Source organism: Bradyrhizobium sp. Arg816, from assembly GCF_029989365.1.
Lineage (GTDB): Bacteria > Pseudomonadota > Alphaproteobacteria > Rhizobiales > Xanthobacteraceae > Bradyrhizobium.
Genome location: NZ_JAPRAQ010000013.1, coordinates 172,566 through 217,292, shown reverse-complemented (window position 1 = coordinate 217,292; position 44,727 = coordinate 172,566). Strand labels below are relative to the sequence as shown.

General features: G+C 64.6%; 46 protein-coding genes (1 of these 46 cut by a window edge). 39 read left to right on the top strand and 7 right to left on the bottom strand.

What is annotated here, in order from left to right:
- The 20 genes from OWC48_RS28795 to OWC48_RS28700 form a co-directional block, all read left to right on the top strand.
- Positions 1 to 143 (top strand): flagellin (locus OWC48_RS28795; protein WP_282523026.1); only part of this gene is annotated, 143 nt, incomplete at its 5' end.
- A 308-nt stretch (positions 144 to 451) separates the two neighbouring features.
- Positions 452 to 2,080 (top strand): flagellar basal-body MS-ring/collar protein FliF, encoded by a 1,629-nt coding sequence (fliF, locus tag OWC48_RS28790; protein ID WP_282523018.1) that lies wholly within the window; start codon positions 452 to 454, stop codon positions 2,078 to 2,080.
- Positions 2,077 to 2,772 carry a hypothetical protein gene (locus tag OWC48_RS28785; RefSeq protein ID WP_282523017.1) on the top strand — a complete coding sequence of 232 codons (696 nt, stop codon included), beginning with the start codon at positions 2,077 to 2,079 and terminating at the stop codon, positions 2,770 to 2,772. Before fliF ends, OWC48_RS28785 begins: the two co-directional genes overlap by 4 nt.
- A gap of 6 nt (positions 2,773 to 2,778) precedes the next feature.
- The gene (locus OWC48_RS28780) at positions 2,779 to 4,119 is read left to right on the top strand and encodes a MotB family protein (protein WP_282523016.1); all 1,341 of its coding nucleotides are present in this window, start codon (positions 2,779 to 2,781) and stop codon (positions 4,117 to 4,119) included.
- A complete protein-coding gene (locus tag OWC48_RS28775; RefSeq protein ID WP_282523015.1) occupies positions 4,116 to 5,306 on the top strand; it encodes a chemotaxis protein in 1,191 nt (396 codons plus the stop codon). Before OWC48_RS28780 ends, OWC48_RS28775 begins: the two co-directional genes overlap by 4 nt.
- Positions 5,303 to 6,634 (top strand): flagellar hook-length control protein FliK, encoded by a 1,332-nt coding sequence (locus OWC48_RS28770; protein ID WP_282523014.1) that lies wholly within the window; start codon positions 5,303 to 5,305, stop codon positions 6,632 to 6,634. Before OWC48_RS28775 ends, OWC48_RS28770 begins: the two co-directional genes overlap by 4 nt.
- Positions 6,585 to 7,166 carry a lytic transglycosylase domain-containing protein gene (locus tag OWC48_RS28765; RefSeq protein ID WP_282523013.1) on the top strand — a complete coding sequence of 194 codons (582 nt, stop codon included), beginning with the start codon at positions 6,585 to 6,587 and terminating at the stop codon, positions 7,164 to 7,166. The genes OWC48_RS28770 and OWC48_RS28765 overlap by 50 nt, the downstream gene beginning before the upstream one ends.
- 97 nt (positions 7,167 to 7,263) lie before the next feature.
- The gene (locus OWC48_RS28760; RefSeq protein ID WP_282523012.1) at positions 7,264 to 8,496 is read left to right on the top strand and encodes a flagellar hook protein FlgE; all 1,233 of its coding nucleotides are present in this window, start codon (positions 7,264 to 7,266) and stop codon (positions 8,494 to 8,496) included.
- Between the two features lie 34 nt (positions 8,497 to 8,530).
- Positions 8,531 to 10,006 (top strand): flagellar hook-associated protein FlgK, encoded by a 1,476-nt coding sequence (gene flgK, locus OWC48_RS28755; RefSeq protein WP_282523011.1) that lies wholly within the window; start codon positions 8,531 to 8,533, stop codon positions 10,004 to 10,006.
- 3 nt (positions 10,007 to 10,009) lie between these two features.
- A complete protein-coding gene (locus OWC48_RS28750) occupies positions 10,010 to 11,056 on the top strand; it encodes a flagellar hook-associated family protein (RefSeq protein WP_282523010.1) in 1,047 nt (348 codons plus the stop codon).
- 61 nt (positions 11,057 to 11,117) lie between these two features.
- Positions 11,118 to 11,462 carry a flagellar biosynthesis regulator FlaF gene (gene flaF / locus OWC48_RS28745; protein WP_282523009.1) on the top strand — a complete coding sequence of 115 codons (345 nt, stop codon included), beginning with the start codon at positions 11,118 to 11,120 and terminating at the stop codon, positions 11,460 to 11,462.
- Positions 11,462 to 11,881 (top strand): flagellar biosynthesis repressor FlbT, encoded by a 420-nt coding sequence (gene flbT, locus OWC48_RS28740; protein ID WP_282523008.1) that lies wholly within the window; start codon positions 11,462 to 11,464, stop codon positions 11,879 to 11,881. The genes flaF and flbT overlap by 1 nt, the downstream gene beginning before the upstream one ends.
- Before the next feature lie 15 nt (positions 11,882 to 11,896).
- A complete protein-coding gene (gene flgD / locus OWC48_RS28735; RefSeq protein WP_282523007.1) occupies positions 11,897 to 12,316 on the top strand; it encodes a flagellar hook assembly protein FlgD in 420 nt (139 codons plus the stop codon).
- Positions 12,313 to 12,579, top strand: coding sequence for a flagellar biosynthesis protein FliQ (fliQ, locus tag OWC48_RS28730; RefSeq protein WP_014492683.1), 267 nt, complete (start codon positions 12,313 to 12,315; stop codon positions 12,577 to 12,579). Before flgD ends, fliQ begins: the two co-directional genes overlap by 4 nt.
- Positions 12,580 to 12,655: 76 nt before the next feature.
- Complete coding sequence (gene flhA / locus OWC48_RS28725; protein ID WP_282523006.1) at positions 12,656 to 14,737, top strand: flagellar biosynthesis protein FlhA; 2,082 nt, start codon at positions 12,656 to 12,658, stop codon at positions 14,735 to 14,737.
- Positions 14,734 to 15,486 (top strand): flagellar biosynthesis protein FliR, encoded by a 753-nt coding sequence (gene fliR, locus OWC48_RS28720; protein ID WP_038956957.1) that lies wholly within the window; start codon positions 14,734 to 14,736, stop codon positions 15,484 to 15,486. Before flhA ends, fliR begins: the two co-directional genes overlap by 4 nt.
- Positions 15,487 to 15,492: 6 nt before the next feature.
- A complete protein-coding gene (locus OWC48_RS28715; RefSeq protein WP_282523005.1) occupies positions 15,493 to 15,912 on the top strand; it encodes a hypothetical protein in 420 nt (139 codons plus the stop codon).
- On the top strand, positions 15,909 to 16,394 hold the full coding sequence (locus OWC48_RS28710; RefSeq protein WP_282523004.1) for a rod-binding protein: 486 nt from the start codon (positions 15,909 to 15,911) through the stop codon (positions 16,392 to 16,394). Before OWC48_RS28715 ends, OWC48_RS28710 begins: the two co-directional genes overlap by 4 nt.
- A 39-nt stretch (positions 16,395 to 16,433) precedes the next feature.
- The gene (locus tag OWC48_RS28705) at positions 16,434 to 16,946 is read left to right on the top strand and encodes a flagellar biosynthesis protein FlgN (protein WP_282523003.1); all 513 of its coding nucleotides are present in this window, start codon (positions 16,434 to 16,436) and stop codon (positions 16,944 to 16,946) included.
- Positions 16,943 to 17,401, top strand: coding sequence for a hypothetical protein (locus OWC48_RS28700; RefSeq protein ID WP_282523002.1), 459 nt, complete (start codon positions 16,943 to 16,945; stop codon positions 17,399 to 17,401). Before OWC48_RS28705 ends, OWC48_RS28700 begins: the two co-directional genes overlap by 4 nt.
- Before the next feature lie 122 nt (positions 17,402 to 17,523).
- Here the strand turns inward: OWC48_RS28700 and OWC48_RS28695 are convergent, their stop codons facing one another.
- Positions 17,524 to 18,294 carry a response regulator transcription factor gene (locus OWC48_RS28695; RefSeq protein ID WP_028147148.1) on the bottom strand — a complete coding sequence of 257 codons (771 nt, stop codon included), beginning with the start codon at positions 18,292 to 18,294 and terminating at the stop codon, positions 17,524 to 17,526.
- Positions 18,295 to 19,110: 816 nt separating this feature from the next.
- Here OWC48_RS28695 and OWC48_RS28690 point away from each other — a divergent pair.
- Positions 19,111 to 20,043: a hypothetical protein gene (locus OWC48_RS28690; protein ID WP_282523001.1), complete on the top strand. Its 933-nt coding sequence runs from the start codon at positions 19,111 to 19,113 to the stop codon at positions 20,041 to 20,043.
- Between the two features lie 14 nt (positions 20,044 to 20,057).
- On the opposite strand, the gene OWC48_RS28685 is transcribed toward OWC48_RS28690, so the two are convergent.
- Complete coding sequence (locus OWC48_RS28685) at positions 20,058 to 20,639, bottom strand: MarR family winged helix-turn-helix transcriptional regulator (protein WP_282523000.1); 582 nt, start codon at positions 20,637 to 20,639, stop codon at positions 20,058 to 20,060.
- A gap of 481 nt (positions 20,640 to 21,120) precedes the next feature.
- Here OWC48_RS28685 and OWC48_RS28680 point away from each other — a divergent pair, with 481 nt between their 5' ends.
- Both OWC48_RS28680 and OWC48_RS28675 read left to right on the top strand, forming a co-directional pair.
- Positions 21,121 to 22,347, top strand: a complete 1,227-nt coding sequence (locus OWC48_RS28680; protein WP_282523025.1) for an MFS transporter — start codon at positions 21,121 to 21,123, stop codon at positions 22,345 to 22,347.
- Positions 22,348 to 22,448: 101 nt separating this feature from the next.
- Entirely contained in the window at positions 22,449 to 23,336 is an 888-nt protein-coding gene (locus OWC48_RS28675) for a dienelactone hydrolase family protein (RefSeq protein ID WP_282522999.1), read from the top strand.
- Between the two features lie 70 nt (positions 23,337 to 23,406).
- Here OWC48_RS28675 and OWC48_RS28670 read toward each other — a convergent pair whose 3' ends face one another.
- Positions 23,407 to 24,255 (bottom strand): NAD-dependent epimerase/dehydratase family protein, encoded by an 849-nt coding sequence (locus tag OWC48_RS28670; protein ID WP_282522998.1) that lies wholly within the window; start codon positions 24,253 to 24,255, stop codon positions 23,407 to 23,409.
- Positions 24,256 to 24,398: 143 nt separating this feature from the next.
- Between OWC48_RS28670 and OWC48_RS28665 the strand changes: the two genes are divergently transcribed.
- Positions 24,399 to 25,154, top strand: coding sequence for an HAD family hydrolase (locus OWC48_RS28665; RefSeq protein ID WP_282522997.1), 756 nt, complete (start codon positions 24,399 to 24,401; stop codon positions 25,152 to 25,154).
- A gap of 24 nt (positions 25,155 to 25,178) precedes the next feature.
- Here the strand turns inward: OWC48_RS28665 and OWC48_RS28660 are convergent, their stop codons facing one another.
- Together OWC48_RS28660 and OWC48_RS28655 are read right to left on the bottom strand one after the other, a co-directional pair.
- Entirely contained in the window at positions 25,179 to 25,586 is a 408-nt protein-coding gene (locus OWC48_RS28660) for a nuclear transport factor 2 family protein (protein WP_282523024.1), read from the bottom strand.
- A gap of 98 nt (positions 25,587 to 25,684) precedes the next feature.
- On the bottom strand, positions 25,685 to 27,169 hold the full coding sequence (locus OWC48_RS28655; RefSeq protein WP_282522996.1) for a mannitol dehydrogenase family protein: 1,485 nt from the start codon (positions 27,167 to 27,169) through the stop codon (positions 25,685 to 25,687).
- A gap of 146 nt (positions 27,170 to 27,315) precedes the next feature.
- Here OWC48_RS28655 and OWC48_RS28650 point away from each other — a divergent pair, with 146 nt between their 5' ends.
- The 7 genes from OWC48_RS28650 (at position 27,316) to OWC48_RS28620 (ending at position 34,928) form a co-directional block, all read left to right on the top strand.
- On the top strand, positions 27,316 to 28,125 hold the full coding sequence (locus OWC48_RS28650; protein WP_282522995.1) for a FadR/GntR family transcriptional regulator: 810 nt from the start codon (positions 27,316 to 27,318) through the stop codon (positions 28,123 to 28,125).
- Positions 28,126 to 28,215: 90 nt separating this feature from the next.
- A complete protein-coding gene (locus OWC48_RS28645) occupies positions 28,216 to 29,175 on the top strand; it encodes a sialic acid TRAP transporter substrate-binding protein SiaP (protein ID WP_282523023.1) in 960 nt (319 codons plus the stop codon).
- Between the two features lie 246 nt (positions 29,176 to 29,421).
- On the top strand, positions 29,422 to 30,000 hold the full coding sequence (locus tag OWC48_RS28640) for a TRAP transporter small permease (RefSeq protein ID WP_282522994.1): 579 nt from the start codon (positions 29,422 to 29,424) through the stop codon (positions 29,998 to 30,000).
- 4 nt (positions 30,001 to 30,004) lie between these two features.
- Entirely contained in the window at positions 30,005 to 31,411 is a 1,407-nt protein-coding gene (locus OWC48_RS28635; protein WP_085405292.1) for a TRAP transporter large permease, read from the top strand.
- On the top strand, positions 31,408 to 32,457 hold the full coding sequence (locus tag OWC48_RS28630; protein ID WP_282522993.1) for an L-idonate 5-dehydrogenase: 1,050 nt from the start codon (positions 31,408 to 31,410) through the stop codon (positions 32,455 to 32,457). Before OWC48_RS28635 ends, OWC48_RS28630 begins: the two co-directional genes overlap by 4 nt.
- A 13-nt stretch (positions 32,458 to 32,470) precedes the next feature.
- Positions 32,471 to 33,661 (top strand): mannonate dehydratase, encoded by a 1,191-nt coding sequence (uxuA, locus tag OWC48_RS28625; RefSeq protein ID WP_282522992.1) that lies wholly within the window; start codon positions 32,471 to 32,473, stop codon positions 33,659 to 33,661.
- A 115-nt stretch (positions 33,662 to 33,776) separates the two neighbouring features.
- Positions 33,777 to 34,928, top strand: a complete 1,152-nt coding sequence (locus OWC48_RS28620; RefSeq protein WP_282522991.1) for an alpha-hydroxy acid oxidase — start codon at positions 33,777 to 33,779, stop codon at positions 34,926 to 34,928.
- Positions 34,929 to 34,948: 20 nt separating this feature from the next.
- On the opposite strand, the gene OWC48_RS28615 is transcribed toward OWC48_RS28620, so the two are convergent.
- The gene (locus tag OWC48_RS28615; protein ID WP_166344129.1) at positions 34,949 to 35,887 is read right to left on the bottom strand and encodes a LysR family transcriptional regulator; all 939 of its coding nucleotides are present in this window, start codon (positions 35,885 to 35,887) and stop codon (positions 34,949 to 34,951) included.
- A gap of 212 nt (positions 35,888 to 36,099) precedes the next feature.
- Here OWC48_RS28615 and OWC48_RS28610 point away from each other — a divergent pair, with 212 nt between their 5' ends.
- From OWC48_RS28610 to OWC48_RS28585, 6 genes are all read left to right on the top strand, one after another.
- Positions 36,100 to 37,182: an ABC transporter ATP-binding protein gene (locus OWC48_RS28610; RefSeq protein ID WP_282522990.1), complete on the top strand. Its 1,083-nt coding sequence runs from the start codon at positions 36,100 to 36,102 to the stop codon at positions 37,180 to 37,182.
- A gap of 36 nt (positions 37,183 to 37,218) precedes the next feature.
- Positions 37,219 to 37,935: an HAD family hydrolase gene (locus OWC48_RS28605; protein WP_282522989.1), complete on the top strand. Its 717-nt coding sequence runs from the start codon at positions 37,219 to 37,221 to the stop codon at positions 37,933 to 37,935.
- A gap of 3 nt (positions 37,936 to 37,938) precedes the next feature.
- Entirely contained in the window at positions 37,939 to 39,258 is a 1,320-nt protein-coding gene (locus OWC48_RS28600; protein WP_282522988.1) for an FAD-binding oxidoreductase, read from the top strand.
- A gap of 28 nt (positions 39,259 to 39,286) precedes the next feature.
- Positions 39,287 to 40,333, top strand: coding sequence for an ABC transporter substrate-binding protein (locus OWC48_RS28595; protein ID WP_282522987.1), 1,047 nt, complete (start codon positions 39,287 to 39,289; stop codon positions 40,331 to 40,333).
- Positions 40,334 to 40,401: 68 nt separating this feature from the next.
- Positions 40,402 to 41,214, top strand: coding sequence for an ABC transporter permease (locus OWC48_RS28590; RefSeq protein ID WP_282523022.1), 813 nt, complete (start codon positions 40,402 to 40,404; stop codon positions 41,212 to 41,214).
- On the top strand, positions 41,211 to 41,996 hold the full coding sequence (locus tag OWC48_RS28585) for an ABC transporter permease (protein ID WP_282522986.1): 786 nt from the start codon (positions 41,211 to 41,213) through the stop codon (positions 41,994 to 41,996). Before OWC48_RS28590 ends, OWC48_RS28585 begins: the two co-directional genes overlap by 4 nt.
- Before the next feature lie 145 nt (positions 41,997 to 42,141).
- Here OWC48_RS28585 and OWC48_RS28580 read toward each other — a convergent pair whose 3' ends face one another.
- Complete coding sequence (locus OWC48_RS28580; protein ID WP_085405284.1) at positions 42,142 to 42,792, bottom strand: TetR/AcrR family transcriptional regulator; 651 nt, start codon at positions 42,790 to 42,792, stop codon at positions 42,142 to 42,144.
- 208 nt (positions 42,793 to 43,000) lie between these two features.
- Between OWC48_RS28580 and OWC48_RS28575 the strand changes: the two genes are divergently transcribed.
- A complete protein-coding gene (locus OWC48_RS28575; RefSeq protein WP_282522985.1) occupies positions 43,001 to 44,341 on the top strand; it encodes an MFS transporter in 1,341 nt (446 codons plus the stop codon).
- Between the two features lie 22 nt (positions 44,342 to 44,363).
- A protein-coding gene (locus OWC48_RS28570) for a carboxylesterase family protein (RefSeq protein ID WP_282522984.1) crosses the window boundary here: on the top strand, positions 44,364 to 44,727 show its start. Its footprint extends 1,130 nt past the window's final position; only the first 364 of its 1,494 coding nucleotides appear in the window; the start codon lies at positions 44,364 to 44,366; the stop codon falls past the right edge of the window.

Sequence of the window (44,727 nt, the reverse complement as noted above, 5' to 3'; positions counted from 1 at the left end):
GCGGTGTCGGCCAGCTCGTCGACGCCGACATGAATGCGGAATCGACCCGCCTTCAGGCGCTGCAGACCCAGCAGCAGCTCGGCGTTCAGGCGCTCTCGATCGCCAACCAGAACAGCCAGAGCATCCTCGCACTGTTCAAGTAAGCTTCGGCTTTGGAAACAACCGTGCTCCCCCTGGGAGCACGGTCCCTGCCATGACCGGCGGTGTGGCGGCACAAGACGTGCCCGTAATGGAAGCTCTCCCGACGCCAGACGTCATGCAACACGCCGCAGCCGATCGCGCTGCCATGCACCCGCGCGCCCGCTTGTTGCTCCTGACCTGATCGCGTCGTCCAGAATTCTTGTAAAATTGCAACGCCTCGCGCGCGAACCGACACATTCGCCTCCTCGCGCAACCTTCAGACAAGGTTGGCAGCGGAGTGTCCCATACGTTCGCATTGGTACGAGGTCACATGCTGCTCAGTCGTGCGCAGATACAGCAACTGCTCAACAATCTGCTGGAGCTTGGGCCGCGGCGCCTGATGGCCTTGGGACTGATCGGCTTTGCCGTTCTCGTCACCGTCGTCGGCGGCGCCTATTATCTGAGCCGGCCTGAGTTCGAAACGCTCTATACCGGGCTTTCCCGCGAAGACGTGACGCGCATGGGCGCCGCGCTGCGCGAGCAGAATATCACATTCGACGTCAATACGGCCGGCGACGCCGTCTCGGTGCGCCCGAGTCAGACCATGCAGGCGCGGATGCTGCTTGCCGAGAAGGGGCTACCGACCAGCGCCAATTCCGGCTACGAGCTGTTCGACAAGATCGGCTCGCTCGGCCTGACCTCGTTCATGCAGGAGGTCACCAAGCTGCGGGCGCTGGAAGGCGAGATCGCGCGCACCGTGCAGTTGATGAAGGGCGTCAAGGCGGCGCGGGTGCATATCGTGATGCCGGTGCGCGGCTCGTTCCGGGCGACGCAGCAGCCGCCTTCGGCGTCGGTCGTGCTGCGCACCGACGGCGCGATCGAGGCGCGTACGGCGCAGTCGATCCGACACCTCGTCGCGGCGGCCATCCCCGGCATGAGCCGCGACAAGGTGACGGTGCTGGATGCCGATGGTTCGATGCTGCTCGCCGAAGAGGACGAGGCGAGCGCGGCGCCGACCAAGATGGCCAGCCTCCAGAAGACGGTCGGCGGAATGGTGCAGGAGAACATCCGCAAGGCGTTGACGCCATATCTCGGCCTGGACAATTTCGAGGTGAGCGTCGCGCCGCAGCTCTCCACCGACAAGCGCCAGACCAACGAGACGGTCTACGACCCGGAGAGCCGCGCCGAGCGTTCGGTCCGGAACGTGCGCGAGAAGGAATCGTCGCAGAATGCGGATCGTTCGACGCCGACCACGGTGCAGCAGAACTTGCCGGACCAACAGGTAAATGCCGGCGGCACGAAGAATTCCAGCGAGGACAAGACCCGCCGCGAGGACGTCACCAATTTCGAGGTGTCGTCCAAGACAACGACGACGGTGAGCGACGGTTATTTGGTCAAGAAACTCTTCATCGCCGTGCTGGTCAATCGCGCGCGGCTCGTCGCCGATCTCGGCGACAAGAGCAATCAGGCCATCGTCGACAGCAAGCTCGCCGAGATCAGCCAGCTCGCGGCGACGGCAGGCGGACTGGACAAGCAGCGCGGCGACCAGATCCAGGTGACGGCCGTCGACTTCATCGAAGGCTCGCGCGAACTGGCGCCGGTGCCGCCGATCAGCTTCGTCGAGATGATCAACAAGCAGCTCGGCAGCGTCATCAATGCGGTGACCATCCTGGCCGTTGCCTCGATGCTGGTCTGGTTCGGACTTCGCCCCGCGGTCAACGGCATTCTGACCCATCGCGCGGCGCAGGAGCAGACCGAGGCGGCCGAGGCCGCCGAGCTTGAAGCGGCCACGGCGCTTGCATTGGCCGACAGTCAGGACCCCGAGCTCAACCTCGTCGAGGATCTCGAGGGCAAGATGCAGCGGACGCCGCAGAAGCGGCTGGAGCAGATCGTCCGGCTCGATCAGATGCAGGCGGCGGCAATCCTTAAAGACTGGATGCGACGCGAGGAGGCAGCATGAACGCGGCTATCGGAAAACTCCTGACGCAGTTCGACGCGAATGGGCGGGCCAAGTCTCCACCGCCGCCTCCGCCCCCCAAGATCCAGGATGTGCTGACAAGGCCGATGGAGGTGCGGCGCGAGCCTCAGCCGCCGCGTCAGGCCCAATCGCAGCCACAGCTTCAATCGCCGCCTCCGGCGCCCGAGGCGGAAGCTCCGCCGGTCAATCTTCTCGAAGATGCCTATCGTCGCGGCCACGCCGCCGGTGTCGCGGAAGGCGATGCCAGGGTTGCCGAGGAGCGCGTCCGCAGCGCGATCCGGCTCGGCGAGGAGCGGGCCAAATGGTCCGACCAGCAGGCGGTCACGATCGTGGGCGGCTTCGAGACGGCCTGCCGCGAGATCGAAACCAACATCGCAAGCTCGGTCGCGCGGATATTGCTGCCCTTCCTCGCCGACGCCGTCCGTGACAAGGCGATCGGATCGCTGGTCGAGCAGATCGCGGCGCTGACCGGCAATTCGCCGGTGCCGGTGTTCAAGATCACCGGCCCGGGCGAATTGCTCGATCTGGTGCGCTCGCAGCTCCAGGCGGCCCGGCGAACCGGGATTGAATACGAAGCCGCCGAGACTTTCGAGGTCCGCGTCGTCGCAGACCAGACCGTGATCGAGACGCAGATTGCGGCGTGGAGCGAACGTCTGAACGAGGCGCGCCGGTAGTCCGCCATGGAAGAAGTCAAGCACGAGCTGGTCATCATCCGCAGGCGCAGCGCCTTCGCCGAGGAGGCGCATCACGGTGGCGTCTGGAAGATCGCGTATGCGGACTTCATGACCGCGATGATGGCGTTCTTTCTGGTCATGTGGCTGCTCAATGCGCTCAACCAGGACCAGAAGCAGGTGGTCGCGAGCTATTTCAACCCGATCAAGCTCGCGGAGAACGCACCCGCTCCGAAGGGCCTCAAGGATCTCAGCAAGAAGGAGCCGACGCAGTTCGAAGGCCAGGATGGCAAGCGTCAGCCAGCCGGGCCGAACGAAGAACGTCGCGGAGACTCGCCGACTGCGGAGAAGCCTGCCTCCTTCGAAGAGAAGGTTCTGTTTCGCGATCCCTACGCGACGCTTGCCGAGATCGCCAACAGCGCGAACCAGTCCTCGGGCCAGCGCCGCGCCGGCGCGCTGACCTCCGCCGAAGAGGACGGCCTCAAGGGCGGCGATGCTTACCGCGATCCCTTCGATCCCGGCTATTGGAAGTTGGCACCGCAGACATCCAAGGATGCGGATCACTTCGTGGACAGCGAGCCAAAGCCGAACGCGTCCGCGCGCGACAACGCATCCGGGACAGGTCAGGGCGAGCCGCAGGCGCAACGTGCCAAGCAGGACGATGCCGGCGGTAGCGTGGCTCCGAATGCGGACGCGTCGTCTGCAAGCCTGTCGCCCCTGCTGCCGCCGGGGCCTGCGCCTTCGCAGGCTCAACGCGATGGCAGTGCCCAGGCGAATGCGCCGCAACCGGGCGCCCAGGCTGGCGCTCAAGCCAATGCCGCCGCGCAGCCACGCCCCGGCGATCAAGCAAAGAATTCCGAATCGCGCGATGCGGCACAGACCCAGCAGCCGACCGTCAAGCAGCTACAGTCCGCGATCGCGGATGCGCTGTCGGACATCAAGGCCGGTGCGGGCCCGGTGGCCGAGGTGCGCCAGGTCGAAGAAGGCCTTCTGATCAGCCTGACCGACGATGCGAGCTTCGGAATGTTTGCGGTCGGGTCCGCCGAGCCGCGGCCCGAACTGATCCGCGTGATCGACAAGATCGGGCCGCTGGTGACGAAGCGCCAGGGTGTGATCATCGTGCGCGGCCACACCGATAATCGGCCGTACAAGTCGGAGACCTACGACAATTGGCGGTTGTCGACGGCGCGCGCGCAGATGGCCTATTACATGCTGGTTCGCTCCGGCGTCGATGCGCAGCGGATCGAACATGTCGAAGGCTATGCCGATCGGCGGCCGAAGCTTCCGAGCGACCCGGCGGCGGCGCAGAACCGCCGGATCGAAATCCTGATTCGGGAGAAGCGCCCTTGACCAGGCCGCTCCTGGGCGCCGCGCTGCTGATGTTGCTGCCGTTCACGACGGTGTGCGCGTTTGCCGATCCGGCACCGTCCCCGGCTTCAACCTCGGGCGAGCCCTATGAGCTCGTGCGCACCTTGCAGGCGGTGCAGGATGGCATTGCCCGTGGCGACACCGCGGCGCATGGCAGCCACATCGCGCTGACCCGGCAGGTCGGCGAAAAGTTCCTCGCCGCCGATCCGGGCGTGTGGAGCAACGCGCAGAACGGCCAGGCCGTCATCATCTATTTGCTCAGCGGCGGCGGGCCGCAGGTCGTCCGAAAGCTGCCGCGCGACAAGCTGAACGTCGACGAGCGGCTGTTCAATGGTGCGCTGGCCTATGTCGAAGGCCGCCAGGACGAAGCGCGCGAATTGCTCAAGGACGTCAAGCCGCGCACGCTGCCAACGGGCCTGGGCGGACAGGTCGCGCTGGTCCAGGGCGCGCTGTTCGCGCGCGCCGAGGCATCGCTCGCGATCGAGCGCCTGGACGACGCGCGGCTGCTGTTGCCGGGCACGCTGGTGGAGGAGGCGGCGCTGCGGCGCGAGATCCTGCTGGTCGGACAGGCCGAGGATTTCGACAAGTTCGAGTTCCTGACGCTCGCCTATATCCGCCATTACCGTAACTCGGTCTACTCCGGGGACTTCTGGCAGCGCTTCGCCTCCGGCCTGACGCAATCGAGCATTGCCCTCGATGAGCGCCGCTTTGCGCGGATCGTCACTCTGCTGGAGCAGATAGATCGCGCGAGCCGCCTCAAGCTTTATCTCGTGATCGCGCGCACCGCGATGGTGCATGGACGGCTGGCGGTGACCCGGCTTGCCGGCGAGCGTGCGCTGACGCTCAGCGCCGATGCCTCGGAGGATCGCGAGCGCGCGCATTTCTTCCGCGGCGTCTCGCGGGCGCTCACTGATGAGTATGACGGCGGCATCGCTGAGTTGAAGGCCCTGGACCGCTCGAAGTTGCCCGAGCGCGACGTTCCGCTGCTGAATGCAACGTTGCAGCTCGCACTCGATGTCCGCAAGCCGTTCGCGGGCGGATCCACCGCCGCCGCCGACAAGCCTCCGGTCACGCCGGCGCGTCTCGATCTCGCCTCGTCGACCGAGATGCTTGCGCGCGCGCGGAAGCAGCTGGGCGAACTCGAACGCCTTACCAGGGATCGCCCATGACGAAGCTCAGTGGAACCTCCGGACAGGTCTTTTCGGGTCTCGCCGAAAGCCTCAACATGCGCGGCGCATCGCGCTCGGGCAAGTCTGCCGGAGCGAAATCGCCGGCAGATTCGTCGTTCAACGACCTGCTGCACACCGTCTCGAAACTCGCGAAGCGGGCGCTCAGCGACGAGGGCGGCAGCACGAGCGCGAAGGCCGGATCGCTGCGCACGCACCTCGCGCGCCCGGCCGACAAGGACAAGACGGTGCGGGAACGCACCAAGGCGGATGACGAGCCCGAATCCATTCGCAAATCGGCCGACGAGAAAACTGAAAAATTGCCGGAGACGCAAACTCCGGTCGACCACGGCGCGAAGACCGATGTTTCGGCCCGATCCAGCATTCCGGCGGTCGTCGAACAGCAGCTCGCCGCCGTGCCGGCCGTGAGGCCGCAGCTGCAATCGCCGGCGGTCGACAAGAAGGACGCGCCTGCGCGCGACGAACGCTCTGCTACGACGAAGCGTGAGGTCCAGGGCGCGGCGAAGGTCACGTCTGCCGAACCCGCACCGCCCGCTGCCGCTTCAACGGGCACGCGCCCGCAGGCCGCGCCTTCGCAGGCGGCGGCAGCCGCGCAGCAAGGCAGCGATGCGTCCTCGAAGGCAATGCCTGCAACGCAAGGCTTCGAGGCCGTCACGGCCAATGTCGAACGCGCCGTCAAAGCCTCGGCGCGGGACGCATTGCCCGAAGCGACCAAGGTCACCGTGGTCCAGCAGGAGACCCATCTGCCGCCGGCGCAGTTCAGCGCCACGCAGCAGGTCGCCAACGCAGTCGTCGCCGAGCTGAAGGAATCGCCGGCCCCGACGGCGTCCACCGTCCCCGATCTTGCGACGTCGCAGACCAATGCGCCTGAGCCGCTCAAGATCCTGACGATCAATCTCGAACCGCCGGCGCTCGGCAACGTCACGGTACGCCTTCGTCTCGTCGGCTCGGAGGTCTCCGTTCACCTCGCGGCCGCGCGCAAGGACACCAGCCTGATGCTGGATCAGCAGCGCGACTCGATCCGTGATCTCATGCAGTCGGCGGGCTATGTCGCCGACGTCGCGCCCGTGCAGCACGGCTCGCTGGACGGATTCCAGAGCGGCTCCGGCCAGTCGCAGTCGCAGCCGCAGCTCTCCGGCCAGCAACAGCCATCGTCGCAGTCGCAAGGTACGTTCGGCGGCGCCGGCACGTCGTCGGGGCAATCGGAGGGCGGCGCGAAGCAGGCCCGGCAGGAGCGCCAGTCCAACCAGGAGACGCGTCATGACCAGGACGTGGGGCCGCATACTCGCCGCGGCCCTGTTTATCTGTAGCTCGGGCGCCGCGCTAGCTGCGACCGACAACGCGCGCCCCTGCGAGCGCGAGATGGCGCGCGCGTCCCAGCAGCATGGGATTCCGCTCGGCATTCTCTATGCGGTCGGCCTCACCGAGACCGGACGGCGCGGTTCGCTCCATCCTTACGCGCTCGGCGCCGACGGCCAGACCGTGTTCGCCAAGGACATGAACGACGCGATCGTGAATTTCGAGGCGATGCGCAGCAAGGGCATCAAGCTGATCGACCTCGGTTGCATGCAGATCAATCACTATTATCACGGCGACAAGTTCACGTCGGTGCGGGCGATGTTCGATCCCGCGAAGAACGTCGAATACGCCGCGCGCTTCCTGAAAGAGCTGAAGCAGCGCGAGGGCAGCTGGACCATGGCGGTCGCGCGCTACAATGCAGGTCCCAACAATCAGCCCGCGCAGAAGCGCTACGTCTGTCACATCGTCGCGCATCTCGTCTCCAGCGGCTTCGGAGCGTGGACCGACAAGGCGCGCTCGTTCTGTCAGCCGAAGACGACATGATCGCTACCACCTGAAAGTTGTGCACGGATCCCAATCATCAGCTCCGCGCAAGCAAGAACCCGCATTGTAGATACAACCTGACAAAGGAGCCTACTTCATGAGCCTGTATGGTGTTATGCGCACCGGCGTTTCCGGAATGAGCGCGCAGTCCAACAAGCTGTCGACGGTTTCGGACAACATCGCGAACGTCAACACGACCGGTTACAAGCGGGCTTCGACGGAATTCTCGTCACTGATCCTGAAGAGCGGCTCCGGCAATTACGACTCCGGCGCCGTCGAGACGAAGGTTCGCTACGCCATCAGCGACGCGGGACACACGCAGTTCACCACGTCGACCACGGACCTCGCCGTGCGGGGCAACGGCTTCTTCGTGGTGTCGAACGCCGCCAACACGCAGCAATATCTGACGCGCGCCGGGTCGTTCGTGCCGGACGCTCAGGGCAATCTAGTCAACGCGGCCGGCTACTACCTCCTGGGCCAGCCCGGTAAGGTGACCAATTTCTCGCAGAACAGCCTGTCCGGCATGCAGATCGTCAACATTGCCCAGGTTTCGCAAGTGCCCGTGCCGTCGACGGCGGGAACGCTCACGACCGGCAATCTGGATCCGAAAGCGGCTGTGATCGCCGGTCCGCCCGGGCCGGCGTCATATTCGTCGAAGAGCTCGATCGTGGCCTACAACAATATCGGCCAGGCCGTTACGCTCGACGTCTACATGTCCCACACGGCGACGGCCGCCGGCTCTGACACCTGGCAGATTCAGGCTTACAACTCCGCGACAGGTGCGTCGGTCGGTGCCGCCACCACTTTCACCTTCGATACGACCGCAACCGGCAAAGGCACGCTGGCCGCGGCGAGCCCGACGACTCTCGCCCTCACCGTTCCAGGCGGTGCGGCGATGAGCCTGGACCTGTCGAACATGACCCAGGTCGGAACCGACTTCAGCTTCAAGGCGACTGTCAATGGCAGCGTTCCATCGGCCATCGACAAGGTCGACGTCGACACTGCGGGCCACGTGACGGCGATCCTCAAGAACGGGCAGCAGCTGACGCTCTACACGATCATGATCGCGGACGTCGCGAGCCCCAACAATCTGACGCCGGAGCCCGGTAACGTCTATTCGACCAACATGAATTCCGGCAACGCGCAGGCCGGGAATGCCGGTACCGGCGGTCTCGGCACGGTCCAGTCGGGTGCGCTGGAGGCCTCCAACGTCGACCTCGCAGACGAACTCACCGGGATGATCGAGGCGCAGCGCGGCTTCACTGCGAATTCGAAAACGTTCCAGACCGGTTCCGACCTGCTCGACGTCGTCGTCAACCTGAAGCGCTGAATCCTCACGCGCTCATTCCGGGCAAGAGCAAATCATGTCCCTTACCGCCGCTCTCGACTCCGCTCGCGCGTCGCTCATGGCGTCGGGCATCCAGTCGTCGACGATCTCGCGCAACATCGCCGGTGCCAGCGCCGCCGGCTATTCGCGCAAGATCGCCGTGCTGGACAATCTGCCCGGGGCCGGGGTCTATGTGGCGGCGATCCAGCGTGCCGCCAGCTCGGGTCTCTATAATAACGTCTTGATCGCGACGTCCGGGTCCGCCAAGCAGAATGCAATCCTGGACGGTCTTCAGAAGATATCGGCCTCGACAGTGGACGATCCCCAGCTTGGGCAGTCGCCGGCTGCCCAGCTCAACAAGCTGAAGCAGGCGCTCCAGCAATATGCCAACGCTCCGGACAACACCACGCTGGCGCAGGCGGCGGTCACGTCCGCCAAGGACATGGCGACCGCGCTCAACCAGGCCACCAAGACCGTGCAGACGGTGCGCCAGGGAGCGGATGCCGACATGGCGACTTCGGTCGGGAATATCAATCAGCTCCTGACCCAGTTCGATAAGGTCAACACCGCGATCGTGAAGGGGACGATCGCCGGTGACGACGTCACCGATTATCTCGACCAGCGCGACAACATCGTCTCGAAGATGTCGCAGGAGGTCGGCGTCTCGATGACGCTGCGCGCCAACGGCGACGCGGCGCTCTACACCGACAGCGGCGTCGTGCTGTTCGACAAGTCGGCGCGCTCGGTCAGCTTCGCGGCGACCAACATCTATACGCCCGGGACCACCGGCAATGCTGTCTATATCGACGGTGTCCCGGTCACCGGCGCCAATTCCGTGATGCCGATCAAGACCGGCAAGCTCGCTGGCCTCGCCCAGTTGCGCGACAACGCCACGGTCACGTATCAGAGCCAGCTCGACGAGATCGCACGCGGCCTTGTCGAATCCTTCAAGGAGGTCGACCAGTCCGGCGCGGCGCTGCCCGACCGGCCCGGCCTGTTCACCTATCCCGGCTCACCCGCGATGCCCGCTAGCGCGACCGTCTCGGTCGGCCTGGCCGGCTCGATCAGCGTTGCCGCGTCGGTCGACCCGGCCCAGGGCGGCAATCCCAACCTGCTGCGTGATGGCGCGATCAGCGGCAACGTCGCCTACAGATACAACACCACCGGCAATGCCGGCTACTCGACCAGGCTGCAGCAGCTCATCGGCAACATGGATGCGTCGCAGCCGTTCGATGCAACCACGCAAGGCAAGCCGAGCGGCAGCTTGATCGACTTCGCTGCGTCGTCGACGAGCTGGATCGAAAACCAGCGCAAGGCCGCGGACGACAACGCCACCTACCAGAACACGCTGCTCGACCGCAGCTCCGCGGCGCTGTCGAACGTCAGCGGCGTCAACATGGACGACGAGATGTCCTTGATGCTTCAGGTCGAACGTACCTATTCGGCGTCGTCGAAGATCATCTCGACCGTCGACCAAATGTTGAAGAGCCTGCTGGCAGCCGTGGGGAATTAAGTCATGATGAGCGCCAACTACATCTCGACCCTGATGCTGTCTTCGTCGTTGAGGTCCTCGATCACGAACAATCAGGCCGCGCTGACCAAGGCCTCGAAGGAAGCCACCACCGGCCGCTTCGCCGACGTCGGCCTCGAGCTTGGTGCCACGACCGGAAGCGACGTCACCCTGCGGGCGGACCTGAGCTTCGCCGATCAACTCGTCGATACCAACGGGCTCGTCTCGGGGCGCCTGGACACGACGCAGAACCGGATCACCCAGCTCGGTACGACCGCAACATCTTTCCTCAAGGACCTGATCGCGGCCCGCAGCACCGACGGCGGCGGGCGGATCGTCCTGCCGCCTGCGTCCGCCAACCTCCAGGACCTGATCGGCGCGCTGAACGTCTCCTATAACGGTTCGTATCTGTTCTCGGGCATCAACACGCAGAACCAACCGATCACGGCTTACACTGCGGGCTCGGCCAGCAAGAACCAGGTCGACGCCGATTTCCTTGCGACCTTCGGCTTCTCGCAATCCTCGGCCAGCGTAAGCACCATCACCCCGGCGCAAATGCAGACTTTCCTCAACACCACCTTCGATGCCGAGTTCGCGAGCCCGGCCTGGAACACCAATTGGTCAACGGCCACCGACCAGACCATGCAGAGCCGTATCTCCACGACCGAGATCGCCGATACGTCCGTTAGCGCCAACCAGATCGGCTTCCGTAGGCTCGCCGAGGCCTATACCATGATGGCGGATCTCGGGAACGCGAAGCTGAGCCAGGACACGTTCCAGGTCGTCGTGGACAAGGCCATCGACCTCGTCGGTACCGCCATCACGGACCTCGCTACGCTCGGCGGCAGCGTCGGCACAGTCCAGCAGCGGATCACCGGCGCCACCGAAAAGCTCAAGACGCAGCAGGACATTCTGAACAATCAGATCGTCGGTCTGGAGGCGGTCGACCCGACGGAGGCCTCGGTCCGGGTCAACACCCTGCAGACCCAGATCAAGACGGCACTGTCGCTGACGTCGCAGCTCCAGCAGATCAGCCTCATCAACTATCTCTGAGCCGGGGTCTGTCACCTTTGTCTTGGTCTTGTTATTCGGTCTCCTGCGCAGAGTGGTTCTGATGACGTTTGAAGCCTATGAAGCGGTTGTCGACGATAGCGGCTATGAGGCGCGGGGCCGCGAGCGGCAGGCGCTCAGTCTCGGCATCGACCGGCTCGAGCGGATCCGGAGCGGACGTTTCAGCTTCGAAGATCTGGTCGAGAGCCTGCTCTATGTGCGGCGGCTGTGGACGATCTTCATTGAGGATCTCGCCCATCCGGAAAACGCACTCCCGGAAAAGCTGCGCGCCGACATCATCTCGATCGGTCTGTGGGTCATCAAGGAAGCCGACCGGCTTCGCGAGGAGAAGTCGAACGACGTGATGCAGCTCATCGAAATCAACCGCCTGATCCGAGACGCCCTCTGATGAAAATATCCTTGCGGGCGGGTGAGCGGATCTACGTCAACGGCGCAGTGCTGCGCGTGGACCGCAAGGTCTCGGTCGAGCTCGTCAACGACGTGATGTTCCTGCTCGAAGGGCAGGTCATGCAGGCTTCCGACGCCACTACGGCGATGCGGCAGCTCTATTTCATCGTCCAGCTCATGCTGATGAACCCGACGGATATCGGCGCCGCAGTCGCGCTCTACGGGGAGCATCATGCGGCCCTGCTCGCGGTTTGCGAGAGCCGCCAGATGCTCGACGGGCTTGCCGCGATCCACGAGCTGGTCCGCACGACCCGCTATTTCGAGGCGCTCAAGCGGATCCGGGCGCTGTTCCCGGTGGAGGACGCAATTCTGGCCGGCCTGGCCGGCGTCGCCACCGAGATCCCATTCCAGGCTGCCTGACAGCGGAGAGGCTACATGAACGTCACCAGCGCGACCGACAGCACCAGCAAGTCCAATACGACCGATTCCACGAAGAACACGGCGAGCAACACCGTCGACTACAATACCTTTCTTCAGCTCCTCGTCGCCGAGATGAAGAACCAGGATCCGACCAATCCGATGGATACCTCGCAGTACATGAGCCAGTTCGCGCAGCTCTCGACGGTCGAGCAGGCCATGCAGACCAATTCGAAGCTGGATGCGCTGCTGTCTTCGCAGTCGCTGTCGCAGGCCAACGGGCTGATCGGAAAGACCGTCAGCTTCACCGACGCGACCGGCGCAACCTTCAGCGGCAAGGTCGCTTCGATCTCCATCAACAGCGACGGCTCCGTCGCAACCCTCGAGAACGGCACGAAGGTCGCGGTCGGGCCCGGGCTTACGATCAGCCAGTCATGAACGAGCGGGACGCCCTCGACATCGTCCAGGCGGCGATCTGGACCATCATCGTCGCCTCCGGCCCCGCCGTCGGCGCCGCGATGCTGGTCGGCACCGCCATTGCGCTGATCCAGGCGCTGACCCAGGTCCAGGAGGTGACACTGACCTTCGTGCCGAAGATCATCGTCATCCTCCTGGTCGTTGCCGTTTCCGGCTCCTTCATCGGCGCCCATCTCTCCACCTTCACCGAGATGGTCTATTCGCGGATCGAGCACGGCTTCTGATCTGCGAGAGCCCGGCCACCACCCTCGCGTAAGCTTTGCACGGCAGATTGCGGGGCGGACCCTCTGCCGGTGACCCATGGCCGATACATTAGCTGCTAGCCTGCCGACCCCGCGACGATTTGGGGCCGACGCCTTTTTCGCGGGCGGTATCGTGGCCATGCTCACGATCCTGTTCCTGCCCATACCGCCGATCCTGATCGACCTCGGCCTCGCCTTCTCGATCGCGCTGTCCGCGCTGATCCTGATGGTCGCGCTGTGGATCCAGCGGCCGCTCGACTTCTCCGCCTTCCCGACCGTGCTGCTGATCGCGACGATCCTGCGGCTGGCGCTCAACGTTGCGACCACCCGTCTGATCCTGTCGCGGGGCGGGGAGGGCGAACAAGCCGCGGGTCACGTCGTTGCCGGCTTCTCGAAGTTCGTCATGGGCGGCGACTTCGTCATCGGTCTGATCATCTTCGCGATCCTGGTGACGGTGAATTTCGTCGTGATCACCAAGGGTGCAACGCGTATCGCCGAAGTCGGCGCCCGCTTCACCCTGGACGCCATCCCGGGCAAGCAGATGGCGATCGACGCTGACCTTTCCGCGGGCCTCATCGATGACAAGGAGGCCCAGCGCCGGCGCCGCGAGCTCGAAGAGGAGAGCGCGTTCTTCGGTGCAATGGACGGTGCTTCGAAGTTCGTCCGCGGCGACGCAATCGCCGGCCTGCTCATCACGGCGATCAACATCTTCGGCGGCATCATCATCGGCGTGACGCATCACGGGCTGACGCTGGCACGCGCCGCCGACGTCTACACGAAGCTCTCCGTCGGCGACGGTCTGGTATCGCAGATGCCGGCTCTCATCGTGTCGCTGTCGGCGGGCCTGCTGGTCTCGAAGGGCGGCACCAGGGGCTCGGCGGAACAGGCGGTGCTGCGCCAGCTCAGCGGCTACCCGCGCGCGGTGTCGGCCGCCGCGTTGATGATGTTCGTGCTCGCCCTGATGCCGGGGCTGCCGATGGCACCCTTCTTCCTGCTCGGCGGCGTCATGGCCTTCGTCGGCTATTCGTTGCCGAGGCGGCAGGCGGCGCGGGAGCGGAAAGAGGATGCGCGCAAGGCCGACGAGCGGGCCCAGGCCGATGCCAAGGAATCCGTCAAGGAATCGCTCAAGACCGCAGAGATCGAGCTGTCGCTCGGCAGCCATCTGTCGGTCCATCTGCTGGGCTCGCGCACCGAGCTTGCGCACCGGGTCAGCAAGCTCCGCAAGAAGTTTGCCAAGCAATACGGCTTCGTCATTCCGGAGATCAAGCTCAGCGACAATCTGTCGATCGATCCCAAGGGATACCAGATCCGGATCCATGACACGCGTATCGCCCAGGGCGAGCTGCGGCTCGGCGAGGTGCTGGTGCTGGTCGACAAGGACGGCAAGCCCGACGTGCCCGGCGAAGAGGTGATCGAACCCGCTTTCGGCATGAAGGCGCTGTGGGTAACGGAAGCTTTCACCGACGAGGTCAAGCGTCAGGGCTGCAAGCCGGTCGACAACCTGTCGGTGCTGCTCACGCACTTGAGCGAAGTGCTCAGGGCAAATCTCGCGCAGCTGCTGTCGTACAAGGACATGCGCGGGCTGCTCGACCGTCTCGATCCCGAATACAAGCGCCTGGTCGAGGATCTCTGCCCGTCGCAGATCTCCTATTCGGGCCTGCTGGCGATCCTGAAGATCCTGCTGGCCGAGCGCGTGTCGATCCGCAACCTCCATTTGATCCTGGAGGCCATTGCCGAGATCGCACCGCATGTGCGGCGCTCCGAGCAGGTCGCGGAGCATGTGCGGACGCGACTTGCCCAGCAGATCTGCGGCGACCTTTCCGACAACGGTGTGCTGAACGTCGTCCGCCTCGGCAATCGCTGGGACCTGGCGTTCCACCAGAGCCTGAAGCGCGACGCCAAGGGCGAAGTCTTCGAATTCGACGCCGATCCTCGCCTGATCGAGCAGTTCGCAACCGAAGCCAGCGCCGCGATCCGCAAATTCACCGAGAACGGCACCAGCGTGGTTCTGGCGGTGACCCCGGAAGCCCGCCCCTATGTCCGGATGATCCTGGAGCGGGTGTTCCCGACCTTGCCGGTCCTGTCGCATGTCGAGGTCGCGCGCAGCGCCGAGATCAGGGCGCTGGGAGCCATATCGTGATCAGCGGCCTGGCCGACAGCGTGCTGGTCACGTTCATCGTGTTCTGCCGCATCGGCGCCTGCCTGATGCTCGTGCCCGGCTATTCCAGCGTCAACGTTCCGGCCCAGGTTCGCCTGTTCGTCGCGCTCGTCACGACGTTTGCGCTGACGCCGATCCTGATCTCGGTCCTGAAACCTCTCACCGACAACGCCGCGCCGCTGACGCTTGCGCTCCTGATCTGCTCCGAGCTCGTGGTCGGCAGCGTCATTGGGCTCGGCGGGCGTGTGTTCTTCCTCGCGCTGCAGACCATGGCGACCGTGATGGCGAGCGCGATCGGGCTGAGCAACATCCCGGGAACGCCGGTCGGCGACACCGATCCGGCGCCGGCCCTGGTGCCGCTGATCATGGCCGCCGTCACCACGCTGTTCTTCATGACCGACCAGCACTGGCAGGTCTTGCGCGGGCTGATGAACTCCTACGACGTCTGGCAGCCCGGCAACAGGATCGGCGGCAGCATGGCACTCGACCAGCTCGTCAGCCGCCTGTCCGAGGCGTTCGTGCTGACGCTGCGGATCACCAGCCCCTTCATCGTCTATTCGGTCATCGTCAACCTCGCGGTCGGCCTGATCAACAAGCTGACGCCGGCGATTCCGGTCTATTTCATCTCGGTGCCCTTCGTGCTGTTCGGCGGCTTCCTGCTGCTCTACCTCACCAGCGACGAGCTCCTGACGCAATTCATGCTCGGCGTCTCGTCGTGGCTGGCGGAGTGATCGGTCATGACGTCGCGCGCGGACAAGCTCGGCCGGATGGTCTCGCTCGTGAAGCTTCAGCTTCGGCTGTCCGAATGGCAGCTCGCGCATCTGCGGCAGCAGGAGCGCAGCTTGCAGGACGAGCAGGAATGGCTGGTAGGAACCCTCAACGAGGGCAAGCCGCCGGCGGGGTCGTCGAGCGAATCGATCGCGCGGCGCCTCAACAGGACGAGCGCCGGTGCGCGCGCGGTCCAGGCGCAGGCATCGCAGCAGCTCGACCAGGTCCGCGCGGAGACCCGCCGTGTGAAACAGCTCGAGCAGGTCGCGAAGGCCGCGCTCGCAGACAAGCTTCGCGACGCGGAGGCGCGCTCGCTCGAAGAGATGACGGGAATAAGCCCCGCCGTGCGCGACTGGACGCCACGGCCAGCCAGCCGGAACAAGATATGATCGTGACAGCGACGCCCGACCTCGTTCTCGATGTCCTCGATGCCGCCGACCCCGTGACGCAGCGGGCGGCGACCGCGAAGCTCGATGCGCTCAAATCGTCGGACGCCGATTTCGCCGCCACGATGGACGCGGAGGTCGGCAAGGCCAAGGCGGCGACTGCCGATCAATCCGCGGCGCAGGCTGCCGAAGCGCAGCAGTCGGGCGCGGTGAACGGGCCGCCGGTGCGGGTGATCAAGGCGCCCGCATCCGGCGAGGTGTACCGGAAGTTCGAGGCGTTCATTCTCCAGACCTTCGTCGAGACGATGCTGCCGAAGGAATCGGAGGAAGTCTTCGGCAAGGGCACGGCTGGCGGCGTCTGGAAGTCGATGCTGGCGGAGCAGCTTGGTGCTCAGCTGGCAAAGGGCAAGGGCATTGGCATTGCCAAGCAACTCGCCGCTGCGCAACCGGCGGGGCCCGGCGTTACGGAAAAGACCGGATCATGATCCGGGAATGGGTGACAGAAGTTGAGGGGTGAATTTCCTATGCAAGCACAAGAAGGTGCGGCGGTCCTGGTGGTGGAGCAGCCGGTCGTGGACGCCGAGGCGATGACGTTGGAAGCGGCAGCAGGCGATGCGTTCTTGCCCGCGCTGCTGCCGAATCTCGGCAGTGACGTGGAGAACGACGGCACCGACGCGGCGAGATCGGACGAGGTGAGTGGCCTGCTGTCTGCGATCCGCCGGCTTGAGAACATCGTCGAAGAGGAGACGGTCGCGCTCGCGACGGGCAAGAAGATCGATTTCGACGACTTCAGTGCCCGGAAGAGCCGGAGCATGCTCGAATTCGTCCGCTTGATGCGGGCACGGATGCATCTCGGCAACGAGGTCGAGATCACCGAGGAAATCCAGCGGTTGCGCGAGAAGCTCGAGCGAAACCGTTCCATCCTCGAAATGCACTACGATGCGGTGCGCGAGGTCGCGGCCATCATCGTCAAGGCGATCAAGGAAGCCGAGTCGGACGGCACCTATACCGGCCGCACAGCACAGGACGGAAAATGATCAGACTCGTGCTGGCCGGGCTCTGGGTATGCATCCTCACCGCGGGCACGAGCTATGCCGTGGCCTATTGGAAGGAAAACGGCAGCCTGCTGCCGGCGAAGGACGAATATCTCGACGGCCTTCAATACCAGAAGACGCGGGCGCTGAGCGTGCCAATGGTGGAGGGCGGGAGCGTGCAGGGCTACATCGTGGCGCGCTTCGTCTACACTGTTGAGGCGCGGACCATGCACCAGCTCAACGTCCCGCCGGAGCCGTTCGTCGTCGACGAGGCGTTCCGCAGGATTTATGCCGACGACCGCCTCGATTTCAGGAAGCTCGCCCGCTACGACCTTTCCATCCTCACGACGGCCATCAAGCAGCGCGTCAACGAGCGGATGCAGGCCGACGTCGTCCAGGACGTCCTGGTCGAGGACTTCAACTATGTTTCCAAGGAAGAATTCCAGCAGAAGCCGTAGCTGTCGCGGCGCCGGCATCGCGAGGCCGCTGTTCCGCCATCCCTGCCGCTGAAAGTGCAACGGCCTCTGCGAAGGGTACTCCGCAGAGGCCGTTGTCGGTTTCGTGGCGGTTCCCTGCCGCGTCAGTTTCCGGCCGGGTACGCCGCCGGGGCGGCATGTGCCCTGTTCAGGAGGATACCGACCTCGTCGAGTTCCTGCATCGGCACGTCGATGGTCTCGCCGGCAGGGATGTTGAGGCGGTATCCGACATAGCGCCGGGCCACGATCGCGTCGAAGCCGAGGCGGTCGCGGAGTTTCTTGCGCAGCTTGCTGACGTGGCTCTCGATCACACTCTCGTCGAAGGTCGACTCGAAGATGCCGTAGACCGCGTTGAAGATCTGCGTCTTGGTGATCCACTTGCCGTGGTTGCTGACCATATATTCGAGAATGCGCAGCTCGCGGCGGGGCAGGGTGAGAGCGTGGCCCGCGATCTCGGGGTCACGTCCGTTGAAGAAGACCTGGATCCTGGTCTCGCAGGGCCTCGGTAGCTCGCCCACCCGGCGGCGCGCGATTGCGGCCGTTCGGGCGAGGATCTCGCGCAGGTGAATCGGCACGTGGACGACGTCGTCGACGCCCGATTCGAACAGCTCAAGCGTGTTCTTGAGCATCTTCTGGCCGCTCATGGCGATGATGGGTGCCGAGGAACGCTTGCGCATCGCCCGCGGCAGGCTTCCGCGGGCATCGCAGTCCCCGAGGAGAAAGGCGTCGACCGCCGCCAGATCCGGTTCACTCGCAGATTGTAACCAGTCCCAGAATTCTCCGGAGGAGAAGCCGATCGACGATACACCTTCGCGAACGAGCCCTCCAACGTAGCTGTTCGTGACGCTCTCGCGATCATCAACGATAATATACATTAGTCTTTCGCCCCTGTTTCGCACTTGTTGCGGCCGGATGGTTGTTGTGATGCCCGGCTCGGCAACCATGCTGTTTGACGATATTTCCATCCCGCGAACCGTTGTTATGGTTTCGATATTCGCGGGCAGCCCTACGCATTCAGTGCCTGCGTGCGCAGGCCTGCTACTTCGACTCGATACTGAACGCTTACTGCGTGAGGCCCGGCGGGTTCTTACGGATCACCCCGCGGAACGGATTGAGACAGACCTAGAACAGTTGCGCCAACTTGCTTATCGCGTCCGAACGCACCTGAACTCTGTCGATCTCCTCGCCAACTGGCGAGAATCACTTGAGTAGGACCGTAACAATTGCCGATTTCCGATCAAGCGCGCGCAACAAAGCGGTTGCTATGCGTGTTTGATGCTGTTGATTCGTTTCTGGTTGTTTCTTTGTATGTTCGATCGCATCAGTTGATTTGATGATCGAACTAGTTTTGCACCGTAGCGTTTCTAAAGTTCCGCATCCCCGCGTAATCACAGCTGTTTTGTGCGGTGCCACGGGTGATGCGCACAATGGGGTTTTCAACCCGGGATTGACTCTCCTGCTGGTGTTTCCCCGTGCGACAATTCGACTCATGTATGGCGCGGCGACTCCAGCTTGGCGAAATCTTGGCGAGTGTGTGTCTTTCGAGTCGCACTCTCGCCACGTCCATGACGCCTTTGACTCATGCGACGTCGCATCGGGCGCGATGAAAAGTTTTCGCTGCGCACGTTTCAGGCAAGCTTCGGCAAATAACTTCACCGTTCGATAGATCGAACCGAACGGAGCATTTTCACATGTTGTCCGATGGACAAGCTCGTCCCAACGCGACCGCTGATCTTTCAGCGGCGGCGAAGCCGGCTCCGGATGCGCGCGATACAAACACGACACAGACGGCCAAGCCCGCTGCAAGCGCGAAGCGTGTGTCGGCTGCGGCGAACGACGAAACTCTGGCGAAAGAGGCGCTCGAGGGGCTTAAGCGCATTCGCGCCAAGGCGCGCCTCGACAAGATGGCGATACCGAAGCCTGCGCCGACCGTGATCAAGCCGGCCGTGATAGTGGCCAAGCCGCCGCCGCCGCGTCCGACTTGGGTCGCGCCGCTCGCAACATTGGCGGTCGCTGCGATTCTCGTGGTCTGCGCCTGCACCGGCGTGATCGCCTATCTCACCACGCAGCCAGCCCAAAGCAACGTTGCCGCCAATACGGAGATCAGGAATCTGCGCGAGACTGTCGCGCTGCTGCGCAAGCAGGTGTCGGGCGTGTCCGAAAATCTCGACGGCCTGCGCACCGCGGTCGATCAGTCGAGCAAGGCGACCAACGATCGCCTCGGCAGGTTCGCCGAGAATCTCGACCGTATCGAGCGGGTGAGCTCGTCCTCGACGGTGAAGCTGGACAAGCTCGCCCAGGCTCAGGCCCAAGCGCCGGCACCGGCGGCCGTCGCCTCGCAGCCGGCCTCGCAGACGATGCCGATGATGGCCTCGGTTGCCGCGCCCGAGATCACGGGTTCGGTTCCTCCGTCGGCGCCGCGCAAGGTGGTCAAGGGCTGGTCGGTCCGCCAGGCCTATGAGGGAATTGCGATCCTGCAAGGCCCGAACGGCGTCATCGAGGCCGTGCTTGGCCAGCAGGTACCCGGGCTTGGCCGCATCGAAGAGATCAAGAACGAGAACGGCCGTCTGGTGGTGGAGTCCAGCGGTGGCGTCATCTACTCGTCACGCAAGGCAACGCCATGATCGAGGGCCGCCTCCTATTGGCGATGATGCTCGAAGCTGGTGCATAGCAGATCGATCTCCGTCTCCGCGATCGGCGCGCGAAACAGGCGGCAGCTGAACTCGGCGGCGCCGGGCTTGCCGTCCGTGGCGGTGCCATCTTCGCGCAGGAAGATGCATCGCTTGCAGACGTCGGTATGGTGCCGCTGCTCGGCCGCGTCCGCCTGATCGAGCACGTGCCGGAGCGTGTCGCGAAAGCGGATCTTGGTCTCGTCGTCGAGGACGGCGATCGGCTCGAGGAGAACGCTGATGGGGTCGCGCACCAGGAACTTCTTGCCCTGCTGCGTCACGCTCAGCGTCACCGATCGCTTGTCCGTCGCGGAGCGCTTTCGCTCCAAATATCCGAGCCGCTCGAGTTCGCCGATGATGAAAGAAGCGGTGCCGCGCGTGGTGCCGACGTAGCTCGCGAGCGCCGAGGGCGTTCGCGAGAAACGGTTGGCGCGGGAGAGAAAGCGCAGGGCCATCCATTCGCGGTCGCGCAAGCCATGCTTGGTGCCTTCGAACCACAGGATGCGGGCCATCTGTCCCAACAATTCAATCGCTTCGCGAGCTAAAATCATTTCAGTTCCAAGTCGGACAAGCTTTATTCAATTGAGCCTTTGGTAGCGCAATCTGGGAAGTTGCTCCGTCGTGCAGATGGAACTTCCGGCCGTGGAACTAGAGCGTCACAAAGAAAGTTCGAGTAAATCGCACGGCTCAACTCTTCTGAAAATTTCAGTCAAATCACGACAGCTTGCACCTGAATTGACGGTGATGTGCGACGCCTGAGCAACATGATGTGTCATAGTCGCCACTGCGGAGCCCATTTGTTGCGGCCTGGGGTTTCGAATGCGCGAACAGGCGCATCACCAGTGACGCTTGGCGATGTGGCGCGCCGGGAGAGAACCGTCTCTTTCGGTTAATGGATGTTGCGACGCAATGCAGCCAGACGGTTAAGTCCGGCAAACGAGCGAATCCAGGGAAGTCAAAGTGTCGTTGGGAATTGAGCAAGCGGCGCCGTTCAACGTCAAACGAGCAGCATTCGCAGCCACCATCGGCAACATGCTCGAATTCTACGACTTCATTACCTACAGCTTCTTCGCCATCCAGATCGGCCATACCTTCTTCCCGACCGGAAGCGAGTACGGCAGCCTGATGCTGTCGCTGGCGACCTTCGGGGCCGGCTTCGTGACGCGGCCGATCGGTGGGATCGTGCTCGGCATCTATTCCGACCGGATCGGCCGGCGGCCCGCCATGCTGCTGAGCTTTGCGTTGATGGGAGCTGCGATCCTGACCATCGCCCTCACGCCGTCCTATCGCATGATCGGTGTTGCCGCGCCCATCATCGTGATTGCGGCGCGCATGGCGCAGGGCTTCGCCCTCGGCGGCGAGGTCGGACCGACCACCGCCTATCTCCTCGAGATCGCGCCACCCGAGCATCGGGCCCTGGTCGTGGCATGGCAGCCGGCGAGCCAGGAGATCGCGGCGACCGCCGGCGCGCTGGTCGGCGTCATCCTGAGCACGACCATGGCGCCGGAGATGCTGGACTCCTACGGCTGGCGGGTGGCGTTCCTGATCGGGGCCGTCTGCCTGCCGTTCGGGATCTGGATGCGGCGGACACTGCCGGAGACGATTCCGCAAGCCGATGCCGGTGTCGCAGCGAAAGAGCGCACGGGTCACCTCTCGCAGGCCCGGCGTCACCTCGGCGTCATCGCGCTGGCCTTGATGATCCTGGCCAGCGGCACGATCTCGACCTATGTCACGCAATACATGACGACCTATGCGCAGAATACCCTGCACGTGTCGTCGACACTGGCTTTCGCCGTGTCGCTCGTCAGCAACGGCATTCAGTTCGTCGGCGCACTGGTCGGCGGATGGCTCGCCGATCGTCTCGGCCGCAAGCCGATCATGATCTGGCCGCAGCTCGCAACCCTTCTGCTCACCTATCCGACCTTCCTGTGGATCGTCCATGCACCGGGCGCGCTGTCGCTCCTGATCGGCTTTGGCGTGCTATCGATGATCGGCTCGCTGCCGTTCACCGCGTTCTATGCGACCTTCATCGAAGCGCTGCCCCAGAACATCCGTGGCGGCGTGTTCGCGACCGTCTACGCGGTGGCGATCGCGAGCTTCGGAGGTACGGCGCAGCTCGTGGTCACGTGGCTCCTCCATGTCACCGGCAATCCGCTGGCACCGGCCTGGTACCTCCTGCTTGCGGCGATCGTCGGACTTGTCGCAATGAGCCTGATGCCCGAGACGGCGCCGGTGAAAAGACATCAGGGCCTGGCCTGAACGCGGGCAGGCTCGCAGGCTGGTGATTTGCGTTTCGCCGCCAATTATCGGCGAATGCGCCGCCTGAGGAATCAGGGCCAAGCATCAGGAAGGATCGACCGATGAGTTTCGAAACCACCATGACATCCGACGTCGTCGGGCTGACGAAACTGGCCCCGGTCTCGCGCCGCGGATTCATGAGCGCCACCGCGGCCGTCGCTGCCGGCTACACGCTTGCGGCCGGTCCGGTCCGTGCCGAAATCATCACGACAGATACCGGCGGCCTCCAGGCTGGTGACGCCAGGATCAAGGTCGGGTCCGAAGAGATGCCTGCCTATTTCGCGCGCCCGACCGGCAACACCAAGGCGCCGGTGATCATCGTGGCGATGGAGATTTTCGGCCTGCACGAATACATCAAGGACGTGACACGGCGCCTCGCCAAGCTCGGCGCATTCGCGGTCGCGCCCGATTATTACTTCCGCAAGGGTGTCGACCTCACCAAGGTCACCGACATCAAGGATCTGCTGCCGGTCGTCAATGCCAAGCCGGACGCCGAGCTGCTGTCCGATCTCGATGCGACGGTGGCGTGGTCGGGATCGCAAGGCGGCGACACCACGAAGCTCGGCATCATCGGCTTCTGCCGGGGTGGCCGCAATGTCTGGGAATACGCCGCCCACAGTGGCACCCTCAAGGCTGGTGTCGCGTTCTACGGTGCGCCGGTCGATCCCGCCAATCCGGCGTGGCCGAAGAGCCCGCTTCAGCTCGCCCCCGACATGAAGGCGCCGGTGCTCGGCCTCTATGGCGGCGCCGATACCGGCATTCCCGTGGCCCAGGTCGAGCAGTTCAAGGCGGTGCTCGAGCAGGACAAGAAGATCGCCGAATTCAAGATCTATCCGCAGGCGCCGCACGGCTTCCATGCCGACTATCGCGGCAGCTACCGCAAGGATGCGGCGGAAGATGCCTGGAAGCAGGCCGAGGCCTGGTTCAAGAAGTACGGCGTGTTGAGCTGACGCCAAATTCGAAAAAGGGCGGCCTGGGCGGCCGCCCTCTTTGTTCCAGCGCTTGACTTCGCTCTGGAACCTATCGTCCTTGCCCCGCGCGCCACAGCGCATCCAGGCCATGCCGATAGGTCGGATGGGCAAGCCCGACACCGAGCTCGTGCTTCAGTCTCGCGTTGGAGACCCGGGCACTGCTGGCATAGAAGCTGCGGGCCATCGCCGACATCTCGGCGGTCTCGAACGGCTCTTCGGGCGGCGGCGCAATGTCCATCAGCTTCGCCGCATAAGCGATCACGTCCTGCGGCGGCGCCGGCTCGTCGTCGCAGACGTTCCAGGTGCCGCCGTCACTGCGCTTCACCGCCGCCATGATCGCGCTCGAGATGTCGTCGGCGTGGATGCGATTGAAGACCTGTCCCGGCTTGATGATGCGCCGCGCCGTCCCCGCCCGCAACGTCACCAGCGCGTTGCGGCCGGGACCGTAGATGCCCGCAAGCCGCAGGATCGCGACATCGCCGCGCGCCGCGGCGGTCCAGGCTTGCTCCGCCGCGACGCGCGTTCGCGTGCGGTCGAGGGTGGCCTGCGGCGGCGTGCTCTCGTCCACCCAGCGGCCTGCGTGATCGCCATAGACGCCGATGGTGGAGAGATAGACGATCTTCCGCCGCCGGCCCGCGAGCGCGTCGGCAAAGGCCGTAATCGCGGGGTCGCCCGCGCTGCCGGGCGGGATCGATATGAGAAGGACATCGGCGCCGCGGACTCGCTCGACCACCTCGCGGGCCGGACTGCCGCCGGAAAAGGCGTGCATCTCGATGCCGGCAAGGTCGTTTCGCTTGCCGGGATCGCGCACGGTGCCGGCGATATGCGAGAAGGCGCCGCCGAATTGGCCGACGAAATGCCGGGCACTGTAGCCGAGGCCGAGGATGAAGAGCCGCATGCGTCTGCCGTGCTGGAGTTCCCGCTCGCGCGATCTGCGCGCCGTTCGCTCATAAGGGATTTTTGGGTCTGGCAAAAGATATTGCAATTTTACTCGCCCGCCAGGGCGGGCGATGCTCGCTTGTCAGGAGGGAGGCGTCGGTCATGCAGGCAGAAGCGCCGGCCGCAGTGCTATGCGGTGCCGCGGAGTTGATTGGGCGCGCCGCCGCGCTGATCTTCGATGTCGACGGTACGCTGGCCGAAACCGAGGAGCTGCATCGGCAGGCCTTCAACCACGCCTTCGTTCGCCACGGTCTCGACTGGCAGTGGGACCGGGCCGTCTACCGGGAGCTGCTGCGTGTCACCGGCGGCAAGGAGCGCATGCGCGCCTTTCACACGGGGCTGCAGGTCGCACCGCCATTGCCGGATGCCGATATCGCAGCCCTTCACCGCATCAAGTCCGCGCATTACGCCGAGCTGATCGAAACCGGCTGCTGTCCCTTAAGGCCCGGCGTGGCGGACCTGCTCACCGCCGCGAAGGCCCGCGGCCAGCGGCTCGCGATCGCGACCACCACCTCGCACGGCAATATCGATGCGCTGCTGTCGCAGGCGCTGGGAACGCGCTGGGCGGCGGATTTTGATGCGGTCGTCGCCGGCGACGATGTCCGCCACAAGAAGCCGGCGCCGGATGTCTATCTGGAAACCCTGGCGCGGCTGAAGCTGGGCGCAGCCGACTGCGTCGCGATCGAGGATTCCCGCAACGGTCTGATCGCGGCCTCGCGGGCGAACATTCCGGTGCTCATCACCAGGAGCATGTTCTTTCGGGACGATGATTTCAGTGCGGCGCAGGTCGTGCTCGACGATTTGTCGGAACTCGGAGGCTCAAAACAAAAAACTGAAAAACAACCCCATGCACAGTAGAAAGCGCCGGCCGGCCCGCCGCGGTCAGTGGACGCGGTGGCTCGTTCTATCATCTTCAGACTGCTCGACAATCTGCGCGATTGGGCTCGACTGGTGGTGCACCAGCCGCCAGCCGTCGCCGACACGCCGAAAATGGTTGGCAGCGGCCAATGCGGTGCCGTCGACGATCTCGATGCAGAGCACGCGCGCGCTGTCGCCGTCGACGATCGCCTGCGGTTCGGCGCAAACGATCTGCGGCCGCTCCGGATTTTGCAGGATGTCGCGCCAGCTGCCGATCACCGTGGCCCGGCCGATAATGGCCGGCCAGCCGGGATGGATGCAGGAAATGGCGTCGTCATCCGCCCACATCCGCTCCATTTCGTCGAAGTCGCCCGTTGAAAAGGCGGCGTAGAAGGCCGCGTTCGCGGCGATGACCTTATTGTCCTTTGCCATGCCTCTCGGGTGGGGCAATGGCAGGCAAAAATCAAGCGCGACTTCCGTCCGACTTTGCGTTCGATTTGGACCGCAGTGCAGCATTGCCTGCTTTGTGGTCACGCCGAGACAAGTGTCTCCACCGCCCGCCGCGCACCGTCCTTGTAAAGACGGCCGAGCGCCGTGGTCACGGCCTCGCGCAGGCGCGGCTCAGTGCCCAGCGGTCCGAACACTTTCTCGACCCCGAGCAATGCGGGCGCGAGCCGTTCGGCGACGGGACCCGCCTCGCGCGCCAGCGCGGCGAACTCGGCGGCGAGCGGATCGCGAACATCGATGGCGCGGCCCTGCTCGTCGCGTGCGGTGACGTAACGCATCCAGCCGGCCACCGCGAGCGCATGCGTCGCGATCGGCAAGCCTTTGCGCAGGCGATCCTGCATCCCGCCGAGCAGGCGCTGCGGAAGCTTTTGCGAACCGTCCATCGCGATCTGCCAGGTACGGTGATGCAGCGCCGGGTTGGCGAAGCGCTTGAGCAGCGAAGCGCGATAGGCGGCGAGATCGGTGCCAACAGGCATTGTCAGCGTCACCGCGGCCTCTTCCATCACCTGCGCGGCGAGACGCGCGAAATGCGGATCCAGCATGGTGTCGGCGATCGTCTCGTAGCCCGCGAGATAGCCGAGATAGGCCAGCGCCGAATGGCTGGCGTTGAGCAGCCGCAGCTTCATCAGCTCGAACGGCTTGACGTCGGTGACGAGCTCGACGCCGGCGGCGGCGAAATCGGGCCGCCCCGCCGTGAAGCGGTCCTCGACCACCCATTGCGTGAACGGCTCGGTCATCACAGGCCAGGCGTCGCGCATGCCGAGCGCGTCCGAGACCGCATCCCGGTCGGCGTCCGTCGTCTCCGGCACGATGCGGTCGACCATGGTCGACGGGAAGGCGGTGCTATCGGCGATCCACTTGCCGAGGTCCTTCGACCGGAGCGCGGCGAACTGCGTCACGATCCGCTGCACGGTGTGGCCGTTGGCGGCGAGGTTGTCGCAGCAGAGCACGGTGAAGGGCGCCAGCCCCTGTGCGCGCCGGCGCGCTAGAGCGGCCACGATGAAGCCGGGCGCCGAGCGCGGCGCGTCAAGATTGTTGAGATCGTGCACGACATCCGGATGGCGCTCGTCGAGATCGCCGGTCTGCGGCGTGTGGCAATAGCCCTTCTCGGTGACCGTCAGCGAGACGATGCGAATGGCGGGATCGGCCATCCGCTCGACCAGTGCTGCCGGCTTCTCGCGCGCGACGACACTGTCGAGCAACGCGCCGATGACGCGGTGTTCGGTGCCTTCGGCGGCACGTACGGCGACAGTGTAGAGATGATCCTGCGGGGCGAGGGCGTCGCGCGTATCCGGGCTGCGCAGGCTCGCGCCGACGATGCCCCAGGACGAGCTGCCTGCGGCAAGGCAGTCGTCGATGACGACGGCTTGGTGCGCGCGATGAAAGGCCCCCAGGCCCAGATGCACGATGCCGGGCGTAACGCGCGAACGGTCATAGGCCGGGCGGCGGATGGCGGGCGGCAGCCGGTCGAGATTGGCGCGGCCAAGACGCGTTGAATTATGGCGCATGGTCGTCTCTCCCTGTGTTTGGCAGCTGCTTGACATGGCGCCTGTCCTCGGTCAATGCTTCGGTCAATTGGTAAGACCAATTTTCCAAAATTGGCGGGCCGCCGGGACGCGATGCTTCCCAGCGAGACCCTTTCGGGGAGGCCAGCGTGCCGCTGGAAGCTGTGGAGGCGAGACGGCTTTACCGCCAGGTCGCCGATCAATTGCGAAGCCTGATCGACAGCGGCGAGTACGCGGTCGGCAGCCGCTTGCCGACCGAGCGCGAACTCGCCGAGCAGCTCAGGATCTCGCGGCCGACGGTGCGCGAAGCCCTGATCGCGCTCGAGGTCGAGGGCCGCGTCCGCATCCGCGTCGGCTCAGGCATCTACGTGACCGAGCCGGCGGACGCCGCGCCTGCGCTTCCGGCCGCCGGCATCGAAGGCCCGTTCGAGCTCTTGCGCGCCCGAGAATTCCTGGAAAGCGCGATCGCCGAGCAGGCCGCACGCGTGGCGACCAAGGACGATATCGCCCGCATCAATGCGTCGCTTGTCGCCATGGAGAATGTCGAGCATCCCGGCGAGGCCTCGATGGTGCACGACCGTGCCTTCCACGTCGCGATCGCCGGCAGTCTCGGCAATGCCGTGCTGGTGCGCGTGGTCGGCGAGCTGTTCGACCAGCGCCTCAATCCCTATTTCGCGCAGCTTGCGCATTACTTCGAGAGCCCGGGCACGTGGCGCACCGCGCTCGACGAGCACTGCGCCGTGCGTGACGCGATTGCGGCGCACGATCCGGACACTGCCCGTGAGGCCATGCGGAAGCACTTAGCGCGCTCGCAGGAGCGCTTTGCGCAGAATTTTGGTGCCGAGACCGCCGCGGGATCGCCCGCGGAGCGAGGCCGGGTCGCGCGCACGCCGGCGAAACCGGCAAAACCAAAACGCGCGAAGACGCAGGCCAAAAGCGGCGGCGTGCGGCGGCGATGAGATTGGGCGGCTCGTCCCGGTTTTTGGGGCGGGCGAACAAGAAGCAGACTTTAGTCAGTGGAGGATAAGTCAGTGTTGAAGAAGATGACGATGGTGCTGGCGACTTCGGTCGCGGCAATGTTCGCGGCGACCAATCCCGGGATGGCGCAGACCAAGCTCAAATGGGCCCATGTCTACGAGACCTCGGAGCCGTTCCACACCGCTTCGGTCTGGGCCGCGCAGGAGATCGGCAAGCGCACCAACGGGCGCTATACGGTCGATGTCTATCCGGCGTCGCAGCTCGGCAAGGAAGCCGACATCAACCAGGGCCTCTCGCTCGGCTCGGTCGACATCATCATCTCCGGCTCGAGCTTCGCGGCCAAGAGCTTCCCGCCGATCGGCGTGACCTACTATCCCTACACTTTCCGCGACTCGGACCATCTGCTTGCCTACACCAAGAGCGACATCTTCAAGGAGCTCGCCAAGGGCTACGAGGACAAGAGCGGCCACCACATCGTCGCGGTGACCTATTACGGCGTGCGCCAGACCTCGTCGAACAAGCCGATCAAGTCCTGCGCCGATCTCAAGGGCCTGAAGATGCGCGTGCCCGACGTTCCGGCCTATCTGGCGATGCCGCGCGCCTGCGGCGCCAACACCGCGCCCATCGCGTTCGCCGAAGTCTATCTCGCGCTTCAGAACGGCACCGTCGAGGCGCAGGAGAACCCGCTGACCACGATCGAGGCCAAGAAGTTCTACGAAGTGCAGAAGCACATCGTGCTGACCGGCCACATCGTCGACCATCTCAACACGGTGGTGGCGGGCGCGCTCTGGAAGAAGCTCAGCGACGAGGACAAGAAGATCTTCACCGACGTCGCGCAGGAAGCTGCTGCCAAGGCGACCGATGAGATCAAGCAGAACGAGGCCAAGCTTGTTTCCTTCTTCAAGGAGAAGGGCCTGACCGTGACCGAGGTCGACAAGAACGAGTTCCGCGACATCGTGCTGAAGAACGTTCCGTTCGAGACCTTTGGTTATCGCAAGGCCGACTGGGAACGCATTCAGGCGGTGAAGTAAGCAAGACCCTCATGGTGAGGAGCGCGGAACGCGCTCCGGACGATGCTTCGCATCGTCCGGGCGAACCATGAAGGCCCGGATGTCGCTCGGGCGTCGCCCGAGGTCATCCTTCGAGACGCTTGCTTCGCAAGCTCCTCAGGATGAGGAGCGGAGCGAGGTTGACGCAGTAGAACTATCTCGAGGTTCCGGGTCTGGTGCTAACGCACCATCCCGGAACGACGTGCCGCAAGTTTGAGGAGTACTCCCATGTCCACCGCCGAAATACACCGGCAGATCACCGGAGACGAGATCGCCCACACATTCGAGGAAGAGGCGGTGCCGAAGGTCGATCTCGGCGTCTACGCTTTCGAGGACTGGGTGGCGCTGGTGATCTTCTGGGTCATGGCGCTTGCCGTCTTCCTCCAGTTCTTCACCCGTTACGTCCTCAACGACAGCTATGCCTGGACCGAGGAGATCGCGACCTACTGCCTGATCGGCGTGGTCTTCATCGGCTCCTCGATGTGCGTGCGGCTGTCGCGGCACATCCAGGTCGACCTGATCTACCGCTATCTGCCGCACATCGTGGCGCGCGGGCTGTCCACGGCGATCGACCTGATCCGGATCGCCTTCTTCGGCTACGCCATCAAGCTGGTCTGGGTCTATATCCAGATCATCGGCGATGAATCGATGACCACGATCAATCTGCCCAAGGACTACGTCTATTACGCTGTGCTGGCGGGCTTCGTGCTGATGTTCGTGCGCTCGGTGCAGGTGGCCATCCAACATCTGCGACAGGGCTATTCGATCCTCGAACGTCCCGGCGCCTACGACGGTTTTGAGGGGTAAAGTTATGTTGCTGTTGCTTGGAGGCTTCCTCGTCCTGATGCTGCTCGGCGTTCCCGTGGCGATTGCCATGGCCGCGTCGTCGCTGCTCTACATCCTGGTCAGCGGCGTGACGCCCGATGTCACGCTGGCGCAGCGCATGATCGCCGGCGTCGAGAGCTTTCCGCTGCTCGCGGTGCCGTTCTTCATTCTGGCCGGCAATCTCATGAACATCGCCGGCGTGACCGGCCGCATCTACAAATTCGCGGTCGCGCTGGTCGGCTGGATGCGCGGCGGCCTCGGTCACGTCAACATCATCGGCTCGGTGATCTTCTCCGGCATGTCCGGCACGGCGATCGCGGACGCCGCCGGTCTCGGCACCATCGAGATCAAGGCGATGAAGGACCACGGCTATTCCACCGAGTTCTCCGTCGGCGTCACCGCGGCGTCCGCCACGCTCGGTCCCATCATCCCGCCGTCGCTGCCCTTCGTGATCTACGGCATGATGGCGAACGTCTCGATCGGCGCGCTGTTTCTCGGCGGCGTCATTCCCGGCATCGTCATGACGCTGCTGATGATGGCGACGGTCACCTACTTCGCGCACAAGAACAAATGGGGCAGCGATACGCCGTTCTCCTGGCCGCAGCTCGGCTCGGCCGGCCTCGAGATCGCCATCGTGCTGGCTTTCCCGCTCGCGATCTGGCTGATGGTGCTGGCCGGCATGTCGACCAACATGGCCGTTGTCATCGGCCTCGGCGCGCTGCTCGCGATCGACTGGTACTTCGACTTCTCGGCGGTGATGGCGCTGATGGCGCCGGTGATCCTGATCGGCGGCATGACGCTCGGCTGGTTCACGCCGACCGAGGCCGCGGTCGCCGCCGTGATCTGGTCGCTGTTCCTCGGCCTCGTCCGCTACCGCACCATGACCTTGAAGACGGTGGCGAAGGCGACCTTCGACACCATCGAGACCACGGCCTCGGTGCTGTTCATCGTCACGGCAGCCTCGATCTTCGCCTGGCTGCTGACGGTGTCGCAGGCAGCCCAAATGCTCTCGGACTGGATGCTCAGCATCACCCACAACAAATGGGTGTTCCTGGCGCTCGCCAACGTCCTGATCCTGTTCGTCGGCTGCTTCATCGACACCACGGCGGCGATCACCATCCTGGTGCCGATCCTGCTGCCGATCGTGCTCAAGCTCGGCATCGATCCGATCCATTTCGGCCTGATCATGACGCTCAACCTGATGATCGGCCTGTTGCATCCGCCGCTCGGCATGGTGCTGTTCGTGCTCGCCCGCGTGGCCAAGCTCTCGGTCGAGCGCACGACGGTCGCGATCCTGCCCTGGCTGGTGCCGCTGATGGTCGCGCTGATCGCGATCACCTACATTCCCGAACTGACCCTCTGGCTGCCTAAATACATGGGACTCTCCAAATGACCTCCACCGCTCTCGCCGCAACCCTGTTCGGCCCCGAAGATCTGCGCATGATCGAGCATCCGCTCGACAAGTTGGCTTCCGGCATGGTGCGCATCCGCTTCGGCGCCGGCGGCATCTGCGGCTCCGACATGCACTATTTCCGTCATGCCCGGACCGGCGATTTTGTCGTGAAGTCGCCGCTGGTGCTCGGCCACGAGATCTCCGGCGAAGTCGTGGAGATCTCCGGTTCCGCAGCGAACCTCAAGGTCGGCGACCGTGTCGCCGTCAATCCATCGCGCTGGTGCGGCCATTGCGTCGCCTGCCGCGAGGGCCGGCCGAACCTCTGCGAGAACATCTACTTCATGGGCTCGGCCTCGAAGACGCCGCACATGCAGGGCGGTTTCGCCAATTATTTCGACGCGATCCCCGCGCAATGCGTGAAGATCCCCGACCATGTCTCCTATCAGGCCGCGGCGCTGGCCGAGCCGCTGGCGGTCTGCCTGCACGCGGTCGCGCGCGCCGGCAACATCGAGGGCAAGCGCGGCATCATCTTCGGTGCCGGCCCGATCGGGCTTTTGACCATGCTCGCCGCACACCGCGCCGGCATGGCCGACGTCACGGTCGCCGACATCGCGCCGGCGCCGCTCGCCTTTGCGACCCGGCTCGGCGCTTCGCATGTCGAGAACGTCTCGGGCGGCGAGGAAGGACTGAAGGCACAAGCCGCATCGCGTCCTTACGATGTCGCGTTCGAGGTCTCGGGCACCGCCGCGGGCCTTGCGAGCGCGATCGGCATCGTCAGGCGCGGCGGCATTGTGGTGCAGATCGGCAACCTGCCGGGCGGCCAGATTCCGACGCCGTCGAATGCGGTGATGGCCAAGGAGATCGACCTGCGCGGCTCGTTCCGCTTCGGCTTCGAGTTCATGACCGCGGTGGAGTTGATCGGCTCGGGCAGCGTCGACGTGCTGTCGCTGGTCACCGCCGAGCGGCCGCTGTCGACCGCGCCGGACGCACTGCGGCTGGCGCTCGACCGCTCGCAGAGCGTCAAGGTCGTGCTGACCGCGAACTGATTGGAGTGATCACATGATGCTCGAGGGATGGCGCTGGTACGGGCCGGGTGATCCGGTGTCCTTGGATGACGTCAGGCAGGCCGGGGCGACCGATATCGTCTCGGCGCTGCATCAGGTGCCGATCGGCGAAGCCTGGACGCGCAAGGCGGTCGAGGAGCGCAAGAATTTCATCGAGCACGGCCAGCCCGGCCGCTCGCAACTGACCTGGTCGGTGGTGGAGTCGATTCCAATCCCCGACGACGTCAAGCGGCTCGGGGCTAAGGCGACGGCTTCGATCGACGCGTGGATCGCGAGTCTCGAAGCGGTGGCGGCGGCCGGCATCAAGATCATCTGCTACAATTTCATGCCGGTGGTGGACTGGTGTCGCACCGATCTGGAATGGGAGCTGCCGAACGGCGCCCGCGCCATGCGCTTCGACCAGGACCGTTTTGCCGCGTTCGAGCTGCATATCCTGAAGCGTCCCGCCGCCGTGCAGGAATACTCCCCCGAGCAGCAGGCGCGCGCGAAAGAGCTGTTCGACCAGATGAGCCAGGCCGATATCGACTATCTCGTCATGGTCATCGCCAGCGCGTTGCCGGGCTCGACCACCGAGCCGATGACCATCCCGCAATTCCGCGACCGGCTGGAGACCTATCGCGACATCACGCCAAAGATCCTGCGGCAGCATCTCGCCGAATTCCTGGGCCGCGTCACGCCGGTCGCCGAGCAACTCGGGGTGTCGCTGACGCTGCACCCGGACGATCCGCCGCGCCCGCTGTTCGGCCTGCCGCGCATTGCCTCGACCGCCGACGATTATCAGGCGCTGTTCGACGCCGTGCCGTCCAAGGCCAACGGCATCTGCCTGTGCACGGGCTCGCTCGGCGTGCGCGCCGGGAACGATCTGCCTGCGATGGCCGAGCGCTTCGGACCGCGCATCGCGTTTGCGCATCTGCGCGCGACCAAGCGCGAGGCCGACGGCCTTTCCTTCTACGAGTCCGATCATCTCGATGGTGACGTCGACATGGTCGCGGTCCTGAAGGCGCTGTTGAAGGAGAACGCACGGCGTTCGCCCGACAAGAGAATCGTGTTCCGTCCCGACCACGGCCATCGTATGCTCGACGATCTCGCCGCCACCAAGCGCACCAATCCCGGCTACACCGCGATCGGCCGCCTCCGCGGGCTCGCCGAGCTCCGTGGCGCGATCAGGGCGATCGAGCATCGATAGGAGACCGGCGGCTTCCATCAGGCGAGAGATCGCCGCGATGGCAACCGCTAGCAGCATCGGCGGCGCGATGGCAGGATGATCGACGCGCAGAGCATGCCGTGAGCGGAGTTGAGAAATGCGCCTGACACAGTGTCATAACTTCCACGATTTCCGGCGGCTGGCGCGCCGCCGACTGCCCGGTCCGATCTTCGACTATATCGATGGCGCGGCCGACGATGAGACCACCCATCGCCGTAACAGCGCGAGCTTCGAGCATTGCGACCTTCTGCCCAACGTGCTGCGCGGTGTGCAGGACGTCGATCTGTCGGTCACCATCATGGGCCAGAAGCTCGCGCTGCCGTTCTACTGCTCGCCGACCGCCTTGCAGCGCCTGTTCCATCATGAAGGCGAGCGTGCCGTCGCCGCTGCCGCGGCGCGCTACGGCACCATGTTCGGCGTCCCCTCGCTGGGCACGGTGTCGCTCGAGGAATTGCGCAAGGCCCACGACACGCCGCAGGTCTATCAATTCTATTTCCACCGGGATCGCGGTCTCAACCGCGCCATGATGCAGCGCGCCAAGGACGCGGGCGTCGAGGTGATGATGCTGACGGTCGACAGCATCACCGGGGGAAATCGCGAGCGCGATCTGCGCACCGGCTTCAGCATTCCCTTCCGCCTGACGCCCGCGGGCATGTTGCAGTTCGCGATCAAGCCGATGTGGGGTATCCAGTATGTCAGCCACGAGAAATTCAGGCTCCCGCAACTGGAGGAGCACGTCGACATGAGCGGCGGCGCCATGTCGATCGGCCGCTACTTCACGGAGATGCTGGATCCCGCGATGAATTGGGACGATGTCGCGGAGATGGTGCGGACCTGGAACGGGCCGTTCTGCCTGAAGGGGATCATGTCGGTGGAAGACGCGCGCCGCGCGGTCGATATCGGCTGTGCCGGGATCGTTCTTTCCAATCATGGCGGCCGCCAGCTCGACGGCTCCCGCTCGGGATTCGATCAGCTCGCCGAAATAGTCGATGCCGTGGGTGACCGCATCGACGTGATGATGGACGGTGGCATCCAGCGCGGAACCCATATCCTGAAAGCGCTGTCGCTCGGGGCCAAGGCGGTCGGGCTTGGACGATACTATCTCTATCCGCTCGCCGCCGCCGGCCGGCCCGGCGTCGAACGGGCCCTCGGCCTGCTGCGGGCCGAGCTCGTGCGCGATATGAAGCTGATGGGATGCACGTCGATCAGCCAGCTATCGCGCGCCAATCTGCGTTTCCGGCCGGGGTAGCGCGCCGCGATCATTCGGCATCAATAGCAGGCGGCCATCGCACCGAGCTTCGGATAGAGCCGGTCGATCGCGGCGATCTCGCTTTTCATCTGCGCGATGATCCAGTCGCGGATTTCGGCGGCGATGGGGCGCATCGGCCGGTTACGCGGCGGCAGGAATTCGCAGATGCGGCGCGTGGTGGTGAGCGTATCGGAAGCCGGCACCAGCGCGCCGGTCAGGAGCCAGTGCGAGGCCACCGTCAACCAGCCGAGTGCGATGCCCTGGCCGAGCAGGGCGGCCTGCATCACGACGGCATAGTCGGTGAAGCTCAGCGCCTTGGCCGCGCCGCGGCGGCCGGTGAGAAGCGAGGCGTAATCCGCCGCCCAGTCGCCCGGCGTCTCGGCGAGGCGAATGATGGTGTTGCCTTCAGCGGGATCGGTCTCGCCGAGATAGCCAGGGCTGCACATCGGCAGCATGACTTCCTTCATCACCAGCGTGCCGCCGGATGAGGGCTCGTCGCGGTCACGAAAGCGCATGCCGAGATCGACATTCTCGACCGGCCCGCGCAGCGCGCCGGAGATCAGCTGGAAGCGCAAATCGACGTCGGGAAACTGCTTCTGGAGCTTGTCGATGCGCGGCATCAGCCAATGCGTGGTGAAGGCGGAGGAGACCGACAGCGTCACCGTCTCGGTGCCCTTGCGGCGCCGCTCGATCTCGACGAGCCCGGTCTCGATGCTGCGAAAGCCTTCGAGCACGCGGCGATAAAGCAGCTCGCCTTCCTCGGTGAGCACCGCGCGCCCCGCAGTGCGGTCGAACAGGCGGACGCCGAGATGCTCCTCGAACTGTCCGAGCATCCGGCTCACCGCCGGCTGCGTGACGTTGAGCTCGGCTGCTGCCGCCGTGAAACTGCCATTGCGCGCCGCTGCGTCGAAGACGAACAGGGCGTTACTGGAGGGCAGCATCCGGCGCAGCTCGGGCATAACGCCATGTTATGGACGCGGTGAGAATTTGGCAATTGCCGAGTTTTGCCAAGTCTGGTGTCATTGGCATCACAGCCTAAAGATAGGGCCTGCGAACGAAGATTTGGTGCGGTGCACGCTTCGGCCGTGAGTGCTCAAAATTCCTGTCTATAAAGCAGGCTTATGGCGCGCAGTGAGGCACGCCATTGCAGGGAACGAGGCGAGGTCGATCGTTGGACAAACGAGCGGAAAGCGTCGAGATCAGGTCCGCGAGCAAGGCGTATGGCGCCGTTCGCGCTCTCGACGACGTTTCGCTCAATGTCGGCGCCGGCGAGTTCGTCTCGCTGCTCGGGCCCTCCGGCTCCGGCAAGACCACGCTGCTTGGAATTCTCGGCGGCTTCATCCTGCCATCGCGCGGAACCATCCTGTTCGGCGGTCGTGATGTCACCTGGATGCCGCCGCACAAGCGCGACATCGGCGTGGTGTTCCAGAACTACGCGCTGTTCCCGCATATGAGCGTCGGCGAGAACGTCGCCTTTCCCCTGCGCGCGCGGCGCCTGCCGAAAGCGAGCTGGCCCGACAAGGTGCGCGCAGCGCTCGCGATGGTCGGCCTCGCCGGCTATGAAGAGCGCGGCATCGCGCAGCTCTCCGGCGGCCAGCGCCAGCGCGTGGCGCTGGCGCGTGCGATGATCTTCGAGCCGCGCCTGATCCTGATGGACGAGCCGCTCTCAGCGCTCGACAAGCAGCTGCGCGAATCCATGCAGATCGAGCTGCGCACACTGCACAAGCGCATCGGCGCCACCATCATCTACGTCACCCACGACCAGCGCGAAGCGCTGACCATGAGCGACCGCGTCGCCGTGATGAAGGACGGCCGGTTGATCCAGATCGACGCGCCCGAGCGGCTGCACGATCATCCCGCGGACTCCTTCGTCGCGAGCTTCATCGGCGAAGCGACGATGCTGCCGGTTCGCCGCGTCGATGCCTCCAGCGTCGCGCTCGGAAATGCGCTGCTGCGTAGCGCCCGCGCGATTCCGGACGGCGATGCGCTGATGCTCGCCGTGCACAGCGAAAAGCTCCTGATCGACGACGGCGCGCAGGATGACGCCTGCAACCGGCTGACCGGGACGGTCATCGACATCGTCTACCAGGGCGAGAGTCTCCGCATCTTCCTGGCGCTCACCGATGGCATCGCGCTCAGCCTGCGCCAGCCGAGCTATCACCAGGCCTACAGCCGCATCCCGCCGCTCGGCGGCAGCCTCACCGTGACCCTTCACCCCGAGGACACCATCGTTGTCCCCAGGGCGGGGGACTGAACTCAAGCCCTGTTCAACCGAGAGAAGAAACCAAAGATGTCGTCAGCAGCCTCGTTCAGCAATTTCAAGGTTCTCACCTTCGACGTCGTCGGCACCTTGATCGATTTCGAGACCGGCGTGCTTTCCGCGGTGCGCAAGATCTCCGGCAAGTCGCCGGCCGAGCTCAGCGACGAGCAGATCTTCGAGCCCTACAAGCGCGGCCGCGACAAGCATTATGAGCGCTCGAGCGAGGCGATGTTCCACGTCTATCGCCATCTCGCCAAGGAGCTCGGACTTCCCTCCGACGATGCGTCCTGCGACGTGTTCCAGCTCTCGGTGTTGCGCTGGGGGCCGTTTGCGGATTCGGTCGAGGCGCTGAAGCGCTTGCGCACGAAGTTCCGGCTGGTGGCGATGACCAATGCGGACCGCGTCGCGCTCTCCTGCTACGCGCACGCGCTCGGCAATCCCTTCGACGACACCGTCTGCGCCGACGATACCGGCGTTGCCAAGCCGAACCCGGAGTTCTTCGCCTTCAACAAGGGGCGTCAGTCCGCGTTCGGCTACAAGCAGTCCGACATTCTGCACGTCGCGCAGAGCCAGTACCACGACATCGGGATCGCGCGAAAGCTCGGCTACAAGGTGTGCTGGATCGAGCGTCGCCAGGGCATCGGCGGTTTCGGCGGCACGCCGGCGGTCGAGACGCTGACCAAACCGGACTTCCACTTTTCGACGCTGAAGGCGCTCGCGGACGCGGCGATCGGACCGGCGGCGTAAGGCATGAGCGGCGGCATGGCACGGGACTGGAGCGCATTGCCATCGGCCAATTCGCTGTGGGAAGCCACGGCGGAGCCGGCGCGCGCGTTTCCCGTGCTGTCGGGTGAGCGACAGGCGGACGTGGTGATCATCGGTGCAGGCTACACGGGCCTCTCCGCGGCGCACCACATCGCCAAGAGCGGCTTGTCGCCGGTTGTGCTCGAGGCCAACCGGCCGGGCTGGGGCGCGAGCGGGCGCAATGGCGGGGTGATCACCGCAAAATTTCGCCTGTCGTTCCGCGAGATCGACGCCGCGCATGGCCGCGCCATGGCGCGGCGCATGTACGAGATCGCGCATGAATCGACTGACATGGTCGAGGAGCTGGTCTCCGAGTTCGGCATCACCAGCGCGGCGCTGACGCGCACGGGCCAGGTCAAGGCCGCGCATAACGAGACGACGCTGAAGGCCGCGATCGACGAAGCCAATTGGATGACGCGCGAGATGGGCTCCGCCGAAGTCCGCATCCTCGACAAGCGCGGGGTGCGTGACGAAACCGGCTCCGACATTTTTGTCGGCGGCGTGCTCAATCCCGGCTCCGGCGGCATCCATCCGCTGAACTATCTGCGAGGGCTCGCCGAAGGCGTCGGGCGCCGTGGCGTTCCGATCTTCCAGGAGTCGCCGGTGGTCAAACTCCGGCGCGAGAAGGACGGCATTGTCGCCGAGACGCCGCAAGGCGCGGTGCGCGCGAAACAGGCGATCATCGCCACCAACAGCTATTCCGATCTCACCAGTGCGACTGCGCAGATGCAGCGCACGCTGATCCCGTTCCGCAGTGCGCTGGTCGCGACGGAGCAGCTGCCACGCAATCTCGCGGGCAAGCTGATGCCGACCGGGCGCACCTACACCGAGACCAAGCGCATGATGCGCTGGTTCCGCATGGTCGACAACCGCGTCATCTTCGGCGGCCGCGGTGCTTTCGGCAAGCAGGACTCGCAGGCTGCCTTCGACGCCTTGCGCAAGGCGATGGTCGGCATCTTCCCTGGCCTTGCCGACGTTCCGATCGCCTACAAATGGTCGGGCCTCGTCGGCATGACGCTGGACTCGGTGCCGCATATCGGCCGGCTCGACGACCGCACGTTGGTCTCGATGGGCTACAATGGCGCCGGCGTTGCGATGTCGAGCCTGATGGGCCGCTATCTCGCGGCCTTCGTGCGCGGCGAGACGCCCGAGGTCGGGCTGCTCGATATCAGGCGCATGAAGGCGATCCCGTTCTATCCCCTGCGCGAGCCGGCCGTGCGCATGGTCGCCGGCTGGTACCAGTTTCTCGATGCGATCGGTCAGTGAGATCTCTTTGGCGATGGAGGAGGCGAGGATGACGACGACACGCAATTTTGGATTGGGCTTTGCCGTGCTGGGCGCAATCGGATTTACCACCGCGGCTGATGCCGCCGAGCAGATCACCTTCGTCTCGCAAGGCGGCGCCTATCAGGCGGCGCAGACGGTGGCGATCCTCGATCCCTCCGCCAAGAAGCTCGGCATCACCATCAACCAGGACTCCATTCCCGACGCCTGGCCCGCGATCAAGACGCAGGTCGGCAGCGGCAAGCCGATCTGGGACGTGGTGGATACCCCGACAGGCAACTGCCTGCGCGGCGGCGAGCAGGGGCTGATCGAGAAGCTCGACTTCTCGAAGATTCCAAACGGCGCGGCGATGCCGGAGGCCTATCGCAGTCCCTATTCGGTGTCCTACGAGTTCTATTCCAGCGTGCTGTCCTACAGCCAGAAGACCTTCCCGAAGGACGCGCCGAACAGCTGGGCCGATTTCTGGGACGTGAAGAAATTTCCCGGCCGCCGCGCGTTGCGCAACCATCCGTTCGCTACCCTGGAGGCCGCGCTGATGGCCGACGGCGTCGCGCCCGACAAGCTCTACCCGCTCGACGTCGACCGCGCCTTCAAGAAGCTGGAAGAGATCAAGCCGCACATCACGGTGTGGTGGACCTCAGGCGCGCAGTCGGCGCAGCTTCTCAATGACGGCGAAGTCGACATGGAGATGGCCTGGAACGGCCGCGTCAGCGCGGTGGCGAAGGAGGGCGCGAAGGTCTCCTTCACCTACAACCAGGGCGTTCTTCAGAGCACCTCGCTCTGCATCCTCAAGGGCGCGCCGAATCTGGAGACGGCAGTCAAATTCCTCAATGAGGCCGTCGATCCCGTGCACCAGGCCAATCTTCCGCTCAACATCGACTACGGCCCGGGCAATCCGAAGGCGTTCGAGACCGGCGTGATCAAGCCCGAGCGCGCCGCGCAATTGCCGAGCGAGCCGGCGAACGCGGCCAAGCAGGCGCTGATGTCCTACGCCTGGTGGTCCTCGCCCGCGGGCGAGGCCGCCGAGAAGCGCTGGGCGTCGTTCATGCAGAAGTGAGCGAGGCAGCGTTGACGATAACAGTGCCAGATTCCTCCCAAAAGCATCAGCGCCGCGAGCATGCGCTGATGCTGGCATTGGTGTCGCCGGCGCTGCTGGTGATCCTGGCTCTGATCGTGCTGCCGGTCGGCTGGCTCGCCTGGCAGTCGATCTACCATGACGGTTTTACGCTGGAGAACTATCGCCGGGTCTTTACGGAAGACATCTACTGGCGCAGCTTTGCGCTGACCTTCGAGATCAGCCTCGCCGTGACAGTCATCGCGTTGCTGCTCGGCTATCCCGTCGCCTACCTCGCCAACGCGGTGCCGAAGGGCTGGAGCATCCTCATCCTGTCGCTGGTGGTGCTGCCGTTCTGGACCAGCGTGCTGGTCCGCGCCTATGCCTGGCTGGCGCTGCTCCAGCGCACCGGCGTGATCAACCAGTTCCTGCGCTATCTCGATGTCATCTCCGAGCCGCTCGCGCTGGTGCACAACACGTTCGGCACGGTGGTTGCGACCGTGCACATCCTGCTGCCGTTCATGGTGCTGCCGCTCTATGCCACCATGCAGAAGATCCCCGGCGATTTGATGCAGGCCGGCGCGAGCCTGGGGGCGAGCCCGTCGCTGACGTTCTTCCGCGTGTTCCTGCCGCTGTCGCTGCCGGGCGTGCTCGCCGGCTGCACCATGGTGTTCGTGCTCTGCCTCGGCTTCTACATCACGCCGGAATTGCTCGGCGGCGGCCGCACCGTGATGGTGTCGATGCTGGTCAGCCGCAATGTCGAGCTCTACAACCAGTTCGGCGCCGCGAGCGCGGTCGCCGTGGTGCTGCTCCTGAGCGTGCTCCTGATCTTCTTCGCCGTCAGCCGCTTCATCTCCCTCGATCGCGTGTTGGGGCAGAAATGACGCGCACTTCGCCCGCACGGATTGTCCTCTACGTGATCAGCGCGCTGGTGCTGGTCTATCTGATCCTTCCCGTCCTGATCATCGCCCCGATCTCGTTCTCCAGTGCGCGCTTCCTGACGTTCCCGCCGCCGTCGTTCTCGCTGCGCTGGTACCAGCAATATTTCGCCAATCCGGCCTGGATGCAGGCGACGCGGGTGACGCTGACGGTCGCGTTCTTCACTGTCCTGATCGCAACGCCGTGCGGGGTTGCGGCGGCCTACGCGATCAGCCAGTCGAAGCTGCGCATCATGCGCATGTTCCATATGGCGCTGCTGCTGCCGCTGGTGGTGCCGATCATCATCACTGCGGTCGGCATTTTCTTCGTCTATGCAAAGGTCGGCCTGGTCGCGACCATGCCCGGCCTCGTGCTGGCGAATGTGATGCTGGGCTTGCCCTATGTCGTCATCTCGGTGCTTGCGGGCTTGCAGAGCTTCGATCCGGCGCAGGAGATGGTGGCGCGCAGCCTCGGCATGAACCGCCTGCGCAGCTTCTTCGCGGTGACGCTGCCGCAGATCAAGTCGAGCGTGGTCGCGGGCGGCATCTTCGCCTTCATCTCGGCGATGGACGAGACCATCGTCGCGTTGTTCATTTCCGGCGGCCAGTATCAGCCGCTGACCAAGCGCATGTTCACCGCGCTCCGCGACGAGATCGACCCGACCATTGCCGCGATCTCGACGCTGATGACGGCGGCGTCGTTCATGCTGGTGCTGCTGGCGAGCACGCGGGGGAAGAGGAGCGGGTGAGCGCGATGCCGCCCCATTCTCGGTGTCATCGCCCGACTTGATCGGGCGATCCAGTATTCCAGAGACAGTGGTGATTAGGCCGATAGGCCGCAGCGTACTGGATGCCCGGTCAAGCCGGGGCATGACAGCGAGTGCGTGGTGGCTGCTAAGCCTTCGCCCCCAGCCACGCCAAGATCATCTCCACGATCTGCGTCCGGCTCTTCGCCAGCACCCTGGGCTCGCTGAGGTCGCGGTCGAACAGCGCCCCAAACGTGTGGCGGTTGGCGACGCGGAAGAAGCAGTAGGAGGAGATGGCGAGGTGCAGGTCGATGGCGTCGACGTCGTCGCGGAAGACGCCTTCGCCGCGGCCGCGTTCGAGGATGCCGTCGAGTGTCGCGATCACGCTGGCGTTGAGCTGGCGCAGTTGCAGATTCTGCTTGAGGTGCTTGCCGTGGTGGATGTTCTCGATGCTGACGAGGCGGATGAAGTTCGGATTGCGCTCGTCATGGTCGAAGGTGGCCTCGATCAGCCGGCGCAATCCCTCCCGGGCATCGCAGCTTTCGATGTCGAGCTGGTCCTCCAGCGCGCGGATGCTGCGATAGGCCTCCTCCAGCACCGCGAGGTAGAGCTGCTCCTTGCCGCCGAAATAATAATAGATCATCCGCTTGGATGTGCGCGTCCGTGCCGCGATCGCATCGACGCGGGCGCCGGAATAGCCCTCCGAGGCGAATTCGGCCATCGCCACTTCGAGGATGTCGCGCTTGGTGCGCTCAGGATCGTTGGTGCGCTTCGATGGGGGCGGCATGCGCTCGAGCATTACTGTTTCTCCCGCCAGTTTCCACGGATCACCTTGAAGGTGAAGGCAAATTTCGCCTGCTGTAGCATTGATCCAACGCCTATTGCATAAACGTACTAGTTCGTACATTATTGCTCCAGACCAAAGTTGCGGCAACCAGAACCAGAAAACGCGCGCGAGGCGACCTGCCTGACGCGAACCGCACCGGCCAGATGGGGAGGAGCCTTCAATGACGTTGACGTCAACCGCACCGCTGCGCGCATCATCCAGCGCGGAAGCCACGCCGAACAAGCTGCCGAAGCGCGCCGCGCTGGTCAGCTTCGTCGGCAGCATGCTCGAATACTACGACTTCTTCATCTACGGCACCGCTGCCGCGCTGATCTTTCCAAAAGTGTTCTTCGCCAATGTCGATCCACCGACCGCAACGCTGCTCGCGTTGCTCTCCTTCGGTATCGGCTATATCGCGCGCCCGGTCGGCGCCGTCATTCTCGGCCATTTCGGCGACCGCATCGGCCGCAAGACGGTGCTCTTGTTCACGCTGGTGCTGATGGGCGGCTCGACGCTGGCGATCGGCCTGTTGCCGGATGCCAAGACGATCGGCAATGCCGCGCCTGTCATCCTGACGCTGCTCCGTCTGTTGCAGGGCCTGTCGGCTGCCGGCGAGCAGAGCGGAGCCAACTCGCTGACGCTGGAGCATTCCGCCAATTCCAACCGCGCCTTCTTCACGAGCTGGACCCTGAGCGGCACCCAGGCCGGCGCGATCCTTGCGACATTGGTGTTCATCCCGGTGTCGAGTCTGCCGGAAGACCAGTTGTTGAGCTGGGGCTGGCGCATTCCGTTCCTGCTCTCCGCGCTCGTGCTGCTGGTCGCCTATCTGGTGCGAAGGACCATGCCGGAAACGCCTGTCTTCGAAGACATCAAGGACAAGGCGCAGGTGGCGCGCTTCCCCGTCGTTACGCTCTTGCGCGACTACTGGCCGGATGTGCTGCGCGTCATCGTCTGCGCGCTGATTGCGACCGTGAGCACGATGACCGCGGTGTTCGCGCTCGGCTATGCCACCAGCAAGTTCGGCGTCGCGCGCCCGACCATGCTGTGGGCCGGCGTGCTCGGCAATGTCACGGCGCTGATCACCCAGCCGCTGTGGGCGCTGCTGGCCGACAGGATCGGCCGCAAGCCGGTGTTCATCGGAGGCGTGCTCGGCTGTGCGGCGCTGGTGTTCCCGTACTTCATGCTGGTGACATCGGGGAATACGCTGGCGATCTTCGCCGCGGCGATGATCCTCTCGGGTGTCATCTACGCCGCGCCGAATGCGATCTGGCCGTCGTTCTATGCGGAGATGTTCGACGCGCGCGTGCGTTACTCCGGCACGGCGATCGGCACGCAGCTCGGCTTCCTCGCCGCCGGCTTCACGCCGCTGGTGAGTGCAAGCCTGGTCGGCGAGGGACCGAACGGCTGGATTCCCGTGGCAATCTTCGTTGCCTGCTGCTGCGTGATCTCGGCGGCATCAGCGGCCACCGCGCGCGAAACCCACAATGTCGACATCGCCGATCTCGGAAAGCAGCGCGCTTGAGACAAGACAGAGTAACAGTCGCATGTTGACCAATGCAGTTCCGACCACGAGCGGACCGATCGTCGGCGCCGAGCAGAACGGCCTACGAGCATTCAAGGGCGTACCGTTCGCAATCGCGCGGCGCTTTGCCAGGGCGACACCGCCGCTCGCGTGGACCGAGCCGCGCCGCTGCACGGACTACGGCGCCTACGCGCCGCAGCCCGGCCATCTCGATCATGCTGACGAGGAATCCTGTCTCAGCCTGAACATCTGGGCGCCGGCGGCGGATCACCCGCTGCCGGTCAATTTCTTCATCCATGGCGGCGCCTTCGTCACCGGCGGCGGCGCCGACTATGACGGTTCCTTCCTCGCCGCCCACGGCCCAGCCGTCATTGTCACCATCAACT

Bases quoted from the DNA above. Each gene is read 5' to 3' on its own strand.
- flgK (WP_282523011.1), top strand. From the start codon at position 8,531: ATGTCCCTTACCGCCGCTCTCGACTCCGCTCGCGCGTCGCTCATGGCG.
- flaF (WP_282523009.1), top strand. From the start codon at position 11,118: ATGACGTTTGAAGCCTATGAAGCGGTTGTCGACGATAGCGGCTATGAG.
- OWC48_RS28785 (WP_282523017.1), top strand. From the start codon at position 2,077: ATGAACGCGGCTATCGGAAAACTCCTGACGCAGTTCGACGCGAATGGG.
- OWC48_RS28630 (WP_282522993.1), top strand. From the start codon at position 31,408: ATGACCTCCACCGCTCTCGCCGCAACCCTGTTCGGCCCCGAAGATCTG.
- OWC48_RS28690 (WP_282523001.1), top strand. From the start codon at position 19,111: ATGTTGTCCGATGGACAAGCTCGTCCCAACGCGACCGCTGATCTTTCA.
- flbT (WP_282523008.1), top strand. From the start codon at position 11,462: ATGAAAATATCCTTGCGGGCGGGTGAGCGGATCTACGTCAACGGCGCA.
- OWC48_RS28605 (WP_282522989.1), top strand. From the start codon at position 37,219: ATGTCGTCAGCAGCCTCGTTCAGCAATTTCAAGGTTCTCACCTTCGAC.
- OWC48_RS28575 (WP_282522985.1), top strand. From the start codon at position 43,001: ATGACGTTGACGTCAACCGCACCGCTGCGCGCATCATCCAGCGCGGAA.
- OWC48_RS28675 (WP_282522999.1), top strand. From the start codon at position 22,449: ATGAGTTTCGAAACCACCATGACATCCGACGTCGTCGGGCTGACGAAA.
- OWC48_RS28635 (WP_085405292.1), top strand. From the start codon at position 30,005: ATGTTGCTGTTGCTTGGAGGCTTCCTCGTCCTGATGCTGCTCGGCGTT.
- OWC48_RS28750 (WP_282523010.1), top strand. From the start codon at position 10,010: ATGATGAGCGCCAACTACATCTCGACCCTGATGCTGTCTTCGTCGTTG.
- OWC48_RS28695 (WP_028147148.1), bottom strand. From the start codon at position 18,294: ATGTATATTATCGTTGATGATCGCGAGAGCGTCACGAACAGCTACGTT.
- OWC48_RS28585 (WP_282522986.1), top strand. From the start codon at position 41,211: ATGACGCGCACTTCGCCCGCACGGATTGTCCTCTACGTGATCAGCGCG.
- OWC48_RS28710 (WP_282523004.1), top strand. From the start codon at position 15,909: ATGATCGTGACAGCGACGCCCGACCTCGTTCTCGATGTCCTCGATGCC.
- OWC48_RS28685 (WP_282523000.1), bottom strand. From the start codon at position 20,639: ATGATTTTAGCTCGCGAAGCGATTGAATTGTTGGGACAGATGGCCCGC.
- OWC48_RS28770 (WP_282523014.1), top strand. From the start codon at position 5,303: ATGACGAAGCTCAGTGGAACCTCCGGACAGGTCTTTTCGGGTCTCGCC.
- flgD (WP_282523007.1), top strand. From the start codon at position 11,897: ATGAACGTCACCAGCGCGACCGACAGCACCAGCAAGTCCAATACGACC.
- flhA (WP_282523006.1), top strand. From the start codon at position 12,656: ATGGCCGATACATTAGCTGCTAGCCTGCCGACCCCGCGACGATTTGGG.
- OWC48_RS28645 (WP_282523023.1), top strand. From the start codon at position 28,216: ATGGTGCTGGCGACTTCGGTCGCGGCAATGTTCGCGGCGACCAATCCC.
- OWC48_RS28660 (WP_282523024.1), bottom strand. From the start codon at position 25,586: ATGGCAAAGGACAATAAGGTCATCGCCGCGAACGCGGCCTTCTACGCC.
- OWC48_RS28590 (WP_282523022.1), top strand. From the start codon at position 40,402: ATGCTGGCATTGGTGTCGCCGGCGCTGCTGGTGATCCTGGCTCTGATC.
- OWC48_RS28765 (WP_282523013.1), top strand. From the start codon at position 6,585: ATGACCAGGACGTGGGGCCGCATACTCGCCGCGGCCCTGTTTATCTGT.
- OWC48_RS28665 (WP_282522997.1), top strand. From the start codon at position 24,399: ATGCAGGCAGAAGCGCCGGCCGCAGTGCTATGCGGTGCCGCGGAGTTG.
- OWC48_RS28680 (WP_282523025.1), top strand. From the start codon at position 21,121: ATGCTCGAATTCTACGACTTCATTACCTACAGCTTCTTCGCCATCCAG.
- OWC48_RS28620 (WP_282522991.1), top strand. From the start codon at position 33,777: ATGCGCCTGACACAGTGTCATAACTTCCACGATTTCCGGCGGCTGGCG.
- OWC48_RS28705 (WP_282523003.1), top strand. From the start codon at position 16,434: ATGCAAGCACAAGAAGGTGCGGCGGTCCTGGTGGTGGAGCAGCCGGTC.
- OWC48_RS28780 (WP_282523016.1), top strand. From the start codon at position 2,779: ATGGAAGAAGTCAAGCACGAGCTGGTCATCATCCGCAGGCGCAGCGCC.
- fliF (WP_282523018.1), top strand. From the start codon at position 452: ATGCTGCTCAGTCGTGCGCAGATACAGCAACTGCTCAACAATCTGCTG.
- OWC48_RS28595 (WP_282522987.1), top strand. From the start codon at position 39,287: ATGACGACGACACGCAATTTTGGATTGGGCTTTGCCGTGCTGGGCGCA.
- OWC48_RS28700 (WP_282523002.1), top strand. From the start codon at position 16,943: ATGATCAGACTCGTGCTGGCCGGGCTCTGGGTATGCATCCTCACCGCG.
- OWC48_RS28670 (WP_282522998.1), bottom strand. From the start codon at position 24,255: ATGCGGCTCTTCATCCTCGGCCTCGGCTACAGTGCCCGGCATTTCGTC.
- OWC48_RS28640 (WP_282522994.1), top strand. From the start codon at position 29,422: ATGTCCACCGCCGAAATACACCGGCAGATCACCGGAGACGAGATCGCC.
- fliQ (WP_014492683.1), top strand. From the start codon at position 12,313: ATGAACGAGCGGGACGCCCTCGACATCGTCCAGGCGGCGATCTGGACC.
- uxuA (WP_282522992.1), top strand. From the start codon at position 32,471: ATGATGCTCGAGGGATGGCGCTGGTACGGGCCGGGTGATCCGGTGTCC.
- OWC48_RS28600 (WP_282522988.1), top strand. From the start codon at position 37,939: ATGAGCGGCGGCATGGCACGGGACTGGAGCGCATTGCCATCGGCCAAT.
- OWC48_RS28580 (WP_085405284.1), bottom strand. From the start codon at position 42,792: ATGCTCGAGCGCATGCCGCCCCCATCGAAGCGCACCAACGATCCTGAG.
- OWC48_RS28715 (WP_282523005.1), top strand. From the start codon at position 15,493: ATGACGTCGCGCGCGGACAAGCTCGGCCGGATGGTCTCGCTCGTGAAG.
- OWC48_RS28615 (WP_166344129.1), bottom strand. From the start codon at position 35,887: ATGCCCGAGCTGCGCCGGATGCTGCCCTCCAGTAACGCCCTGTTCGTC.
- OWC48_RS28655 (WP_282522996.1), bottom strand. From the start codon at position 27,169: ATGCGCCATAATTCAACGCGTCTTGGCCGCGCCAATCTCGACCGGCTG.
- OWC48_RS28760 (WP_282523012.1), top strand. From the start codon at position 7,264: ATGAGCCTGTATGGTGTTATGCGCACCGGCGTTTCCGGAATGAGCGCG.